This is a genomic window from Chryseobacterium sp. 7 (assembly GCF_003663845.1).
Taxonomy (GTDB): Bacteria; Bacteroidota; Bacteroidia; order Flavobacteriales; family Weeksellaceae; genus Chryseobacterium.
Map to the genome: position 1 here is coordinate 2076169 of NZ_RCCA01000001.1, position 57671 is coordinate 2133839.

At 36.0% G+C, this 57671-nt stretch carries 56 protein-coding genes (2 of these 56 only partly in view); 32 read left to right on the forward strand and 24 right to left on the reverse strand.

Features of this window, described 5'->3' with window-relative positions:
• The 18 genes from CLU97_RS09515 to CLU97_RS09600 all read left to right on the forward strand — a co-directional run.
• Positions 1 to 51, forward strand: partial view of a C40 family peptidase gene (locus tag CLU97_RS09515; protein WP_228437613.1) — the 3' end only. 495 nt of this gene lie to the left of the window's left edge; the window shows 51 of its 546 coding nt (coding positions 496-546); its start codon lies beyond the left edge, outside the window; its stop codon occupies positions 49 to 51.
• Between the two features lie 14 nt (positions 52 to 65).
• Complete coding sequence (locus tag CLU97_RS09520) at positions 66 to 395, forward strand: LytR/AlgR family response regulator transcription factor (RefSeq protein WP_183084546.1); 330 nt, start codon at positions 66 to 68, stop codon at positions 393 to 395.
• Positions 396 to 504: 109 nt separating this feature from the next.
• A complete protein-coding gene (locus CLU97_RS09525) occupies positions 505 to 876 on the forward strand; it encodes a DUF2255 family protein (RefSeq protein ID WP_121487714.1) in 372 nt (123 codons plus the stop codon).
• Positions 877 to 1159: 283 nt separating this feature from the next.
• The gene (locus CLU97_RS09530) at positions 1160 to 1771 is read left to right on the forward strand and encodes a methyltransferase family protein (RefSeq protein ID WP_121487715.1); all 612 of its coding nucleotides are present in this window, start codon (positions 1160 to 1162) and stop codon (positions 1769 to 1771) included.
• An 82-nt stretch (positions 1772 to 1853) separates the two neighbouring features.
• A complete protein-coding gene (locus CLU97_RS09535; RefSeq protein WP_121487716.1) occupies positions 1854 to 2666 on the forward strand; it encodes a 2,3,4,5-tetrahydropyridine-2,6-dicarboxylate N-succinyltransferase in 813 nt (270 codons plus the stop codon).
• Positions 2667 to 2695: 29 nt separating this feature from the next.
• Complete coding sequence (locus CLU97_RS09540; RefSeq protein WP_121487717.1) at positions 2696 to 3865, forward strand: glycosyltransferase family 87 protein; 1170 nt, start codon at positions 2696 to 2698, stop codon at positions 3863 to 3865.
• A gap of 5 nt (positions 3866 to 3870) precedes the next feature.
• Positions 3871 to 4800, forward strand: coding sequence for a glycosyltransferase family 2 protein (locus CLU97_RS09545; protein ID WP_121487718.1), 930 nt, complete (start codon positions 3871 to 3873; stop codon positions 4798 to 4800).
• 1 nt (position 4801) lies between these two features.
• Positions 4802 to 5578, forward strand: coding sequence for a polysaccharide deacetylase family protein (locus CLU97_RS09550; protein ID WP_121487719.1), 777 nt, complete (start codon positions 4802 to 4804; stop codon positions 5576 to 5578).
• Positions 5575 to 6672 carry a glycosyltransferase family 4 protein gene (locus CLU97_RS09555; RefSeq protein ID WP_121487720.1) on the forward strand — a complete coding sequence of 366 codons (1098 nt, stop codon included), beginning with the start codon at positions 5575 to 5577 and terminating at the stop codon, positions 6670 to 6672. The genes CLU97_RS09550 and CLU97_RS09555 overlap by 4 nt, the downstream gene beginning before the upstream one ends.
• A 244-nt stretch (positions 6673 to 6916) precedes the next feature.
• Positions 6917 to 7774: an ATP phosphoribosyltransferase gene (hisG, locus tag CLU97_RS09560; RefSeq protein ID WP_121487721.1), complete on the forward strand. Its 858-nt coding sequence runs from the start codon at positions 6917 to 6919 to the stop codon at positions 7772 to 7774.
• Between the two features lie 164 nt (positions 7775 to 7938).
• Positions 7939 to 9213 carry a histidinol dehydrogenase gene (gene hisD, locus CLU97_RS09565; RefSeq protein ID WP_121487722.1) on the forward strand — a complete coding sequence of 425 codons (1275 nt, stop codon included), beginning with the start codon at positions 7939 to 7941 and terminating at the stop codon, positions 9211 to 9213.
• Between the two features lie 384 nt (positions 9214 to 9597).
• A complete protein-coding gene (hisC, locus tag CLU97_RS09570) occupies positions 9598 to 10623 on the forward strand; it encodes a histidinol-phosphate transaminase (protein ID WP_121487723.1) in 1026 nt (341 codons plus the stop codon).
• 165 nt (positions 10624 to 10788) lie between these two features.
• Positions 10789 to 11883, forward strand: coding sequence for a bifunctional histidinol-phosphatase/imidazoleglycerol-phosphate dehydratase HisB (gene hisB, locus CLU97_RS09575; protein ID WP_121489694.1), 1095 nt, complete (start codon positions 10789 to 10791; stop codon positions 11881 to 11883).
• Between the two features lie 2 nt (positions 11884 to 11885).
• Positions 11886 to 12464, forward strand: a complete 579-nt coding sequence (gene hisH, locus CLU97_RS09580) for an imidazole glycerol phosphate synthase subunit HisH (protein ID WP_121487724.1) — start codon at positions 11886 to 11888, stop codon at positions 12462 to 12464.
• 2 nt (positions 12465 to 12466) lie between these two features.
• The gene (gene hisA, locus CLU97_RS09585; protein ID WP_121487725.1) at positions 12467 to 13189 is read left to right on the forward strand and encodes a 1-(5-phosphoribosyl)-5-[(5-phosphoribosylamino)methylideneamino]imidazole-4-carboxamide isomerase; all 723 of its coding nucleotides are present in this window, start codon (positions 12467 to 12469) and stop codon (positions 13187 to 13189) included.
• The gene (hisF, locus tag CLU97_RS09590; RefSeq protein WP_121487726.1) at positions 13182 to 13934 is read left to right on the forward strand and encodes an imidazole glycerol phosphate synthase subunit HisF; all 753 of its coding nucleotides are present in this window, start codon (positions 13182 to 13184) and stop codon (positions 13932 to 13934) included. The genes hisA and hisF overlap by 8 nt, the downstream gene beginning before the upstream one ends.
• The gene (gene hisIE / locus CLU97_RS09595) at positions 13931 to 14518 is read left to right on the forward strand and encodes a bifunctional phosphoribosyl-AMP cyclohydrolase/phosphoribosyl-ATP diphosphatase HisIE (protein ID WP_121487727.1); all 588 of its coding nucleotides are present in this window, start codon (positions 13931 to 13933) and stop codon (positions 14516 to 14518) included. Before hisF ends, hisIE begins: the two co-directional genes overlap by 4 nt.
• Before the next feature lie 91 nt (positions 14519 to 14609).
• Complete coding sequence (locus tag CLU97_RS09600) at positions 14610 to 15035, forward strand: hypothetical protein (protein ID WP_121487728.1); 426 nt, start codon at positions 14610 to 14612, stop codon at positions 15033 to 15035.
• Between the two features lie 78 nt (positions 15036 to 15113).
• Here CLU97_RS09600 and CLU97_RS09605 read toward each other — a convergent pair whose 3' ends face one another.
• From CLU97_RS09605 to CLU97_RS09640, 8 genes are all read right to left on the reverse strand, one after another.
• Complete coding sequence (locus CLU97_RS09605; RefSeq protein WP_121487729.1) at positions 15114 to 16283, reverse strand: M28 family peptidase; 1170 nt, start codon at positions 16281 to 16283, stop codon at positions 15114 to 15116.
• 199 nt (positions 16284 to 16482) lie between these two features.
• Positions 16483 to 17658 (reverse strand): M28 family peptidase, encoded by a 1176-nt coding sequence (locus CLU97_RS09610; RefSeq protein ID WP_121489695.1) that lies wholly within the window; start codon positions 17656 to 17658, stop codon positions 16483 to 16485.
• A gap of 63 nt (positions 17659 to 17721) precedes the next feature.
• A complete protein-coding gene (locus tag CLU97_RS09615; RefSeq protein ID WP_121487730.1) occupies positions 17722 to 18900 on the reverse strand; it encodes a M28 family peptidase in 1179 nt (392 codons plus the stop codon).
• 381 nt (positions 18901 to 19281) lie between these two features.
• The gene (gene rplT, locus CLU97_RS09620; protein WP_100375628.1) at positions 19282 to 19626 is read right to left on the reverse strand and encodes a 50S ribosomal protein L20; all 345 of its coding nucleotides are present in this window, start codon (positions 19624 to 19626) and stop codon (positions 19282 to 19284) included.
• Positions 19627 to 19745: 119 nt separating this feature from the next.
• Positions 19746 to 19943: a 50S ribosomal protein L35 gene (gene rpmI / locus CLU97_RS09625; RefSeq protein ID WP_002979658.1), complete on the reverse strand. Its 198-nt coding sequence runs from the start codon at positions 19941 to 19943 to the stop codon at positions 19746 to 19748.
• Positions 19944 to 20128: 185 nt separating this feature from the next.
• Complete coding sequence (locus CLU97_RS09630; protein ID WP_183084547.1) at positions 20129 to 20698, reverse strand: hypothetical protein; 570 nt, start codon at positions 20696 to 20698, stop codon at positions 20129 to 20131.
• A gap of 266 nt (positions 20699 to 20964) precedes the next feature.
• A complete protein-coding gene (locus CLU97_RS09635; RefSeq protein WP_121487731.1) occupies positions 20965 to 22779 on the reverse strand; it encodes a hypothetical protein in 1815 nt (604 codons plus the stop codon).
• Positions 22780 to 22849: 70 nt separating this feature from the next.
• Positions 22850 to 23671 carry an alpha/beta fold hydrolase gene (locus CLU97_RS09640; RefSeq protein WP_121487732.1) on the reverse strand — a complete coding sequence of 274 codons (822 nt, stop codon included), beginning with the start codon at positions 23669 to 23671 and terminating at the stop codon, positions 22850 to 22852.
• Positions 23672 to 24249: 578 nt separating this feature from the next.
• Between CLU97_RS09640 and CLU97_RS09645 the strand changes: the two genes are divergently transcribed.
• Both CLU97_RS09645 and CLU97_RS09650 read left to right on the forward strand, forming a co-directional pair.
• Complete coding sequence (locus tag CLU97_RS09645; protein WP_121487733.1) at positions 24250 to 26457, forward strand: ATP-binding protein; 2208 nt, start codon at positions 24250 to 24252, stop codon at positions 26455 to 26457.
• 2 nt (positions 26458 to 26459) lie between these two features.
• A complete protein-coding gene (locus CLU97_RS09650; protein WP_121487734.1) occupies positions 26460 to 27089 on the forward strand; it encodes a response regulator transcription factor in 630 nt (209 codons plus the stop codon).
• 80 nt (positions 27090 to 27169) lie between these two features.
• Here the strand turns inward: CLU97_RS09650 and CLU97_RS09655 are convergent, their stop codons facing one another.
• A complete protein-coding gene (locus CLU97_RS09655; protein ID WP_121487735.1) occupies positions 27170 to 27739 on the reverse strand; it encodes a hypothetical protein in 570 nt (189 codons plus the stop codon).
• A 90-nt stretch (positions 27740 to 27829) separates the two neighbouring features.
• Complete coding sequence (locus CLU97_RS09660) at positions 27830 to 28903, reverse strand: resolvase (RefSeq protein WP_121487736.1); 1074 nt, start codon at positions 28901 to 28903, stop codon at positions 27830 to 27832.
• Between the two features lie 158 nt (positions 28904 to 29061).
• Between CLU97_RS09660 and CLU97_RS09665 the strand changes: the two genes are divergently transcribed.
• A complete protein-coding gene (locus CLU97_RS09665) occupies positions 29062 to 29625 on the forward strand; it encodes a hypothetical protein (protein ID WP_121487737.1) in 564 nt (187 codons plus the stop codon).
• A gap of 86 nt (positions 29626 to 29711) precedes the next feature.
• Here CLU97_RS09665 and infC read toward each other — a convergent pair whose 3' ends face one another.
• Together infC and thrS are read right to left on the reverse strand one after the other, a co-directional pair.
• A complete protein-coding gene (gene infC / locus CLU97_RS09670) occupies positions 29712 to 30212 on the reverse strand; it encodes a translation initiation factor IF-3 (protein ID WP_172625635.1) in 501 nt (166 codons plus the stop codon).
• A gap of 166 nt (positions 30213 to 30378) precedes the next feature.
• Positions 30379 to 32298, reverse strand: a complete 1920-nt coding sequence (gene thrS / locus CLU97_RS09675) for a threonine--tRNA ligase (protein ID WP_121487738.1) — start codon at positions 32296 to 32298, stop codon at positions 30379 to 30381.
• Positions 32299 to 32540: 242 nt separating this feature from the next.
• On the opposite strand from thrS, the gene CLU97_RS09680 reads away from it, so the two are divergent.
• Entirely contained in the window at positions 32541 to 33515 is a 975-nt protein-coding gene (locus tag CLU97_RS09680; protein WP_121487739.1) for a dipeptidase, read from the forward strand.
• A 252-nt stretch (positions 33516 to 33767) separates the two neighbouring features.
• On the opposite strand, the gene CLU97_RS09685 is transcribed toward CLU97_RS09680, so the two are convergent.
• Entirely contained in the window at positions 33768 to 35312 is a 1545-nt protein-coding gene (locus CLU97_RS09685) for a hypothetical protein (RefSeq protein ID WP_121487740.1), read from the reverse strand.
• Between the two features lie 148 nt (positions 35313 to 35460).
• Between CLU97_RS09685 and CLU97_RS09690 the strand changes: the two genes are divergently transcribed.
• The 4 genes from CLU97_RS09690 to leuB are packed head-to-tail and all read left to right on the forward strand — an operon-like array spanning position 35461 to position 39771.
• A complete protein-coding gene (locus CLU97_RS09690) occupies positions 35461 to 36624 on the forward strand; it encodes a 2-isopropylmalate synthase (RefSeq protein WP_121487741.1) in 1164 nt (387 codons plus the stop codon).
• 29 nt (positions 36625 to 36653) lie between these two features.
• Entirely contained in the window at positions 36654 to 38042 is a 1389-nt protein-coding gene (gene leuC, locus CLU97_RS09695) for a 3-isopropylmalate dehydratase large subunit (protein ID WP_121487742.1), read from the forward strand.
• 15 nt (positions 38043 to 38057) lie between these two features.
• Positions 38058 to 38666 (forward strand): 3-isopropylmalate dehydratase small subunit, encoded by a 609-nt coding sequence (gene leuD / locus CLU97_RS09700; RefSeq protein WP_121487743.1) that lies wholly within the window; start codon positions 38058 to 38060, stop codon positions 38664 to 38666.
• Entirely contained in the window at positions 38647 to 39771 is a 1125-nt protein-coding gene (gene leuB, locus CLU97_RS09705) for a 3-isopropylmalate dehydrogenase (protein ID WP_121487744.1), read from the forward strand. Before leuD ends, leuB begins: the two co-directional genes overlap by 20 nt.
• Before the next feature lie 102 nt (positions 39772 to 39873).
• Here the strand turns inward: leuB and CLU97_RS09710 are convergent, their stop codons facing one another.
• From CLU97_RS09710 to CLU97_RS09755, 11 genes are all read right to left on the reverse strand, one after another.
• The gene (locus CLU97_RS09710) at positions 39874 to 40056 is read right to left on the reverse strand and encodes a hypothetical protein (RefSeq protein ID WP_121487745.1); all 183 of its coding nucleotides are present in this window, start codon (positions 40054 to 40056) and stop codon (positions 39874 to 39876) included.
• Positions 40057 to 40128: 72 nt separating this feature from the next.
• Positions 40129 to 40275 carry a hypothetical protein gene (locus tag CLU97_RS23670; protein ID WP_183084548.1) on the reverse strand — a complete coding sequence of 49 codons (147 nt, stop codon included), beginning with the start codon at positions 40273 to 40275 and terminating at the stop codon, positions 40129 to 40131.
• Between the two features lie 11 nt (positions 40276 to 40286).
• Positions 40287 to 40892: a DUF4230 domain-containing protein gene (locus CLU97_RS09715; RefSeq protein WP_121487746.1), complete on the reverse strand. Its 606-nt coding sequence runs from the start codon at positions 40890 to 40892 to the stop codon at positions 40287 to 40289.
• Between the two features lie 3 nt (positions 40893 to 40895).
• Positions 40896 to 41459: a TlpA family protein disulfide reductase gene (locus CLU97_RS09720; protein WP_121487747.1), complete on the reverse strand. Its 564-nt coding sequence runs from the start codon at positions 41457 to 41459 to the stop codon at positions 40896 to 40898.
• Between the two features lie 3 nt (positions 41460 to 41462).
• A complete protein-coding gene (locus tag CLU97_RS09725) occupies positions 41463 to 41930 on the reverse strand; it encodes a nucleoside triphosphate pyrophosphohydrolase family protein (protein WP_121487748.1) in 468 nt (155 codons plus the stop codon).
• A 224-nt stretch (positions 41931 to 42154) separates the two neighbouring features.
• Positions 42155 to 42574, reverse strand: a complete 420-nt coding sequence (locus tag CLU97_RS09730; RefSeq protein ID WP_121487749.1) for a hypothetical protein — start codon at positions 42572 to 42574, stop codon at positions 42155 to 42157.
• 10 nt (positions 42575 to 42584) lie between these two features.
• Positions 42585 to 43298: a glycohydrolase toxin TNT-related protein gene (locus CLU97_RS09735; protein ID WP_121487750.1), complete on the reverse strand. Its 714-nt coding sequence runs from the start codon at positions 43296 to 43298 to the stop codon at positions 42585 to 42587.
• 472 nt (positions 43299 to 43770) lie between these two features.
• Complete coding sequence (locus tag CLU97_RS09740; RefSeq protein WP_228437615.1) at positions 43771 to 45999, reverse strand: zinc-dependent metalloprotease; 2229 nt, start codon at positions 45997 to 45999, stop codon at positions 43771 to 43773.
• Positions 46000 to 46194: 195 nt separating this feature from the next.
• Positions 46195 to 49125: a reprolysin-like metallopeptidase gene (locus CLU97_RS09745; RefSeq protein WP_121487752.1), complete on the reverse strand. Its 2931-nt coding sequence runs from the start codon at positions 49123 to 49125 to the stop codon at positions 46195 to 46197.
• A 204-nt stretch (positions 49126 to 49329) separates the two neighbouring features.
• The gene (locus tag CLU97_RS09750; RefSeq protein ID WP_121487753.1) at positions 49330 to 49827 is read right to left on the reverse strand and encodes a DinB family protein; all 498 of its coding nucleotides are present in this window, start codon (positions 49825 to 49827) and stop codon (positions 49330 to 49332) included.
• Positions 49828 to 49851: 24 nt separating this feature from the next.
• Entirely contained in the window at positions 49852 to 50991 is a 1140-nt protein-coding gene (locus CLU97_RS09755; RefSeq protein ID WP_121487754.1) for an acyl-CoA dehydrogenase family protein, read from the reverse strand.
• Positions 50992 to 51182: 191 nt separating this feature from the next.
• On the opposite strand from CLU97_RS09755, the gene CLU97_RS09760 reads away from it, so the two are divergent.
• The 6 genes from CLU97_RS09760 to CLU97_RS09785 form a co-directional block, all read left to right on the forward strand.
• Positions 51183 to 53057, forward strand: a complete 1875-nt coding sequence (locus CLU97_RS09760) for an endonuclease (protein ID WP_228437617.1) — start codon at positions 51183 to 51185, stop codon at positions 53055 to 53057.
• Between the two features lie 496 nt (positions 53058 to 53553).
• Entirely contained in the window at positions 53554 to 54159 is a 606-nt protein-coding gene (locus CLU97_RS09765; RefSeq protein ID WP_121487755.1) for a SatD family protein, read from the forward strand.
• A 2-nt stretch (positions 54160 to 54161) separates the two neighbouring features.
• Entirely contained in the window at positions 54162 to 54857 is a 696-nt protein-coding gene (locus CLU97_RS09770; protein WP_121487756.1) for a DUF3307 domain-containing protein, read from the forward strand.
• 36 nt (positions 54858 to 54893) lie between these two features.
• Entirely contained in the window at positions 54894 to 55616 is a 723-nt protein-coding gene (gene purC, locus CLU97_RS09775) for a phosphoribosylaminoimidazolesuccinocarboxamide synthase (RefSeq protein ID WP_110008841.1), read from the forward strand.
• 141 nt (positions 55617 to 55757) lie between these two features.
• Positions 55758 to 57257: an amidophosphoribosyltransferase gene (gene purF / locus CLU97_RS09780; RefSeq protein WP_121487757.1), complete on the forward strand. Its 1500-nt coding sequence runs from the start codon at positions 55758 to 55760 to the stop codon at positions 57255 to 57257.
• Positions 57258 to 57399: 142 nt separating this feature from the next.
• A protein-coding gene (locus CLU97_RS09785) for a glycerophosphodiester phosphodiesterase family protein (protein WP_121487758.1) crosses the window boundary here: on the forward strand, positions 57400 to 57671 show its 5' portion. 673 nt of this gene lie beyond the right edge of the window; 272 of the gene's 945 nt are visible here — the first part of the coding sequence; its start codon is at positions 57400 to 57402; the stop codon falls past the right edge of the window.

Below are 57671 nucleotides of genomic sequence, written 5' to 3' on the forward strand. Positions count from 1 at the left end.
AACGAAAAATACTGGAATAAGGCCTACCTTCATGCCCAAAGAGTTTTGTAAAATATATTCTTAAAATGATAGAGACCCGGACATTTGCTTTCATTAAGACAGAGAAAAAGCTGATCAAGCTTTTCTTTGACGATATCAGTGTCATCAAGGGACTTGGGAACTATGTAGAAGTTCTTACCATAAATAAGAATAAATATATTTACTATAAAACGCTTAAAGATCTTATTGAAAACCTTCCGGACGAATTTATGCGTGTCCACAATTCATACATTGTCAATCTGACGAATATCGAATCTTTCGAAGACAATCACCTGATCAGCGGTGATTTAAAAATTACAGTGGCTAAAAGCTACAAAGAATGTCTACAGACAGCTCTTGGTAAAATGATGCTTTAGAAAACACATCACATCAGAAAAATGTTCAGTTGCATCATATTTCTGACAGTATACATAAATAGTTTTTCATTCTTCTTTTTATGTTTTAGTTTCACAGAAAATTAAGACAATGAATAAAGATGCAGCATTAGATTACATTCAAAACAACACAATCATCGGAATAAAAGCAGGATATCAAAGACCAGAATTTCTGGAAATATGGATGGTTGTAGTCCAAAACCGGATTTTCGCAAGATCCTGGGGACTCGCTGAAAGAAGCTGGTACAATACTTTTTTGGAAGAGTCAGAAGGAGAAATTCAATGTGGTGAAACTATTTATTCTATAAAAGCAATCATTCCGGAAGATATCAGTAATCTTACCGAAGAAATTAATCAGGCGTATCCGGCAAAATATAATTCCGGACATAATATCCCATATTCACAAGGGATTATTCAGGAAAAGCATATTGCAAAAACGATGGAGTTTATTATTTTGGATTAAGGAGATTAAAAAATCTGCGGAATCTCTTAATCTGCGAGATTATAGTGTAAAAATATTAATAGGAAGGGGTTTTAGTCTGTTTAATTGAAAACAAAATTTAATTGGCTTTAGCGAAAACTTATACAATTATACTCTTTAACCACCCCGTCAAAAATTCTTTGAATTTTCGCCACCCCTCCGGAGGAGGGGAATCCTTACGTTTCCAATAATAATCTTTCTGTAATCCATCATTGCAATAGCATTGCATCACAAAACCTGGCAAATTTGCTAAAACTATTATCCTATGGCAGATTTCATCAGATTTTTTATCCCTTTATATTTCATAATTTTCTTTAACGTTTCCTTTGTTGGCATTAGCTATAAAGTTGCCAGGCAAATTGGTAAAAGCCCTAATGTTCTTCCTAGAGACGACTCAGCATATGCGCTTGTAGGAAAGTATTTCAAACTGATTTTACTGGCATTATTTGTATATACAATACTTTTGTTGTTTTTTCCTGAAGATATTTTTCCCGCTTTTAAAATCGATTTTCTGGAAATTAATTTCCTTCAATATATAGGAATGACTTTAATGATCTTTGCATTGATTTGGGTGCTTATAGCACAGCTGCAAATGAAAAATTCATGGCGGATTGGAATTGACAATGCAGCTAAAACAGAATTGGTAACTCATGGATTATTCAGATTTTCAAGAAATCCCATATTTTTGGGGATGACCATCAGTCTTGTCGGATTTTTCATTGTTTTCCCGACTGTAATTGCTTTTTCTTTTCTCCTGATTGGATCTGTTTTGATGCAGATTCAGATAAGGCTTGAGGAAGAGTATCTGTTAAAAGAACACGGAGAAATCTATCTGAGCTACAAAAAGAGGGTGAAGCGCATGCTGAGACTTTATTAAAAGCGTTATGTTAAAACCGTTTTGCTGAACTTTTTTGTATCTTTGGCTGGTATAATTTTTCAAACTAATTTAAATAAGAAACATGTCATTACAACAAACTATTGAAAATATCTGGGATAATAGAGATTTATTACAAAATGAAGACAGCCAAAAGGCGATAAGAGAGGTTATTTCTTTAGTTGATAAAGGTGAACTTCGTACTGCAGAACCTACAGAAAACGGATGGCAGGTAAATGAATGGGTAAAAAAAGCAGTAGTAATGTATTTCCCGATTCAGAAAATGGAAACTATTGAAGTAGGTCCGTTTGAATTTCATGATAAAATGCCTTTGAAGAGAGGGTATGCTGAAAAAGGAGTGAGAGTTGTACCACATGCAGTGGCAAGAGAAGGAGCTTACATTGCTCCGGGAGTAATTATGATGCCATCTTATGTAAACATTGGTGCTTATGTAGATTCCGGAACTATGGTTGATACCTGGGCTACAGTAGGAAGCTGTGCACAGATCGGTAAAAATGTTCACCTGAGTGGTGGTGTAGGGATCGGTGGTGTATTAGAACCATTACAGGCTGCTCCGGTAATTATTGAAGATGATTGCTTTATCGGTTCAAGATGTATCGTTGTAGAAGGTGTTCATGTAGAAAAAGAAGCAGTATTGGGTGCCAACGTAGTATTGACCGCTTCTACAAAAATTATCGACGTTACAGGAGATGCTCCAATTGAAATCAAAGGAAGAGTTCCTGCTCGTTCAGTAGTAATCCCTGGAAGCTATACAAAACAATATCCGGCTGGAGAATATCAGGTTCCATGTGCACTGATCATTGGTCAGAGAAAAGAATCTACAGATAAGAAAACATCTCTGAATGATGCATTGAGAGATAATAATGTAGCTGTTTAAGATTAATATTTTAAACTAATACTGAAATCTTGAAAGAAAAATTTCTTAAAATACTTTTAAACCCTAAATATATATTTGGGGTTTATCTTATTATATCAGTCGTTACAGCCATTTCCAAATATCTGAGAGGAGATTATGCGATTAATAATTACCTGATTTTTAAAAACGTATTCTTTAATACCCTTCATCAGAAGAACTTATTTATCCATTATCCTGACCTTTATTTTGATCTTAACCATTACGGCGTATTTTTCAGTGCATTGATTGCCCCTTTCGCTATGATGCCGGATTGGCTTGGGATTTCATTATGGAATATTGCCAATACCTTCATCTTTATCTACGGAATTTATAAACTGCCGTTTTCAGACAGTAAAAAAGCAATTTTCGGACTGCTTTGTCTTCAGGAATACATTACCGCAGCTTTAAGTTTGCAGTTCAATGTAGCGCTTACAGGTCTCTTGCTGTTATCCGCAGTCTATATTTACGAAAGAAAAGAAGTAAAGTCTGTAACCGCCATTTTAATAGGAATCTTTGTGAAAATCTACGGAATTGTTGGATTAACACAGTTTTTCTTTATTAAAAACAAGACTAAATTTATTCTTTCAGGAGTTGCCATTGCCGTACTATTTTTTGTACTTCCTATGGCATATTCAAGTCCGCAGTTTGTAATTCAATGCTATACAGACTGGTTTCAGTCTATTGTAGAAAAGAATAATGAAAATCAGGTTTTAGGGAATATGCAGGATATCTCACTAATGGGCTTTGTAAGAAGAGTTTTAGGAGATGCGTCTATTTCTAATCTTGTATTTTTAGCAGGCGGATTGCCGCTTTTTGCTTTACCTTATATCAGAATTAAACAATACAAACATTATGCTTTCCAACTGATGATTTTGGCTTCAACATTGCTGTTTTTGGTATTGTTCAGCTCCAGTTCAGAATCTCCAACATACATTATTGCGGTGGTAGGAGTGCTGATCTGGTTTTTCCTTCAGAAAGAAAGAACACCGCTTATCATAGGATTGCTGGTTTTTGTCATTATTTTCACATGTTTCTCCACTTCGGATCTGTTTCCTAAATTTGTAAAAGAGAATTATATCATTAAATATTCATTAAAAGCCGTACCTTGTATTGTAATCTGGTTGAGAGTAACTTATGAGCTTCTGACTAAAGATTTTGAGAAAAATTATAGCCTGAATTAATAAATATGAAGAAAATTTCAATTGTAATTCCCGCCTATAACGAAGAAGGAAACGTTGCCATGATCCATCAGAAAATTAAAGAAGTTTTTGATGGCTTAAATAATTATGACTTTGAAATCATATTTGTGAATGATGGCAGCAGAGATAATACTCAACAGAAATTAGAAGAACTTTCCAGTCAGTATGAAGAAGTGAAATTCATTGAGTTTTCCCGTAATTTTGGACGTCAGCCAGCTGTAAAAGCAGGAATGGACAGTGCCCATGGAAATGCGGTTATCTCTATGGACGGGGACCTTCAACATCCGCCGGCTCTTATTCCTGAAATGATTAAGAAATGGGAAGAAGGATATGATGTAGTTTTTACCTATAGAACTTATCCCAAAGAGATTTCTTTCTTTAAAAGAAAAACATCAGACTTGTTTTACAAGCTTTTATCAAGCCTTTCAGACGTTAATTTAACGAAAGGTGGCGGCTCAGACTTCAGACTGTTGGATGCAAGCGCTGTTGAAGTCATGAGAAATTTTAATGAAGACGACTTATTCCTGAGAGGATTAACGAGTTGGATGGGTTTCAAACAAACAGGCATCGACTTTACCGCAGCAGAAAGACTCTCCGGAAAAAGCAGCTACAATCTTAAAAAGATGTTTACTTTTGCCTTTACAGGAATCACTGCTTTCAGTGTAAAACCGCTTTATCTGGCGGCGTATCTGGGTTTTTTGTTTTCAGCGCTTTCCGTAATCGGGTATGGAACGTATGTGATTCATTCATTTATTGCAAAAACTGAAATATCAGGTTGGGCATCTTTGATCATGACGATTGTTTTCTTTGGAGGGCTTCAGCTGATCATCCTCGGAATCATGGGAATTTATTTAGGTAAAATATTTAAACAGGTGAAAGACAGGCCTAATTATATTATTAAAAGCAAAAATTTTTAGAATGGTTTTATTGAGTTTTGATATTGAAGAATTTGATATGCCATTAGAATATAAGGGTGAAATTCCCTTTGAAAAGCAGATTTCAATTTCACAGACGGGATTAGAGAGAATTCTCGATATCCTTAAAAAACATAATGCCAAAGCTACTTTCTTTTCCACAGTAGTCTTTGCAGAAAACAGTAAAAACCTTATTGAAAGGTTATTAAAAGAAGGCCATGAACTGGCTTCGCACACTTGGTTTCATTCAGAATTTGAAGAGAAACACTTAAAGGAATCAAGAGAAAGGCTGGAAGAATTATTCTCCACAAAGGTTACCGGATTAAGAATGCCGAGAATGATGCCTGTAGACGAAAAAGAAGTGGAAAGAGCAGGATATTCCTACAATTCCTCCATCAATCCTACATTTTTACCGGGAAGATATAATAATTTAAAAGTATCCAGAACGTATTTCAAAGAAGGAAATGTAACGCAGGTTCCGGCTTCTGTTTCTCCTAATTTCAGAATTCCTTTATTTTGGTTAAGCTTTCACAACTTTCCTTTATTTTTCTATAAAAAACTGGCTTCGGACAGTTTGAAAAAAGATAAATATCTGAATATTTATTTTCATCCGTGGGAATTTGCAGAAATCAAAGACGAAGCTTTTAAACTTCCTGGATTTACCGTAAAAAACTCCGGAAGAGAGATGGTAGAAAGATTTGATTCGTTTGTAGGCTGGCTGAAAGAAAAAGGACATGCATTCGGAACATTTCAGGAATTTCAAAAACAGATAGAACGATGAAGATTGCCTTTGATGCAAAACGGTTTTTCCACAATACATCCGGTTTGGGAAATTACTCGAGAGATCTGGTAAGAATCCTTTCAGAATACGGACCGGAGAATGAATATCTGTTACTGAATAAAAACAAATCGGAGAGGGGAAAAGATATTCTGAACCGACCTAATGTTCATTTTGTTGAAACTTCAAAAGGAAGCCTTTCCCGCCAATTGAAAATGGGTAAAGATGCCCAAAAACAAGATGCAGATATTTTCCATGGCTTATCCGGGGAACTTCCTTTAAAATGGGATCCAAAACCCATTAAAAAGGTGGTTACCATTCATGATCTGATCTTTGTAAGATATCCGCAGTATTATTCTTTTTTTGACAGGAGAATCCATTTCTGGAAGTTTAAAAAAGCAGCTGATTCGGCTGATAAAATCATCGCTATTTCAGAACAGACCAAAAAAGATATTATCCAGTATTTAAAGGTTCCCGAGACGAAGATTGAAGTTATTTATCAGGGGTGTCATCATGCTTTTAAAGAACAGCAGTCTCCGGAACTCATGCAGGCTGTAAAAGAGAAATTTAAGCTTCCGGAAAGGTTTATACTGAATGTTGGAACCATCGAAGACCGTAAAAATCTATTGAATGTTGTAAAAGCAATCAACGGAACTGGAATTCCATTAATCGTAGTGGGCAGGAAGACCAAATATTACCAGAAAATAGAAAGTTTTCTGAAAAAGAATAAAATGGAAAACCAGGTGCTCTTCCTTGAAGGAGTTTCTATGGATGAACTGGCTTGTCTCTATAAACTTGCAGATATTTTTGTTTATCCAAGTTTCTTTGAAGGCTTCGGAATTCCTGTGATTGAGGCACTTTTCTCCAAAACTGTAGTAGTTACAAGCAACACAAGTTGTCTGCCGGAAGCAGGAGGAAAAGATTCTGTATATGTAAATCCTGACAATGATCTCGATATCCGGGCGAAAATTAAATTTCTCTGGGAAAATGAATCCGAGAGAAAACGCCGTGAGGAAAAGGGTTTCGAGTTTGTTCAGAAGTTTAATGACGAACCCATTGCGAAAGAATTGATAAAGTTCTATCAAAAAATTATCTGAAAAAAGTTTGCATTTTAAAAATAAATCCTACATTTGCATCATAATTCAATACAATGAAACCAACATTTTTAGCATTACATCATTATCATCATCTCTGCTAGACGGAATTGATTGATATAAGTATATGCTAAAATCAAAAATAATTAAAACCGTCTGAGTAAATTGACGGTTTTTTTGTTTCCTGAATTCTCCTCAGAAATTTCAATAGATCAGTTTTTATTTGCTCGGACCCAAAAAAGGCAAAATGAGTAAATTAAAAATTGCGATCCAAAAAAGCGGCCGGCTTTATGAAGAATCTCTTCAGCTTCTCAAAGACTGCGGAATCTTCGTCAACAACGGTAAAGACCAACTTAAAGTTTCAGTAGATAACTTTCCGATGGAAATCATGTACCTTCGGAACTCAGACATCCCTCAATATCTGGAAGACGGAGTGGTGGATGTTGCCATTCTTGGTGAAAATCTCCTGATAGAAAAAGGTAAAAATATCAAGACTGTTCAGAAGCTTGGTTTTTCAAAATGCCGTGTTTCATTGGCTGTTCCCAAAGAAGTAGAAACCGATGAACTTTCTTATTTTCAGGGTAAAAAAATTGCTACTTCATATCCCAATACCCTTAAAAGCTTTTTGGAAAAAGAAGGAATTGTATCAGATATCCACATTATTTCCGGTTCTGTAGAAATAGCTCCTAATATAGGCTTGGCAGATGGAATATGCGATATTGTAAGTTCCGGAAGTACTCTATTCAAAAACGGATTAAGGGAAACGGTTACTTTGCTGAAATCGGAGGCTGTTTTGGCTCAAACGCCTCAGTTAACACTCGAAAAAGAAGCTATTCTTGAAAAATTCGTCTTCAGAATCAAGTCCGTTTTAAAAGCAAAAAATTCTAAATACATTCTGATGAATGTTCCCAACGAAAAAATCCAGAAAATTGCTGATGTTCTTCCCGTATTAAAAAGCCCCACAGTCATTCCGCTTGCAGAAGAGGGCTGGAGCAGTATTCACTCCGTGATTGATGAAGAACGTTTCTGGGATGTCATCGACGAACTCAAAGAAAATGGTGCTCAGGATATCCTAATCATCCCAATTGATAAAATGGTTATTTAAAAAATGTAATTAATCATCAAGATCATTAAGATATGAAGAATAGTTAAGGTTCGTCAGAGATGAATGAATAAACAAATCTTAATAAATAGCTTCAGCTATGATCTTTATAAAACTTAACAACTTAAAAGAATCTTAATGGTTCAAAGAAAAAATTAAAAAGTACAATGAAAATATACAGATATCCCACAAAAGACACCTGGACAGACCTGGTAAAACGTCCTGTTCTTGAGCAGAAAGAAATTTCAGGTCTGATTACAGAAATATTCGTAGAAGTTGAAAAAAATGGAGATAAAGCTTTAATAGAATTCAACAAAAAGTTTGATAAAGCAGAAACTAAGAGCATAAAAGTTTCTGATGCTGAAATCCAGGAGGCTGAAAAGCAGCTCAATGATGAATTGAAACAGGCTATTCAACAGGCTAAAGAAAATATTTCAGTATTTCACGCCTCTCAAAAACAGGAAATTCAGAAAGTTGAAACGACAAAAGGAGTTGTTTGCTGGCGTGAAAACCGTGCTGTAGAAAAAGTGGGAATTTATATTCCGGGAGGAACGGCTCCTTTGTTCTCTACGGTATTGATGCTTGCAGTTCCTGCGAACCTGGCCGGATGTAAAGAAATAGTGCTGTGCACACCACCGGATAAGAATGGAAATGTCAATCCTGCAATTCTTTATGCAGCAAAGCTTTGCGGAGTTTCGGAAATCTTTAAAGCAGGTGGAGCGCAGGCTATTGCAGCTATGACTTTTGGAACAGAAAGTATTCCCGCTGTTAATAAAATTTTTGGCCCCGGAAATCAGTTTGTGGTTGCAGGAAAAGAATATGCACAACGTTACGGAGTTGCTATTGATATGCCTGCCGGACCGAGTGAAGTTCTTGTGATTGCAGATGAACAGGCCGTTCCTGATTTTTGCGCTGCAGATCTTCTTTCTCAGGCAGAACACGGCAGTGACAGTCAGGTTGTGTTTATTACTACAGACCTTAAAGTATTTGAAGAGACAATAGAGGCAGTTGGACAGCAAATCAAAGAATTACCGAGAAATGAATTTGCCGCTCAGGCTTTGGAAAACAGCTCTTTTATTTTAGTGAATTCTCTGGAGGAAGCGCTAGATTTCAGTAATCTTTATGCTCCGGAACACCTTATTCTGGCAATTAATGATTTTGAAAAATATATTCCGGTGATTCAGAATGCTGGCTCCGTTTTCCTTGGAAACTATTCCTGTGAGAGCGCCGGAGATTATGCCAGCGGAACAAATCACACGCTTCCTACCAATGCTTATGCAAAAAATTACAGCGGAGTATCGCTGGATAGCTTTGTGAAAAAAATAACATTTCAGCAGCTTTCAAAAGAAGGTCTTCAGAATTTAGGAAAAACAATAGAGCTTATGGCAGAAGCAGAAGGTCTGTTTGCTCACAAAAATGCAGTGTCAATAAGATTAAGGTAAGAATGTTGGAAAACGCAAAGACGCAAAATAATATTGTAAAACATATTTTTTAGGACGCAAAGATTTTATCTCCGATAAAATTGAATAATGTATATAAAAACACAAAACAATGCCTATACTCTTGCTGAAAATCTTAGATTTTCTTGCGCCTTAAAAAAGTGTTACAGAATTAAAAAACTTTGCGCCCTTGCGTTTATCAAAAAAATTGAACCATTAAGAAAATGAAGCTTTTAAGTAATGTTAAGATTTAAATACATTTGAATTTAGCTCACTGCTTAATAAAAATCGCAAGATATTTTCTTCATTATTCTTAATCACTTAATCCAGCTTAATGGTTTAAAAACGGTTTTATATTAAATCATTTTTTTAAAGAAAATCAATACAATGAAAAATAGCAGTATCAAAACACTCGTAAGAGAAAATATATTACAATTACAGCCCTACATCAGTTTCAGGGATCATAATGAATTCAACGCTCCGGTAATGCTGGATGCGAATGAAAGTCCTTTTGGAGAATGTAACCGTTATCCGGATTCTACCCAAAAAAGGCTTAAAAGCAAGCTTGCGGGGCTTAAAAATGTTTCACCCTCACAGATTGCCATAGGAAACGGAAGTGACGAGCTGATAGACCTTATCATTAAAATTTTCTGTGAACCTAAAAAAGATGCCGTTCTGATGATGAATCCGTCATTTGCGATGTATGGTTTCTATGCAGCAATCAATGAGAATAAAGTTTTGAAACTGGATTTGAATGAAAACTTTGAAATCGTAAAAGACAATTTCTTAAAAGCGGCAGAAGATCCTTCCCTGAAGATTTTCTTTTTATGTTCACCTAATAATCCTACAGGAAACAGTGTAGATGATATTGAATTTTATCTTCAGAATTTTAATGGAATCGTTGTAGTAGATGAAGCTTATATCGAATTCTCTGGTAAAAAATCAAGTCTGGAACTGTTGGATCAATATTCTAACTTGATTGTACTGCAGACTTTTTCTAAAGCATGGGGATTTGCCGGAGCAAGAGTAGGTATGGCTTATGCATCCGAAGAGACTATTACCCTGATTAATACCGTAAAAGCGCCTTATAATGTGAATGTTTTGAGCCAGGAATTGATTTTAAAGACATTGGAGGAAGAAAATAAGCTTCAGGAGAACGTAACTCGTATTCTGGAAGAGAGAACATGGTTAAAACAGCAGTTTGAAGGAATTACATGCATTAAGAAAATATTTTCAACAGATGCTAATTTCTTTCTGATCAGAATGGAAAATGTTGACAATGTCTATGCAAAAATGTTGGATGAAGAAATTTTAACCAGCAGAAGAGACCCGGCTATTCCTGGATGTATCAGGATTAATGTGGGTAACCGTTCGGAAAATGAAAAACTAATTAACCTTTTAAAAAGAATATAATATAGCTTGTTAAAATATAAACCATTAAGAGAAACGAAGATAATAAGAAAAGTTAAGATTCATCAGGATGAATAAAATGCAACGCTAAATTAATAGCTTCAGCTATGTTCTTAATACTTCTGAATCACTTAAAAAAGCTTAATGGTTAAAAAAATAAAAAAACATATGAAAAAAGTACTCTTTATAGACCGTGACGGAACATTGATCATTGAACCGCCTACAGATTTTCAGGTAGACTCTCTGGAAAAGCTTGAGTTTTATCCGGGAGTTTTTCAAAACCTGGCAAAAATTGTCAGTGAGCTGGATTACGAGCTGGTGATGGTAACCAATCAAGACGGGTTGGGAACGGATAGTTTTCCTGAAGAAGATTTCATAAAACCCCATGCAAAAATGTTGCAGGCATTTGAAAATGAAGGAATCATTTTTAGTGATATTTTAATTGATAAAAGCTTTGAATCCGAAAATCTTCCTACCAGAAAACCAGGAATCGGAATGCTGAGTAAATATATTTATGGAAACTATGATCTTGAAAATTCCTATGTAATTGGCGATCGAAGTACGGATGTTCAACTTGCTAAAAATCTGAAATCTAAAGCTATTTATCTTAATCAAAACTTAAATACAGAAGCCGAGTTATCTACAGCACAGTGGTCAGAGATTTATCAGTTCTTAAAATCAGGAATGAGGAAAGCCAAAGTCTCCAGAAAAACCAATGAAACTGATATTGAAATTGAAGTCAATCTTGATGGAAATGGTAAGTCAGATATTTCAACCGGACTTCACTTTTTTGATCACATGCTGGATCAGATTGCGAGACACGGAAATATGGATCTTACGATTAAAGTAAACGGAGACCTTGCTGTAGATGAGCACCACACCATTGAAGATACAGGGATTGTATTGGGAGAAGCCATTTTAAAAGCATTAGGAAAGAAAAAAGGAATTGAAAGATATGGTTTCCTGCTTCCGATGGATGATTGTCTCTCTCAGGTGGCTATTGACTTTGGCGGAAGACCATGGTTGGTTTGGGATGCTCCGTTTAAAAGAGAAAAGATAGGGGATATGCCTACCGAAATGTTTTATCACTTTTTTAAGTCCTTTACGGATGCCTCAAAATCCAATCTGAATATCAAAGCAGAAGGAGATAATGAACACCACAAAATAGAATCCATCTTTAAAGCCTTTGCAAAAGCCGTTAAAATGGCGGTAAATCAATCGGATACTAATTACAGTTTACCTTCTACAAAAGGAAGTTTATAAATATGATTGCCATAATAAAATACAACGGAGGAAATGTGAACTCTGTCCAGAATGCCCTCAACAGGCTGAATGTTGATTCTGTGATTACAGATGATCCTGAGCAGATTTTAAAAGCTGATAAAGTGATTTTTCCAGGCGTTGGAGAAGCTTCGTCTACCATGAAACTTCTGAAAGAAAGAGCACTTGATCTCCTGATTCCAAGTCTTAAACAGCCTGTTTTAGGAATATGTCTGGGAATGCAGTTGATGTGTAAAGGAAATGAAGAAGGGGATACCGAAGGAATGGGAATTTTTGATATCAAGGTCAGAAAATTTCCGGCAAAGGATATTGTTCCGCACATGGGCTGGAATACACTTTCAGAGCAGAAATCACCATTGTTTTCAGGAATCGAAAAAAATAATGATGTCTATTTTGTTCACAGTTATTATTGTGAACTCTCAGACTTTACCACTTCTGTTTGTGATTATATCCTGCCATTCAGTGCTTCATTACAGAAAGACAATTTTTTTGCGGTACAATTTCATCCTGAAAAATCAGGAATCGTAGGAAATCAGATTGTTAAGAACTTTATAAATTTATAATGATGAAAATAATTCCGGCTATTGATATTATTGACGGCAAATGTGTCCGCCTGTCAAAAGGAGATTATAACACAAAGAAAATATATAATGAAGACCCTGTAGAAGTGGCGAAAGAATTTGAAAGTTTCGGCATTAAGTTTCTTCACCTGGTGGATCTTGATGGAGCAAAATCAAAGCATATTGTCAATCAGAAGGTTCTTGAAAATATTGCTCAGTCTACTTCGCTGCATATTGATTTTGGGGGAGGATTAAAAACTCAGGAAGATATTGAAACAGCTTTCAATTCTGGGGCAAAACAGATTACTTTAGGAAGTATTGCGGTGCAAAATCCTGAGTTCTGCTATGAAATGATCCAAAAATATGGTGCTGAGAAAATTATTCTTGGCGCTGATTGTGACAACAGAAAAATTAAAACTTCCGGATGGCTTGAAGAAAGTGATAATGACATCATTGATTTTATCCTTCAGTATCAGGAAAAAGGAATACAATCCACAATATGCACTGATATTGCAAAAGATGGGATGCTGGAAGGTCCGTCAACCGGGCTTTATATTGAGATTTTATATAAAACATCAGTTCAGCTTGTAGCAAGCGGTGGTATTTCCGGTATTGTTGACGTGTATAAAATGAAAGATATCGGGTGTACAGGGACAATCATCGGAAAAGCAATTTATGAAGGAAAAATAAGCTTACAACAACTTCAAAATTTTATTGAAAATGCTTAAAAAAAGAATTATTCCATGTCTGGATATCAAAGATGGGGCTACGGTGAAAGGAATCAATTTTGAAGATCTTAAAAATGCAGGAGATCCCGTAGAGCTTGCCAAAAAATATGAACAGGAAGGAGCAGATGAGCTTGTTTTTCTTGATATTACTGCAACTATTGAAAACAGAAAAACCTTTGTAGATTTGGTAAAAGATATTGCAAAAGAGCTCAGCATTCCTTTTACCGTGGGAGGTGGAATTTCGTCTGTGGAAGATGTCAGAAAGCTTCTGGAAGCAGGAGCAGACAAAATCAGTATCAATTCCTCAGCGGTAAAAAATCCGGCACTTATTTCTGAGTTAGCTCAAGAATTCGGTAGCCAATGCGTTGTGGTGGCTATTGATACAAGGATGGTGGCTGATAAAGACCTGGTTCACATCAAAGGCGGAAGAGAAGCCACAGAACTTTCTACAGTAGAATGGGCAAAAAAAGCTGAGTCCCTCGGAGCAGGAGAAATTCTGCTGACTTCTATGGATGGCGATGGCACAAAAAATGGCTTTGATCTTCGCATTACAAAGCTGGTTTCTGAAGCGGTAGGTATTCCGGTGATTGCTTCAGGCGGTGCTGGTGCTGTGGATGACTTTGTTAAAGTATTCAATGAAACAAAAGCTACAGGAGGATTGGCAGCCAGTATTTTCCATTTTAATGAAATAGGGATTCAGGATTTAAAACAAGAGTTAAAAACTCAAAAAATAGAAGTACGATGAAAATAGATTTTAATAAAGATAATGGGCTTGTTCCGGTAGTCATTCAGGACAGCAGAACACTGCAGGTTTTGATGCTGGGCTACATGAATGAAGAAGCTTTTGAAAAAACAGAAAAAGAAGGAATTGTTACTTTTTTCAGCCGCTCCAAAAACAGGCTCTGGACAAAAGGTGAGGAATCGGGTAATTTTTTAACAGTAAAAAGTATTGACATTGACTGTGACCAGGATACCATTTTAATTAAAGCTGTTCCGAAAAATGTAGTTTGTCATACGGGAAGTTTCAGCTGTTTCGGAGAAAAGAATGCTAAAGGTTTTTTGTATGAGCTGGAAGAAAAGATTTCACAGAGAATAGATACCAAAGCTGAAGGCTCTTACACCTATTCACTTTACCAGAGAGGAATTAATAAAATGGCTCAGAAAGTCGGAGAGGAAGCAGTAGAATTGGTTATAGAAGCTAAAGATAATAACGAAGAACTCTTTAAAAATGAAGCTGCAGATTTGCTGTATCACTTGCTGATTTTATTGAAAGCCAAAGGGTTTTCTTTGGAGGAGATTGAAGAAATTCTTAAAAACAGAGATCAATAAAAATCTGGTTCGCTGTTTGGTTGTAAGGCAGAAAGCACTTTGGTAAATGAAAAATGCTATTTTAGATCAGATAAAATAAACTTTCAGATGTATGATTAATGAGTTACAGAAAGCTCTGGATCTAATGAATGATGGGCAATATATGCCTGCTGTTACTATTTTAAATTATTTAAATGGATTATCTCCAAAGGCTGAAAACTATAGACTGTTATTCATGTCAAATTGTTGGTATAAAATAGGAGAATATCAATGGGCTATTGATATTGCTGATAATTTATTACAGAAGGATGAGCACAATGAATTAGCTTCTCAGATAAAATATTTATCCTATTGTGAGCTTAAAGATTTTGATAATGCTTTAGAAGAAATTATACGTTTTCTATCATTTAATGAAGCGGATGTTTATAAAGTAACTCTGGAGGAATTATTAACAGATATTAAAAATGGCTTTATTAATGAACAGGCTATTGTTTCTAAAATCAAAGAACTGGCATTAAAAAATAACTGTTTAAAATGACAAATATTTAAACGTATTTTCCAAAATAAAACAGCAGGAATATTCCTGCTGTTTTATTGATATAAATTGATTGATCTCTTATCTTTCAATCATAATATTCTTAACAAGAGTTTCTTCTCCTACTTTTAATACACCGATGTACACTCCGTTTTGTAAACTTGAAACATCAATTTTTCTTTCATTATTTACTTTCAGAAGAGATCTTCCCAGAGAATTACTGATTTCAAAACTGAAGTTGGCTTCTTTAGAATCAGGTAAGTCAATATTGAGAACATTATTGGCTGGATTTGGATAGATTTTGACCGCTTCTAATGAGTTTTTAGCAGTTGCTTTGCTCATTGTGGTAGTTGCCGTTGCAAAATGCTGTAAAGCGCCTACAGTAGCCTTCCCGATATTATAAACATAAACAGGATCCATATTGGTAAAAGTATCTTTTGAAGAGTGTGGATAGGTGCTTCTTATTCTTTCAAAATATCCGGTAATCACTTCACCTTTCTGCTCAAAAGGAATATAATCTGTATCAGCAGCCGGATCTACAGCTGTCTGAAGAGGAGAGTAGAGCGCCGTACAGTTTCTCAACTGCTGAGTTACTGCTGCAGAAGCTGCATTATTGCTGGAAACCCCTCCCTGGTCTTCATCACAGTACACGGTATTGTTATTATTTCCTTTTACACCACCTACCTGATCCAGATTGATGACCAGTTTGATATCCAGTTTACGGACACCTCCCTGATAGACCACATTATTTACATAGTGGCTGCTTCCTCTTAGACCTTGTTCTTCACCGGAAAAATGGATGAACTTGATAGAATATTCAGTTGGGACATTTCTTAAAATTCTTGCCGCTTCCAGAATAATGGATGTTCCGCTGCCATTATCATTCACCCCCGGACCATTAATGGTATCGAAGTGTCCGCAAATAATGACATACTTGTTAGGATAAAGCGTCCCGGTTTTGGTAATAATTAAATTTTTGGAGCTTGTAGTCCCGAAAGTAAAAGGACTTTCTACGATTTGGCTGGCGCTATAACCATAAGAAGTGTATTTGTTTTTGATCCAGTTCAGCGTGTTGGTATTAGCTACAGAGCCTGTAGTTTTTACACCTAAATTGCTAAACTCCTGAAGATTGGCAGTAATGTTAGCCTGGGTAACCATATCCGCTCTGTCTTTGTAAGCCTGAATAAAGCTTTGAGCCCCAATGTACTGCATCACAAATGCAGTGCACAAAAGTGTTGTGAATTTTTTCATATAAATAATATTATTTTGGTGACACGAATGTAGTAAATAAATCACAATAAAGTGTTTAATTTGTTAAAATAATAGAAAATTAATTATGGATATCATATTGATTCATTATTCTGTGTTGTGAATATTTTAATTGGGTATAAAAAACAAAAAACCTCTGAATGACTTCAAAGGTTTTTATTTAATTAAGTTTAATTGTCAATTATCTTTCGATCATCACTTTTCTAACTACAGTTTGATCTCCTGCTTTTAAAATTCCAAGGTAGGCACCATTTTCCAATCTTGAAGTATTGATTTTTGTTTCATTGATTCTCTTGAAAATAGAGCGTCCTTGAAAATCGGTAATTTCAAAAGTGAAATTCTTAATCCCGGAATCCGGAAGCTCAATATTGATCATATCCTTTGCAGGGTTTGGATAGATTTTTATATTTTCAAGAGTATTTTTTATAACCGTTTCATAAGTACCCAGTGTTCCTGTGGCAACCGCGAAATGCTGTAATGCTCCCACAGATGCTTTTCCTATTTTGTAAATGTATACAGGATCCGTATTGGCAAACGTATCATTTACCGTATGTGGATAAGTACTTCTGATTCTTTCAAAGAAACCCGTAATGACTTCACCTTTCTGCTCAAAAGGGATATAATCCGTGTCTTCCGCAGGATCTACAGCCGTCAGAAGAGGAGAGTAGAGTGCTGTGCAGTTTCTCAGTTCCTGGGTTACAGCAGCAGAAGCCGCATTATTGGTTGAAAGTCCACCCTGATCTTCATCACAATAAACGGTGTTGTTATTATTTCCCATCACACCACCTACCTGATCCAGATTAAAAACGAGCTTAATATCTAAAACACGGTTACTCCCCTGATAAGCAACAGTATTGGCATAATGAGTGCTCCCCAAAAGTCCTTGTTCTTCCCCGGAAAAATGAATAAATTTTATGGAATATTCTGTTGGTACGTCTTTCAGAATCCTTGCTGCTTCAAGAAGGATAGAGGTTCCGCTGCCGTTATCATTAACTCCCGTCCCGATAATACTGTCGAAATGTCCACAGATGATCACATATTTATTCGGATATACGGTTCCCGTTTTAGTAATCACCAGATTTTTTGAAGTGTATCCTCCTAAAGTAAAAGGGTCTTCTACAATCTGGCTGGCAGTATAGCCATAGGAAAGGTATTTGGTTTTAAGCCATTCCAGAGCATTGTTATTGGCTGTAGTACCTGTTTTTTTTACACCCAATCCTGCAAATTCCTGAAGAGAAGTGGTAATATTGGTTTGATTCACCATATTCGCTCTGTCCTGATAAGCCTGAATGAAACTTTGAGCATTCACATTATAAATAGCAATAGAAGCGAGTAAAAAAGTAGAAATTTTCTTCATTGTATGATTCTGATCCATGAAATACTGATGGAATGTCAACTTACATCAATATTTAGAATGATATTATTTATTAATGATTATTTTTTTTGTCGTATTTCCTTTTTCGGTCTTAATGGTAACCATATAAACTCCATTTTTAAGACCTGAAGTGTTTATTTTTTCTTCATTTTCAACATTCAGAACTGAATTTCCTACCATGTCATTGATCTCAACTTTAAATTGCTTTACCTTTTGTTGAAATTCTATAGTCAGAAGATCTTTAGCAGGATTAGGATACACTCTTACTGCTTCTGCTGAATTTTGTATAGTTTCTTTAGTGCCTAGAAGATTACTGGTTGTAGTGGCAACAGCAAAATGCTGCAATGCTCCCACCGCGGCTTTTCCTACATTAAAAACATAGACAGGATCAAGGTTGGCGTAGGTATCACTGACCGTATGCTGATTATTGCTTTCAATTGTTTCATAAAATCCAGTTATGGTATATCCTTTAGCTTCAAAAGGCATATAATCTGAGCTGTAAGCATGAGAAAGATTAGTTTGAAGAGGAGAGTAAAGGGTAGTGCAGGTCATTAGTTCCTGAGTCATCGTATTAGAGATTGCGTTGTTGGAAGATATTCCGCCCTCATCTCTTTCACAGTTGATTGTATTGTTGTTATTTCCTATAAGACCTCCTACCTGATCAATATTTAATACAAGTTTTATATCCAGAACACGGGTGCTTCCCTGGTAAGCAACATTATTTACATAGTGGTTACTTCCCACAAGTCCCTGTTCTTCTCCGGAGAAATGAATAAACTTAATGGAATATTCTGTAGGAACATCTTTCAGAATCCTTGCTGCTTCAAGAATAATGGACGTTCCGCTGCCATTGTCACTTACTCCGGGACCTATAATGGTATCATAGTGTCCACAGATAATGACATATTTGTTGGGATACACAGTCCCGGTTTTGGTAATAATGAAATTTTTTGATGCATTACCTCCGTAAGTGAAAGCATCGTCAGAAAAATCACTGGCTGTATATCCGTAGGACAGGTATTTATTTTTAAGCCAGTCAAAAGCATTGTTATTAGCTGTTGTGCCCGTTTTTTTTACACCCAATCCTGCAAATTCCTGAAGATTGTTGTTGATATTGGTTTGGGTTACCATATCAGCTCTGTCTTTATAAGCCTGAATAAAACTCTGTGCACCAATAGTTTGCAATGCAACGGAAGTCAGTAAAAAAACTGCAACTTTTTTCATTATAGATACTTTCTTTAGAGATTGCTAATATAATAATAAATCACTATTTATTGTTAGCAATTAAGGCTGTATTAATGATATTATTTGTTGTTTTAATAATTATATATCTTTTTCTTGTATTTGGGTTGTTGTTTTATTTTTATTCATTAAATACGTCTTGTTTGTTTATATTTTACCGTAGTGTGAAGTATTTTATGTGTAATTTTTATAAATTCATTGTGGGAATTAAAATGTTGTAATGTTGAGATGATAAAAACTTCTGAAAATTGCAATCAACTGAAAAGGAGATTTACGTTAATAGGAAGGTGAAATCGGGGAGTATAGAGCAAAAAAAATCCCGGATAAATCCGGGACTATATTGATAACAAAATCTATTCTACATTATTTTACTTGATCTACAACAGCTTTGAAAGCTTCAGGGTGATTCATTGCTAAATCTGCTAAAACTTTTCTGTTAAGTTCGATGTTGTTCTTTTTAAGAGCTCCCATAAATTGAGAGTAAGACATTCCGTGCTCTCTAGCTCCCGCGTTGATACGAGTGATCCAAAGTGCTCTGAAATTTCTCTTTTTCTCTTTTCTACCACGGTAAGCATATTGCATTGCTTTTTCTACCGCGTTTTTAGCTACAGTCCAAACGTTCTTTCTTCTTCCGAAGAAACCTTTAGCTTGCTTAAAAATTTTCTTTCTGCGAGCTCTTGAAGCTACGGCATTTACTGATCTTGGCATAATTTAAATTGTTTTTTTGAAAAGGGCGGTAACAGATGTTACTCTTATAGGCACCGTTCCAGGGTTAAATTGTTGAATTTGTTTTGAATTCTTATAAACCGAATATAGATTTATAAAAACTACTTAATTGCTAATTGACGTTGAACGCTTTTTTCGTCCACTTTAGCTACGTAAGAAGTAGTAGTAAGATTTCTCTTCTGCTTAGTTTCTTTCTTAGTTAAGATGTGGCTTTTGTAAGCATTTTTTCTTTTGATCTTACCAGAACCAGTAAGAGCAAAACGCTTTTTAGCACCTGATTTCGTTTTTAATTTTGGCATTGTTTTGCTTTTTTATTGTTTTTGTTATCAATATCTGTTTTGGTTACTCCTAAAGACATTAGGAATAATAGTGTGCAAAGATACGAAAAAAAATCAATTCGAGCTTTCATAATCTTTGGTTTTATCCTATTTATATAAAAAACCGCCTCTGTAAAGAAGCGGCTATATAACTTAAAATTGTTTTTTTATAAGAAATCTTCAACAATGATGTCGTTTCTTTCTTCATTATTTCCTCCTAAAATAACTTTAATTCTGAAACCTGAAGGAATTGCTGCTCCTGTTCTAGAATAAAGCTGAAGTTTAACGTGAGGATTAGCTACATAATAATTAACCGCAGTATTAGAACTCCAAAGCGGGCTTCCGTCTCTATAGATTACCATATTTCCGTCATTTTGTACGATAAGAGATGGAGTACCCGTACTTCTGTACGTATTGGAATGCCATAGCACAGTATTAAGTCCCGGTCTTTCTCTGTATAAAACAAGATTGTTGTCTGTTTGCATGATGAATCGGTAAGTACTTCCGTTGTATTCCATGCTGATGGATTGCCCTGCGCTTAATGTCTGAGGGTGATTTGTAGATTCTTTTAAAAGAGTGTAACGTGTAAGGTCTATAAAACGGGATGCGCTCTTTCCGTCTGCAGTAGTGCTTTTTTCAATCTGTGTGTTCGCATTCACATTGTCAAGATCATTATCCTGAGCACAAGATGCAAGAAGCATCGGAAGACTTAATAAAGTCAGTAATTTGGTTTTCATAAGTATAATTTAACAGCACGAATTTAATAAATAAAACTATTAAATCACAAATTTGAGATTAAAATTATATTGTTTTATCCTTTGTTTAAAGCAATTTTTAATTATATTTAAAACACCTTTCGGTGTATTGAATTGAAAAATCATCACTTTAATAAATGATGATTTTGGGATATTTTAATGCAAAGTAATTATGATTGAAAATGCGTGAAATGGTATTGTTGGTTGATTTTGTTTCTATAGTTGATGAAAATCATGAAAAATATTCATTATTTTCTTTCCAGAACAATACTTTCTAAAGACATTTTGTTGTTTGGGGTAATAGCAATACTTAGTTGCCCGTTTCTATGGGAAATACTAGTCTTAATATCTATATTTTTCCCTGCTAATCTTTGTATAGTCCAGTTCCCTTGTAAAACAGGATCAGCAGATAAAGTATATGTTTTTCCTTTATCCATTGTTTTTATAAGTTGATGTTCGGAAAATGTGCATATATCTTCTGAAGATGCATTGAAAAAATATCCGGGAATCGTTAAGGTGTTTTCATTTTTTTTAATCCCTGTATTCTTTCCATATTTATTGAAGAATAGAATGTATTCCAACTCCCCAGCTTTCGTTTTTACTTTAACATAGTCTTTGTTAAAAAACTTATTGGCTTTCATCTGTTCACCAATATTAAAGTTGGGCTCATCACCTACATGGAAAATCATAATGTCAGGATTTCTTTTTATGACATAATTGGCATCTCCCAGTTCATGGGCTAGAGCTCCGTTTCCAAAGTTTTTAGGCGGGTGCCTTGGAATATAATAATCATTCAGACCAAGCATATCTATGGCTGGTAGTTCTGAAGAATAGGGGATACATCCGGCAGACGTTACAGCAATAAGGGTTTGATGAGGAAAAGTTTCCTTTAAAATTTCCCCAAGTTTAATTCCTTTGAACTCCCATCTTTCGTCAACTGCATTTTTATTGTCTGTTATTGTAGACTGAATAAAAGTATTGGCAGCTAAAAGAATAATGACGATAAAGCTTACTTTCTTTGATTGCAGATTGATCTTTTTGACATATTGTAATCCAAAAATAATAGAAAAAACAAATAAGATAAGGACTACATAATAATGTCTGAATGCTGGAAAAATGTCACCTCCAACTGATGTTACATATCCAATCCAGGCTGTAATGACCAATATCAAATAATATCCAAAAAGTGATCTTTGTTTTAAAAGATAATAGAGTGAAACCAATCCCAGTCCGGATAAGAACAAGGTACCAACGAATGCTTTAAAATTATAAAAACCACCCCGAAGTATATGATGAATAGTCACCTTCACCTTTACTAATGCTGTATTGGGAACTAATTCTCCATAAAAATTATAACGAAAAGCAAGCTGCCCCAAAAGAAATAATGTGGGAATTACTGCCGTTGCTAATCCTATTTTGATGAACTGTTCTTTATTTCTCCCCAGAGTAACCAGTAAAAACCCGGATGTTAAGATCGTAAACAGGAAACCGTCCGGTCTGGTAAGCGCTAAAAGTCCAAGCCAAAGGGATAAAAGATAGATTGTTCTGAAACTTTTGCCATTGATGATTTTGGATACTTCAATCAATGTTAAAGTCAACAGGAAAGTATATAAAGGCTGTTCCAGCCCTCCGATAGCCCAAACCAGAAAACATGGCGTTGTCACCAATAGTAATAGCGCAAGGAAAACAGATTCCTTTTTTATATTTTGACTTTTACAATAATAAAGAATAGTGCCCAAAGTTCCCAATGAACATATAATACCTAAAATTCTTGCGGAAAGAATCAGATCTATGCCCAGTTTTCCCAACGCAGAAACGCCCAATACCCAAAGCAGATTAGAATAACCTTCTACAGGATGGCCGTCATTCCAGGTAAGACCTTTTCCTTCTATAAAACGCTGTGCATAGCGTAGTGATATTAAACTGTCATCTGAAAAAAAAGGATAGTAATAGTAGCATCCAAAACAAAAGATTATGGCTGCAAGAAAAAAAAGGATAAATATCCTAACTTCATAAATGATTGTGTTTATACCGGAGTTTCCTAAGCTTTTTAGGAATAGCAAATGCAAAATAACAAAAATAAAAAAGCTACAGACAAATTTATCTGCAGCTTTTCCTTTATCTGTAATAATGTTACGACTTTACAAACTCAAGAAGGTCTCTGTTAATAGTTTCAGCCTCTGTTGTCGGCATACCGTGAGGAAAACCAGGATAAGAAATTAATTTTCCGTTTTTAAGCAGGGTAGCAGCTACCTTACCTGTTGTTTCAAAAGGAACAATCTGGTCATCTTCACCGTGCATCACCAATACAGGTATATCTACACTTTTAAGATCTTCTGTGAAATCTGTTTCAGAGAAAGCTTTTACGCAATCATAATGAGCTTTGATAGAACCGTTCATACCTTGTCTCCACCAGTTTCTCTGGATTCCTTCGGAAATCTTAGCACCTTCTCTGTTGTATCCGTAAAAGGGGAAAGTAATATCAATGAAGAACTGTTGTCTGTGCTTAGCCGTATTATTTCGGATATCATCAAAAACAGAAATTGGAACCCCGTTTGGGTTGTTCTCATTCTGAACCATAATAGGAGTAACAGCACTTATCAGAACAGCTTTTGAAACTCTTCCGTTACCATGTTTTGCTGCATATCGGATCACTTCACCACCTCCTGTAGAATGTCCTACGTGGATGACATCTTTTAGGTCTAATGCTTCCACTATTTCTGCTACGTCAGAAGCGTAAGTGTCCATGTCATGTCCGTAAGGAGTCTGTTCAGATCTTCCATGTCCTCTTCTGTCATGAGCAATTACTCTGTATCCCTGTTCTAAGAAGAAAAACATTTGCGCATCCCAGTCATCACTAGATAATGGCCATCCGTGGTGAAAGAAGATTGTTGGTCCTTTTCCCCAGTCTTTGTAGTAAATTTCTGTTCCGTCTTTTAATGTAAGTGTGCTCATTGTTTCTTTTTTTAATGATTAATAAATAGTGTATTTGACTTTTTTATATTCACAAATGTAGATAGAAAATCTTCATGATATCTTGATCTAAGATAATAATTGATTAATAATTTTAAATAAATAATAATATATGCATAATATTATTTATTTAAAAAAGAATCTGAAAATCTTTATATTATAATAATTTTATAGTTATTAAGCCTTCTTAATTTATTCTTACCAGATCTTCAAAATGAAATCATCTGAAAAACCACTATTATCAGGGATATTTTTATTTGATGTCTTTAATTACCTTGCACAAAATAAAGCAGGGAAAGATTTCCTGATTTTGACTTCTTAATTTTTATAACTTTTATAGCTTTCTTTTTCACACCCAATTCAATGATAAATTCTTATTTCGAACAAACACCACGGTAAAAAGTATGGGTAAAAACAGTAGCCAAATAAAATGGAGTGAAGAAGAAGCTGTAAAAGTAATCGTTCATTATACTGAAGAAAACAGCTCCGAAATCAATTAGCAGGTATTTACTTATATTTACATCTTTACTATACTACAACTTCATAAAGATAAGGGTTTGATGCACAGGTTACTATTTATATTTACTTTACTTATTTGTCCGTTGTTTGTTAAAGCACAAGATGTTTTAAGCAAATTAGAAAGAGAATACAGCCATGCTTCAAACAATGTGACAGATCAGTTGAGCTTTGCACCCAAATATGCTACAGCCTTATTTTTTCATAATCGAAAATCCCTGTCTTATCAGATTTTACAAACCAATATTGCTACTGCAGCGAAGCAAACCGATGGGAAGTATGCTGCTATTTTATATGCCGTGCAGGCCATGAATTACCGGCTGGATAATAAAAGTACGGAATCTGCTAAAAGTTTGGAAATGGCAAAAGCGTATAGCGTAAAAACAGCCAGCAACGAAGCAAAAGGCTATGTACAATACGCAAAAGGCTGGATTCTGACCCGTGATAATAAAACAACTGATGCTGTGGCCGCTTATCTGAAAGCTATTGAGTATTATGAAAACTCACCAACAACTTCTACACTATATGGAAGATTGGGTAATGCAGCCAAGGAATTATCTGCCATTTATTCTGACCTGAATGAATATCAGCTGGAAGAAAAATACAGCAAACAGTTTCTATTGTTAGCTTCCAAACAAAATGATCCCAATCTTATCTTTGATGCCTACATGCGGATGGGATATGTATATGAACAAAAATATACACAGGACCCGTACAATACAGTGTTTAGAAATAAAACAGAACAATATTATTTACAGGCTATTGCTACTTTCAATAAAAATAAGGATGTTATGCTTAGCCGAAATAGCCTTTCATATGCTGCCATCAATTTAGCGAATTTATATACTGGATTTGACAGCAATAAGGCAATGCAATATGCTCAGCTCGCTAATAAGGTGAGTCTGGAAATTGGCGATGCTATTCACATTGCTTCCTCGTTTGGGATTTTAGCAGAATTGGCATTACAGGATAAAAATTATGATTTGGCTAAGTCTTATTTTCTGAAAGCTTCTATGGAAATTGGCAAAAGCCCGGTAAGAAATCATATGGTAGAATTGTCTATCCTTGAATCTCTATCCAGAATTAGTGAAGAACAGGGGAATTATAAAGAAGCGCTCACTTATTATAAAAGTTATGTTGACAAATATAAAAGTGTTTACGATCAGGAAAAACTGGATATTACCAAAAGACTGGAATCTCAGTTTGATAAAGAACGGCAGAAGCAGAAATATATAAAGCTTCAGCTGGAAAGTGATAAAAAAGCACAGGAAATTAAATTGATCAATATCCTTCGGGCACAGCGTGAACAGGTATACAATAACTTAAAACTGGTAGAAGAAAATCAGCGTGAAAGACTGAAATTTTCAGAACTTGAATCGGAGAAAAAAGAACAGCAGCTTCGTTTGGCAAAATTAGAAACTCAGCAGAAGAATAATGATATTAGCAACTATAAAAAGCTATTGGCGTTTAAAGAAAAGATCAATACCTACTACATTTTCTTTATTATATTCTTCATTGTTTTGATCCTCTTATTACTTTATGCCTATAAACAGCGTGCAAAATCTATCAGGCGAAGAGACGAACTGCATGCTTTGGCTTTAGAAAAAGAGAAGCAAAACTCAAAAATATCTACGCTTACAGCATTGTTGGAAGGGCAGGAGCAGGAGCGTGGCCGTCTGGCCCGTGATCTCCATGACGGATTGGGAGGGCTGCTTTCAGGAACGAAACACCAGCTGTCTTATTTAAATCCACATCATTCTGAAAATATAGAAGAAGGAATTTCTAAGTCAATTGAACAAATTGATGGAGCGGTGGAAGAATTAAGGCGTGTAGCACACAATTTAATGCCGGATTTATTAATGAAATATGGTATGGAAGTGGCTATTCAGGAGTTTGCCTACCGTATTTCCAATAATGCATTAGAAATCCACACAGAATTTATTAACTACAGTAATTCTATATCTCGGGAAAAGCAATTAATTATTTACAGAATTATTCAGGAATTGGTTAATAATGCTATAAAGCACGCTAATACTTCCGAAATTATTATACAAATCAGTGAGGAAGAAAATGTATTAAATCTTACAGTAGAAGACAATGGCCAAGGCTTTGATCCTAAAAGCTTAGGCATAAGAAAAACAGCCGGTTTTCATAATATAGAACTCAGAGTCCAATTTTTAAAAGGAACAATGAATATCACTTCCGAACGGAATATTGGTACCAGTATAGAACTTCAAATTCCTATTCATTAAACATGATAAAAGTAGCCATAACAGATGATCATCCACTTCTCTTAGAAGGATTGAAGAATATTTTAGGAAACAGCAGTACCATAGATGTGGTAGATTGTTTCAAAAATGTTTCAGAAATGAATGCAGGTCTTGCAAAACAAACCATTGATATTTTATTGCTGGACATCAATCTGGCAGATACCAACGGCATTGAACTCATAAAACCTTTAAAGAAAAAGTATAGCAATCTTCAGATTATTATTCTCAGTGTTCACAATGAACTGCCTGTCATTAATAGTTCTTTGGCTGAAGGTGCCTGTGGATACATTCAGAAGAATGCTTCAGTTTCTGAAATTCTGGAAGGGATTACCAGCGTGTATGAAGGGACTCAATTTTTATGTTCGCAAACTAAGTCTGTTTTGGAGAAAAAATCAACTGATGGGTTAAATCATGTACCCAAACTGACCCGAAGAGAAAAGGAAATTCTTGGGGAAGCTGCGAAAGGACTTACCACCAATCAAATGGCAGAAAAACTGTTTATCAGTCCGCATACCGTAGAAAGCCACAGAAAGAACCTTATTGAGAAATTCCAGACATCCAATCTTAGCTCAGCCATCAAATTAGCAATAGAATACGGCTTGATTATCGAATAAAATATTCATCTGCAAAAAAGGCCTGCTTACATCGTAAAAGCAGACCTTTTTCTTATATAATCAAATAATTGGTGTGTTTTTTAATCTTTGAATTTCAACGCAGCCTGAAACAGGTTTTTCTTTCCTATTAAATCATACTCGTCGTTATATTCCGGTTGATACATCAGGATGAATACCCGGTCGTTAAAATCTTTTAATGCGATGGGCTGGTCTATCATGATGTCATAAAACCTTGTAATGGTACGTGTGGCAGTCCATTGTTTTGCATTACCCTTTGGATTTTTATCAAACCTGTGATCTTTCGCATCTGTATAATACCAGTATGAAGGCGCAGAATCCATCAGAAACATTTCCTTGTCTTTGTTGTACAATTCCTCTGCCATGCCCGTATTCTGAAACCATGGAACCTCTTGTGTGCTTAAAAGTCCCAGGGCTCCGGCATAAATATCCTTATTCGTAGTGGCTCCCACTAGAAATCCTTCCAGATTGGCAGACGTAATTTCGAACTGGAAAGTTGATTTTTTCAGTTCATAAACATCATTTACAGGCTTAATAACTTTTCCATCCTGCTTGATCACTACTTTTAATGATTGTGCGAAAGCCATAAAACTTAATAAACAAAAAAGAATCGTCAAACTTAATTTTTTCATTGTATCTCTTTAAATAATTGCAGCAAAGATATTAGACTTTATTCCCTTATACACTGGCTGTTTTCAGGGGTTTTTTATCTTATTAATAGGTTAAAACAAATCCGCCTTTAACTGGATCTTTATATAAGCTGTTTTCTGCTTTTTACCATTTACCGCAGCAGAATTAAGTGGAAAAACTTCTGCATAAAAGGTATTGTTACCTGTCCAGAATGCCTTTTTATCATCAGCTATTTTGAAGTTGGTGAAATTCACGTATAAAAGATTGTCCTGTTTCTTGGTTTGCGGTAAATATTTAGCGATAATAAAATTACTCCCCACATCATTATTAGATGAAACAAAGGTAACCCAGCTCTTGGTTGGAAGAATTTGTGGATAGCCATCAGTACTTAACTCAAACATCACTGCATTTTTTATATTGTAAAAAGAATAGAAAGAACCTGCAACTTCATCAGAGTTTTCTTTGAAAACCTCCAGATTTAAGTAAGGTGACCGTCCTACATATTCATTAGCAAGCGGTCCGGTCTCTGTAGAGATGCTTTCATGTTGTGTAATCACATCTTCTCTGCCATTTTCAATATATACCCAGTTATCATCATGTAGTTTTATATTCGGATTTTTTACCAATGGTTCATTCATTCTATTTTTTGAACTGGTTTTAAATTCCTGCTCTGAAATCTCTGCAATAGTTCCAAATTTCTTAAAAGATTTATTTTTAAAATCATCAGATTGTTTAAATGTGCTACTTCTGATCTCATAAAGATCTACGCCAGTTAAAGTTAATTCAAATGACGGAGTGAATTCTGACTTCAAAACAAAAGCTTCAATGCTGTTCGAAATATTGTTATTAATGCTGTAATGAATAGAGTAAAAGTCTTCAAACTCTTCAAATCCATAATAATTATCCAGTTTATGATAAGCAACTTTCAGATGAGCTGCATCTTTATTCGGGGTCACAAAAAACTGTATGGAATCCAGCTTGGTAAATAATTGAAACGGCACCTCCTGAACATTATCTACTCCTTTTATTTTTTTAAAATCGGCAAGTGTTATCAATTTTTGCTTAACTTCAGTTCCTCCCATATTCGTTTCTGATGTTTTGTTGTGTTGATTGCATCCCACAAGGACCACTATTGATGATATAAAGAATTGATTGATGAGTTTCATTTTTATATTTTGGGGCAAATGTATCAGTATTAGAACCGGCAGCCAACAAAATACCTGAATATGGGCAATAAATGGCTGGAAACAGGGATTTATGAAGTGACAGAATTTGGACAATTTTACAAAATGATAAACCCAATAGTGTAATTTACTTTATCAAAATGAAAAACTTAATAATCAGCCTTTCAGTGGTGACTGCTTTATTAGCATCCTGTTCACCCGCTACAGACAAAAAAATGGAAAAAAATATTTCTGCGGGCACCCAAAAAGAAGTTGCAGTGTCTACACCGGAGCCAGTAAAAAATGATCCGGCAACATTAGAAATACCAGGTGATTTTTCAACATTAGTGCCTATTGATCTGCTAGATAGTAAAAATACCAATGTGCATGCTAAATATGGAATAGAATTTTCCGGAAACTGTTATTCATGCGATTTGACAAGCCTGTCTATAACAAAGAAACAAATCAGATGGACGAATGTCTGTGATGAAAAAGATACTTTTGAAATTGATGATTTTTCATACTCTAATGAAGGAAATAAAACCATCTTTAAAACACCGGAAAGAACTTATATTTTAACTCAAATAGATAAAGCTCCCGTTTACGAACTTGTTATAGAAGGTCAGAAACTGGAATTAAAAGACAAAAGAATATCCAGATATTTTACTACCGAAAAAGCGTTGCCCCTTTTTACAGAGCATGATTGCGGTAATTTTGGAGGATAGAGTAGTCCGACCATTTTTTTTAAAATTTAAACATAAAAAAACCTCAAAGTAATTTGAGGTTTCTTTATATTAAAATAATGACTTAATTATTTTGCTGGTTTTTTAGGACTCATCATCATAATCATCCTTTTTCCTTCAAGTTTAGGAAGCTGGTCTACTTTACCTACATGCTCCAGTTCCTGAGCAAGTTTTAAAAGCAAAATCTCTCCCTGATCCTTAAAGATAATCGAACGTCCTTTAAAAAATACGTAGGTCTTTAATTTAGAACCTTCTTCAAGGAATTTTTCAGCATGCTTCTTTTTGAATTCGTAATCGTGGTCATCTGTCTGAGGTCCGAAACGAATCTCTTTTACAACTACTTTTACCTGCTTAGCTTTAAGTTCCTTTTGTTTTTTCTTTTGCTCATATAAGAATTTCTTGTATTCTAATATTCTTGCAATAAAAGGTTCTGCTTTATCAGAAATTACTACCAAATCCAATTCTTGTTCTGCGGCAATTTGTCTTGCTTTGTCAATTGGATAAATTCCTGGCTCTACGTTATCGCCCACCAAACGAAGCTCTCTCACACGAATTTTATCGTTGATCAAGTGTAAGTCCTCTTGTACCGGACGTCTTTGTGGGCCCCTGTTGTTAAATCTTTGTGCTATTGTATTATAATTTTATTGGTTAATTACTTATTTTAATTGATTTAAATATGTAAAACTGAAAGAGTTTTCATTAATTTTCGAATCCTCCAATCTTATTAATTTAAATTTATATGGCTGCTTCTTTTTTGAAGTAAGCAACGAAATCCTCCATCTTCATCACTCCAAGATCTCCTTCACCACGTCTTCTTACAGAAATAGTGCCTTCTTTTTCTTCATTTTCTCCTACAACAAGCATGAAAGGAATCTTGTTTAATTCTGCATCACGGATCTTTTTACCTGTCTTCTCGTTTCTGTCGTCAATCTGACCGCTAATATCGTGATTTTCCAAAAATTGTGAAACTTTTTTTGAATAATCTACATATTTTTCACTGATCGGTAGAATAATAAACTGATCCGGGCTCAGCCATAATGGGAAATCACCAGCAGTGTTCTCCAGCAAAATAGCGATGAAACGCTCCATAGAACCGAATGGTGCCCTGTGGATCATTACCGGTCTGTGTTTTTCATTATCATTTCCGATATAATGAAGATCAAATCTCTCCGGAAGGTTATAATCTACCTGGATAGTTCCCAGCTGCCATTTTCTTCCTAAAGCATCTTTCACCATGAAGTCAAGCTTAGGACCATAGAATGCGGCTTCTCCGTATTCAACTACCGTTTTTAAACCTTTTTTCTGAGCTGCATTGATGATCGCACTTTCTGCTTTCTCCCAATTCTCATCAGAACCGATATACTTTTGTTTGTTTTCGGGATCTCTCAAAGAAACCTGAGTTACAAAATCTTCAAAACCTAAAGATTTGAATACATAAAGCGTAAGGTCAATTACTTTTTCAAATTCTTCAGAAAGCTGATCCGGAGTACAGAAAAGGTGAGCATCATCCTGAGTAAATCCACGAACTCTTGTTAATCCGTGAAGCTCTCCACTTTGCTCATATCTGTATACTGTACCAAACTCTGCATATCTTTTTGGCAAATCTCTGTAGCTCCATTGTGAAGTTTTATAAATTTCACAGTGGTGGGGACAGTTCATTGGCTTCAGCAAGAATTCTTCTCCTTCGTTCGGAGTTTTAATCGGCTGGAAGCTGTCTTCCCCATATTTATCCCAGTGTCCTGAAGTTACATATAATTCTTTTGCCCCGATGTGTGGAGACATTACAAATTCATAACCTCCTTTTTTCTGAGCATCAGAAAGGAAATTCTCCAATTTTCTTCTTAAAGCAGTTCCTTTTGGCAGCCAAAGTGGTAAACCTGCACCCACTTTTTCAGAGAATGCAAAAATTCCAAGTTCTTTACCTAATTTTCTGTGGTCTCTTCTTTTAGCTTCTTCTAATCTTTCAAGATATTCAGTAAGATCTTTCTGTTTAGGGAAAGAAATACCATACACTCTTGTCAGCTGAGGGTTCTTTTCATTGCCTCTCCAGTAAGCTCCTGCTGCATTTAATATTTTAACAGCCTTTACAATTCCTGTGTTAGGAATGTGACCACCACGACATAAGTCTGTGAAGTCATCGTGCGTTACAAAAGTGATTTCTCCATCATTAAGATTAGAGATCAATTCTACTTTGTAAGGGTTGTCTGCATATGTTTTTAAAGCATCTTCTTTAGAAACCGGATATAGAGAGAATGTAGATCCTTTCTTCGCGTTTTCTAAGATCTTTTTCTCAATCTTTTCAAAATCTTTTTCAGATAAGCTTTCATCCCCGAAATCTACATCATAGTAGAATCCGCTTTCAATAGCTGGACCGATCGTTAACTTAGCATTAGGATAAAACTCAAGGATTGCCTGCGCCAAAAGGTGGGCAGAAGAATGCCAGAAAGCTTTCTTTCCAAGATCATCATTCCAGGTCAAAAGCTGTACCGTAGAATCCGTGGTTATAGGTGTGGTGATTTCTACTTGTTGATCATTAACAATTGCGGAGATGGTGTTTCTTGCCAATCCCTCGCTTATAGATTTTGCCACATCTAGAGGAGTCACTGCTCCTTCGAATTCTTTGACGCTATTGTCTGGAAGTGTAATTTTTATCATTGTTTACTAAGAAATTTTAAGATGCAAAAATACGGAAATTTTAGATAAAATACTATATTAGCCTATATTTAAAATGAGAATTAATATTTAAAAAGAAAAAGATGAAATAGTTTTTGTCTCATTGAATTCCATATTCAGTGTATCTAAGAAAAATACTTCATAATTTTTGGTTATTTATTTCATTAATAGTAAACTCATTTTATTTTCGGAAGTATTTAAAAGCAAACACATTACAATTCAGTATGAATACTATAAATATTGATCTGCACTGCGATTTATTATATTATCTGCTAAGACCTGATGCAGCTATTGATGACAAAGAAATTGGCTGTTCACTGCCTTATTTACAGGAAGGAAATGTAAAACTTCAGATTATGGCAATGTATGCCGGAACAGGAGCAAACAGTACCGTTTATGGTTTGGAACAGAGTAAGTTGTTTTCAAACCTTATTAAAAATGAAGATTTTTTCTTTTTTAATCATGATAATTACCAGGCTCCGGAAAATAAAAATCGGGTAGGAGTTCTTGCTTCTATAGAGAATGCATCCGCTTTCTGTGATGAAAACCAAAGTCTGGATTCCGGATTTAAAAATCTGGAAACAATAATTGAGAATGTGGAGAAAGTCTTTTATATTGGGATTACGCATCATCTGGAAAACCGTTTTGGAGGCGGAAATAATGCAACAGCAGGTTTAAAAGAAGACGGAAAAGTACTGATAGATTATATTGCCGACAGAAAAATTGCCATTGATTTAGCACATACAAGTGATCAGCTGGCCTATGATATTTTCACCTATATTGAACAGAAAAATTACTCAATTCCTATTCTGGCAAGCCACTCCAACTACAGGTCTGTTTATAAAAATAACAGGAATCTTCCTGATGAACTTGCGAAGGAAGTGATTAACAGAAAGGGGTTAATTGGTCTTAATTTTATCAAAGACTATGTTGATGTCAATCATCCTGAAAGAATTTACGAACATATTCAATACGGTTTGGATCTTGGAGGAGAAAATAGTTTAGCATATGGAGCTGATTATTTTTACTGGAAAGATCATCCGGATACATCCCGTCATCCTTTTTTCTTCCCTGAACATGCCGATGCATCTGCTTATGTACAAATTAATAAAGAAATTGAAAAACGTTTTTCTTCCAGATTGTTAGAAAAGATCAGTCACAAAAATGCATTGGATTTCATAGAGAATATGTATAAATAAAATCATTCTTATCTGATTAAATCAATGCATAATTATAACAGGTCGCTCCTATTGGAGCTGGATTTGATCCCATCGGGATCTACTGTTAGTAGAAAAAAATGAAGTATCTTTAAAAAGAAAGCTTCGTAGGAGCGACCTGTTAATACCTAAAATCTGTGAAATTATATTAAAAAGAAAATAGATTGTATGTTTTATTTTACATGAAATTAAATACAATAAAATGCTGTAAAATAACTTTTTATGTATTTTTATTTAATGCTTTCTTTTATACTTTACTTTCTGCTTAATGATTTCAATAACGTCAACATTCTGTACTTTAGATTTGATCCACCCGTGGATATCAATATAGAATAATGAGCGTCTGTAATATTCATTGGCAGAATATTTCTCCAGTTTTCTGTCGAAAGTCTCAAATGCTTTCTGTCTCTGATCCAATACCTGATCATTGAGGTTTTTGAAAAACTGAATACTTTCAAAATGGAATTCTTCCGGCTTTTTCATTTTTCTGGCAAACTTCAAAGTAGAAGCAATAAATTCATCATAATCTTCATCATTTCCCGACTCGTATTTTGCCATTAGAATCAAAATTCGCGTATGAAATAACAGATCTTCCTGTACATTTCCTTTGGATTCTATTACCCTCATAGAATATTCAATGGATTTATCAAACATCTTGCTGCCGAAGAACATAGCCGCCATTTTAAGGTAAAGAATCATAAAATGGTGCTCATCAATTCTTTCTCGGAGTCTTTCCATTTTTAATTCTACTTCAGGAATAAGCTTCGTTCCTGTAAAAAACTCACCTTTTACAAAATGAATATTCATCAATGTATTATACTGAGTAAGGAAAATAAGCGACTGAAGGTTCTCATTCTGAACAAAATTTTCTGCATGTACCATTTTATTGAAATTCTCAAAATGTTCTTCCAGAATATCAATATTTCCATACAAAAACAGGATTTTCAACAAGTAAGTATTCCCTTTGATATACCAAACCGGGTGGCTGTAGATCATTTCCGGCTTTTTATGAAAAAGATCCACCCATTGATAGGCATATTTCAGAGTGTATTTGTAATCCTGTAAAAGCTGATTTTTCCAGACATGGGCTTTGTAATACCAAAGTTTTTCCGTGAAATTAAGTTTTTCAGGGTTGATGTTTTTAATCTGCGCATTGAAAACATCCATCACTTCCTGCCGGTCTGTATCATTTTTTACATAACCGTGAGTAAGCATTTCACTGTATAATTTCAATGAAAGATTAGATAATTTTGTAGTATAACGGTTTTGTTTGCTTATCTCCTGAGATTGCTTGATCAGTTCTTCGGCACGGCCTTCGATACTTCGGGTAATAAACTGTGATTCAATTACTTTTTCCAGATCTATGATTTCCGAAGCGATACTTTTTTCATCCAGTTCCAATGCAGTTTGCTTGGTTTTATCCAATATCTTTAATGCCTGCTTATAAAGTCCTTTCTGATAGAGAATATTGGCAAAATCCAACTGTTCACGAAGCTGGATTCTATAATTCTGGTGGCTCGGGTTCATTCGTAAGCTTACCAGAATCTGTTTGTAAAGGTGGGCTTTAAGATTGGAAAGCTGCTGTTTTGTGGAGATTTTTTTCTCAATAACAATACTTTCATCATATTCCTTCATCTTGTCCATTTCGGAAAATAACAATAGAAATTTAGCATCTACATTAATTCCCAGACGGTTGACGTACAGCTTAAACTGTCGTTTTTCAGAGGTGGTCAATGACTTTACCAATACAAACAAAAAATCTTTCTGCAATTCTGCCATTGTAAATTTTTAAAAATTAAAACATTGATTAATAGATTAATACGGTCATTTTTTCAACTGTTGAATATTGTAATTTTCAAAAAAAGTGAAAATGGAAAAATATTGCAAGCTGTAGTTTTGAACCAAAATTAAATAAAAAACTTCACTTATGAGTTCTGATAAAATTGAAATTTTTGATACCACGCTGAGAGATGGGGAGCAAGTCCCGGGATGCAAACTGAATACGGAACAAAAACTCATCATTGCAGAAAAACTCGATGGGCTGGGGATTGATATCATTGAAGCAGGATTCCCAATTTCAAGTCCGGGAGATTTTGAATCGGTTTCAGAAATTTCAAAACTGGTGAAAAATGCAACGGTATGCGGACTGACAAGAGCGAACAAAAAAGATATTGATGTAGCGGCTGAGGCATTGAAGTTTGCAAAAAAACCAAGAATCCACACCGGAATCGGGACTTCTGATTCTCATATTAAATACAAATTCAACTCAACCAGAGAAGATATTATTGAAAGAGCCGCAGATGCAGTAAGATATGCAAAAACGTATGTAGAAGACGTAGAATTTTACGCTGAAGACGCCGGAAGAACGGATAATGAATATCTGGCAAGAGTATGTGAAGCCGTTATCAAAGCTGGAGCAACTGTTCTGAATATTCCCGATACTACAGGATATTGTCTGCCGGAAGAATATGGCCAGAAAATAAAATATCTGCGAGAAAATGTAAAAGGAATTGAAAAAGCAGTCCTTTCATGCCATTGCCACAATGATCTTGGATTAGCTACAGCAAATTCTATTGCCGGAGCCATCAACGGAGCACGCCAGATTGAATGTACCATCAATGGATTAGGAGAAAGAGCAGGTAACACAGCATTGGAAGAAGTCGTCATGATTTTAAAACAGCATAAAGACCTGAATCTGCATACGGATGTAAATTCCAGAATGCTGAATGAAATGAGCCTAATGGTATCTGATCTGATGGGAATGTCCGTTCAGCCTAACAAAGCAATTGTAGGGGCTAACGCTTTTGCACACAGCTCAGGAATTCATCAGGACGGCGTGATTAAAAACAGGGAAACCTATGAAATCATTGATCCTGCAGAAGTAGGAGTGAATGCATCTTCCATTATTCTTACGGCCAGAAGCGGACGTTCAGCATTGGCTTACCGTTTCAAGCATATCGGTTATGAGGTGACTAAAAATGAGTTGGATTATCTGTATCAGGAGTTTTTGAAAATTGCTGACCTTAAAAAAGAAATATGCAACGATGACCTGAGCATGATGATGGACTCTTTCAACAGAAAAATAGGATAGGTTTGATGTAAAATCAAGATAAAGTAAAAATGAACAACAGTAAAAAGACACTTTTTGATAAAGTTTGGGACGCTCACGTGGTAGAAACTATTCCGGACGGACCTCAGATCATTTATATAGACAAGCATCTTATTCATGAGGTAACCAGTCCTCAGGCTTTTGCTGAGCTTGAATCCAGGAATCTGGAACTCTTCAGGCCGGAACAGATTGTTGCTACTGCGGATCATAATGTTCCTACTTTGCATCAGGAGCAGCCGATCAAAGATGAGCTTTCAAGAAATCAGGTAGAGCAGCTTACGGAAAACTGTAAGAAAAATAATATTGAGCTTTTCGGACTGGGACATCAGTATCAGGGGATTGTTCACATCATTGCTCCGGAATTAGGGATTACCCAGCCGGGAATGAGCATTGTGTGTGGAGACAGCCATACTTCAACCCATGGAGCATTCGGATCTATTGCCTTTGGGATTGGAACCAGCCAGGTTGCTCAGGTGTTTGCCAGCCAATGTTTGTTGCTGAACAAGCCAAAATCCATGAGAATTACTGTGAATGGTAAACTGAATGAAAATGTTCAGCCTAAAGATGTTATTCTTTATATCATTTCAAAAATTGAAACAGACGGAGGAACAGGATATTTCTGTGAATATGCAGGAAATGTATTTGAAGAAATGTCAATGGAAGGAAGAATGACAGTCTGCAACATGAGTATTGAAATGGGTGCCAGAGGAGGAATGATTGCTCCAGATGAAACCACTTTTGAATATGTAAAAGGGAGAAAATTCGCCCCTGAAGGAGAAGACTGGAATGAAAAAGTGGCCTATTGGAAAACTCTAAAAACAGATGAAGGAGCCATTTTTGATGAAGAATTAAGCTTTGATGCTTCAGATATTTATCCAATGATTACTTATGGAACCAACCCGGGAATGGGGATTTCTATCCGTGAAGTTATTCCGGTGCCCCAGAACGAATCTGAAGAAAAAGCATTGAAATATATGGGACTGAAAGCCGGACAGACCGTTAACAGCATCAAAGTTAATTATGTCTTCATAGGAAGCTGTACCAATGCAAGGATAGAAGATTTCCGTTCTGCAGCACAGTATATCAAAGGAAAAAGCAAATCAGAAGCTGTAAAAGCACTGATTGTTCCTGGGTCTCAGCAAGTGGTGAAACAGATTTATGAAGAAGGATTGGATAAAATATTTAATGATGCAGGATTTCAGATCCGTCAGCCGGGATGTTCAGCATGTCTGGCCATGAATGATGATAAAATTCCGGAAGGAGAATATTGCGTTTCCACATCCAACAGAAACTTTGAAGGCAGGCAGGGACAAGGTTCAAGAACAATTCTGGCCAGTCCGCTTACTGCAGCAAAAGCAGCCATAGAAGGTAAAATCTCAGCTTTTGAAAGTTTAAACTAAACAGATTAAAAGTACATGCAAAAATTAGTAGTTTTAAAATCCCGCGCAGTTCCGCTGCCGGCAGAAAATATAGATACAGACCAGATTATTCCGGCAAGATTCCTGAAAAGTATAGACAGGAAAGGGTTTGGGGAAAATCTGTTCAGAGACTGGAGGTTCAATATCCATACAGGAGAGCCTAATCCTGATTTTGTGTTAAACAATCCTAAATTTGAAGGGGAGATTCTGGTAGCGGGAAATAACTTCGGTTGTGGAAGCAGCCGTGAACACGCAGCCTGGTCTTTAACAGATTATGGATTTAAAGTCATTGTTTCCAGTTACTTCGCTGATATTTTCAAAGGAAATGCCCTGAATAACGGACTTCTTCCCGTAAAGGTTTCCGAAGAATTCTTAAAAGAAATTTTAGAAGGAATCACCGAAAATCCAGACAATGAAATTGCCATTGATGTGGAATTGCAGTCCATCAGCTTTAAAGATACTACTGAGACCTTTGAGCTTGATTCTTATAAAAAAATATGCCTGTTAAACGGCTATGACGATATTGATTTTTTAATCAGCAGAAAGCAGACGATTACAGAGTTTGAATTAAAAACACAAAAAGTAAATGAGCGACAGTTATTTTAAAATTGCGGTTCTTCCCGGAGATGGGATAGGCCCGGAAATCATCAGTGAAAGCATTAAAATATTAGATGTTATTGCTGAAGCTTTCCAATGCAAATTTCATTTTGAGTATGGATTAATAGGCGCGGAAGCTATTTTTAAAACAGGAAATCCTTTGCCTGAAGAAACTTTAAAAATCTGTAAAGAGTCTGATGCTGTGCTTTTCGGAGCAATTGGTGATCCGGTTTTTGATAACAATCCGGAAGCAAAAGTAAGACCGGAACAGGGATTACTGAAACTTCGTAAAGAACTGGGTTTATTTGCCAACATCCGTCCTTTGAAAACTTACGCATCTTTGATTGACAAAAGTCCATTGAAAAGAGAAATCATTGAAGGAGCAGATATCCAGATTTTCAGAGAACTGGTGAGCGGAATTTATTTTGGTGAAAAATTTACAGATCCGGAAGGCGCTTATGCTTATGATATCTGCAAATACAGCCGTGAAGATATTATTCCGATAGCCCATATGGCGTTTCAGGAAGCTCAGAAAAGAAAGAAAAAACTTACGCTTATTGATAAAGCCAATGTTCTGGATACTTCAAGATTGTGGAGAAAAACATGTCAGGAAATTGCACCGGAATATCCTGATGTACAGCTGGATTATATGTTTGTAGACAATGCTGCCATGCAGTTGATTCTTAATCCTAAGCATTTTGATGTTATTGTAACGGAAAATATGTTTGGTGATATTATTTCAGATGAAGCCAGCGTAATTGGAGGGTCTATCGGATTATTGCCATCTGCATCAGTAGGAGAGAATAACGCCTTGTTTGAGCCTATTCACGGGTCTTATCCACAGGCAAAAGGTAAAGGAATTGCTAATCCTATTGCTTCTATTTTAAGTGTGGCCATGATGCTGGATCATCTTAATTTAAAAGCTGCCGCAGACAAATTGAGACAATCTGTAGAACATGCTATTGAAAACAAGTATGTGACAATTGATCTTAATACCAAGCAATATTACTCAACAAGTGAAGTGGGAAGCTTTATTGCTGATCATATCAGATATTCCGAGAAGTCGTATTACAATTTTGAAAATGTGAAGATCGGAAAATCAACCATTGTATAGAAAAAAGTTCATTTAGATAGTTAGAAAGAAAAGTTCCGCCTCGTATGAGACGGAATTTTTCGTTTTCTTTACCATTGTAAATAAGCCTTTAAGGCTCTTTTGTTATTTCGTATTATCCGTTTTTCCTGATTTATTTTTGGAAGACTTTTGGATGTCTTCCTTATCAATATCAGGTGGATTGGTCTTTTTCGAAGCGGCAGGAATATCCTGGAAATCCTGATTTTGCTTTTGGGTTTCTGCGGTATTGGCAGATTCTTTCTTTTTGGTGTTTCCTTTTTTATCCATGACTTTGAATTTTAACAGTATATGGTGTTATCATTCAAAGTCTTTGCCAAAAAGAAGAAAAACCATAAACAATTATCCTCCCCGTGTTCCGGATTTAGCTGTTGTTGACGTAGGAAATTTTTCTTTTCCCGCATCCGATTTTTGAGGAGAGTCATTTTCTGAAATTTCCTTTTGTGGAGTTTCTTTGGGTTGAGTCTCTGAGGTTTCTTTAGGGTTCATAGTATTAAGTCTTATAGACCTAAGATACCAATTTTCCCGGTTTTATCCTCTATTTTGTAATTTAAAGCTTTGGCCAGAACAAAAACATTATTCAGATTTTCCATCAGCTGTTTACGGCCTTCCGATCTCAACTGATTCTGATCAATAGATTTTTCTGCCGTTTCTTTAGCTTTCTGAGTAACATTTTTAATGTCTTTTTCCGAAATTCTGTTGATAAAAGAATCGTCCAAAGATTGAATTTCAACGCTTGGTGTAATTCTTATCTCAGCATCAGGAAGCTCGGTAATAATGAGTTTTTTGTTAATGGAATCTACTTCGATCTTCATTTTGTTAAGATCATAAGAAACCTGGGCATTGGTCTTGGTATAAGTAATAATGCTGTTGCTGGAAATTTCTTTCCCAAAAACTTCATAACCCATCTTGGTTTTCTGCATGCTGGAAGTATTCTGCTCCATAACCACCATCTTGTTCATCTTGGAGATCTGATTGGTCAGGATATAATAATCTGACTTTTCTGTTTTATTTCCAAGGTTCAGACAGGATTTCAGGCCGAAAAACAGCAGCACCATCGCACCGGCACCAGCTACAAAAGATAATATGGTTTTATAATTTCTCAAAATCTATTTAAAAATTTCTTTAATGACAGATGAATCATTCTTTTTCAGAATTTGAACTAAATCTCTTTCAATATATCCTGTAGTAGGCATTTCTATGATTCTGCCAACCTCTTTTCCGTATCTTTTCAGGATAATAGTAGGAACTTTCTGAATATTATAAAGACCTTCTTCTCCGGCAGGAGATTCTTTCTTACGGTTTACCGCAATAATAGTCAGTTTACTTTCGGGGTAATTGGCTTCTTCCAGTATTTTCATTAATCTTGGGAAGTCTCTGTGACTGTCTTCGCACCATGTTCCCATGAAAACAATGATATCATAACTCCCGAGTTTTCCTTTTTTTAATTCACTTACAGCTTGTTTGTCAATAGCATACTCATCATGTTCTTTCACATACCAATCGGCATAAGGAGCTTTCAGAAACTGCTCTTTTAGCTGGGCACCTAAAAGCATTTTGCCGTCTTTCTGACTATCAACCTCACGGTTAACCACTACTTTTTGAGCGCTAAACTGTTGCGTCGCTATAAATAGGCTTGAAAAGACAACAATATTGGTAATAAATTTTTTCATATTTTATTTTTCGATAATTGATTTTAAATCAGCAGGAGAGTAGTATTTGTTTTTCAATACTTTATGATCTGCCTGTCTGTAAACATTGAATTTTTCTCCGGACTTTTCATAAAAAGATTCTACTTCCTTCTCTTTGTAAAATTCAACAGTTTCTTTTGCCTGTTCTTCATTATCACATGCTTTCGACATATTGGAACGCTGAACTTCGTTGAATAGCTCTACAAATTTGTTGCCAAGTCCGAATTCCAGCACAGCACCACTCAAAACATACTGAAGATCACACAATGCGTCTGCAATTTCTACAAGATTATGATCTGCAATGGCTTGTTTCAGTTCGTTTAATTCTTCCTGTAAAAGTTCTACTCTCAGATTGCATCTTTCCGGAGAAGGAATTTGTGGGGCATCTAAAATAGGGGCTTTGAAAGTAGTATGGAATTCTGCTACTTGGTTCAGACTATCAATTTTATCCATGAATTTTTTTATTTCCCACAAAGATAGAAAAGGATTTCTAAAATGTGAAATGTACAGCAGGAAATGTATGAATAAAGCTTTAGAGAAAATGGTTTAAATAAAGAAGATATAATCATCTCTTAAAACATAAAAATCTGTGAAAACCTGTGCGGTCAGCAGAAAAATTTCATCAAAAAACCACAACTGTAAAAATTGTGGTTTTATTTTGGAATGATTTAATTCAATTATTTTAATTCTTCATATTTCCAGATCCCTGAGATATTCAATATCATCAACCCGGGTTGTTTTTCTCCGTAGCTGAATACGCAGAGATATTTTGAATGACAGGAAGAGCAGTCTGTCCCAAAGTATAAAGTAGGCATATTATTAACAGTCAATTCTCCGAAATGAAACATGCTTTGAGAGGTTCCGTTAACGATTCCATGTTGTAATAATGCATCTTTGGATATTACTTTGTCTTCATGATAGAGTTGAAGGATAGGGAATCCAGAGGCATAAGGTTCTATTCCAAATGTGTTTTTGTGACCGCAGTCACAGCAGATAAAAGTTGTTGTTGCAGATGGAAGAGCTTCATCATTAATGAAAGTATTTTTTTCAATGGAAGCTTTTCCGGTAATGTTTATTTTTTCTGATATTGAATACATCTGAGTTGATTTATGGCTGAATAACCGTGCCTACTAAGTTAGGATATTTTCCGCTTGGGCTTTTCTTAATGGTAACTTTTATATAGCCTTCTTCTGCCAGCTTGTTCCAGGTTTTCTGATATCCTGTGTTAATATCAATAGGAATTTTCCACATAGTCTGTTTTCCTTTTCCTGCCTGGCTGAACCAAGGAATAATATCTGCGGTCTGGGTTTTAAACTGCATGGAGTTATTCAAAACATCAATTTCATAGTAGAAGTCGTATTTGTCTTCAGCTTGGTTTAAAGCTCTTTGTGTGAAAGTGTATACATATCCGTTGATGATCGGGCTTGTAAAGCTTCCACCCAACGTAGGAACTCCGGTTCCGTTATAAGTGCCGACAGCTCCACTGTATCTGTCAAATTTCTGTCCAAGCTGCAAAGGAACATCATCAACGATATTGTAGCCTCCATTAGCAGGCGGCCAGCCGCCGTTTAAACCATTGGCCTTAAAAAGCGATTCCAATTCGCTCCATTTTCCCCGTTTGTACAGATCATAAGCCTGATTTCTGATGACCTGGCTTACAGAATTGTTGTTGTCATACGTTGCAGCCAATTCATCCGCGTTTTTGTAGAATACCGTGGTTACGTCCGGATTGACGTCCATTACCTCATCATTGTCTGAGCTACAGGCTACTGAGAGCGTAGTAATGGCTAAAAAAAAGAAGTACTTAAATAAATGTTTCATATAAAAAATTTTAAATTATTTTAAAATTATCGAGGTATTAGAGGGATACCTTTTTTGAAACATCATTTTTCTTTACAAAAATCTTAAGTGAAATACTGATTACGAATATTATTAATGTTTTTCCAGTCTATATTAGAAATTTCCAGGGTTGGAATTGGTTTAATAATACACTTTTCTGACAGTAAATGGTGAAAATATCAATTCATGTCAAAATAGGATCAAAAGAAGCAACTGCATCAGGCGTGAAAAAACGGCTTGGAGTTCCCTCAAATACAATCTGGGTAAACGGTACAATAAAATATTGTTATGCGATAAATTTAAATTAAAAAACTCAAATATTGAATATTTTATTTAAAATAAAACATTATTGTGGAATTTATAATATTTATAAATGGTTTTATATTAATATTAAACATTTTATGCAAATAAAAAAGCTGCCCAAATAAGCAGCTTTGATTGAATTGTATTCTTTTTACTTTTTAATAAATTGTTTCGCAAATCCTCCGATTTGGATGACGTAGGTTCCGTTAGTCAGTTTATTAACATTTACGGTTCCGCTTTCCAGATTTCCTGTGCTTACAAGCCGGCCGGACATATCGTAGATTTTATATTCTTCATTGCTGGTATTGGTAAGAGTAAGAATACTCTTTACAGGATTCGGATACAGCTTTATTTCTGTGGATGATGAATTTCCACTTATAGATGTGTCGTCAGATGTTTTTACAGAAATATTGGCATTATTGATGTCAAAGAAAATATGATTGCTTCCTTTAACCATAATTCTTCCGGAATCTGTTAATGTATCAGGAATTGTAATAGCCTGTGAGCCGCTGTTAGGTACTCCGGCTAATAATGTGATCCATGTATTACCATTGTCTGTAGACCATAAGATATCTACATTAGCTGTATTGATACCGTTGGCTGTAGTTCCTGCTACATCCCATGTAACCGTCTGTGAGCTCCCCTGAACGTAAGAAACAGCATTGTTTTGTGAGGTTATCATAAAAGGTCCTGCGGCAGGGTTAACTGTTATTTGTGTATCATCAGAATTATTTCCGCCACCTCCGGCTTTGTTATCCCGAACGGTGAATCTGAAATTTAAAGTTCTGGCAGCAGAAGGGAGTGCTTCAACATCTATTTCTGTTCCTGAAGTTTTGAGAGCTCCTGCTAAAACAGAAGACATTACAGGGAAATATCTTACAGCAGAACTTGAAGGTTTCCATGATCTGAATATTGGGCCTGAAACCTTTGTGTCTTTGGCAGCAGAATTAGCTCCCGTTTCAGAAGAAGTTCCTTTATCCATTTGTTCCCATATATAAGTAAGCGGATCTCCATCTGCATCAGTTCCGGATCCGGTAAGCATAAAAGGTGTGCTTTTTGGAATAGTATAATCAAGTCCTGCATTTGCTGTAGGAACTGAATTTCCGGTAGGCGTATTAACAGAGCAGGTTTTTGTTTTAATATTATTAGTGATTTGGTCAATACTTAAGGCATGAAAAAAGGGATCAGAGTTGCTCTGAACATCATAATTGGTAATCCCTGCATATCCCATAATGGTAGATCCTGAACCTGGTTCTACAGGTTGTAGTCCGGGTTGAGGCTCATATGACCAGGTGTGGTTTCCACCGAACTGATGTCCCATTTCATGCGCCACAAAATCAATATCAAAAGTATCTCCTGAAGGATTGCCATTGGCTGGTGATGTATATCCGCTTCCTTTATAGCTGTTAGGATAAGTTACCCCCTGGTTTACAAAGGTTGACATGTCGTTATCGCAAATACACCCAATACATCCTGCATTCCCACCGCCGCCATCTCTTCCGAAAAGGTGGCCTATATCAAAATTATCATTCCCGATGGAGGTGCTCAGGTTATTCATAAGCTCCATATTCCAGTTGTTCATCTGTGAAGAGGGTGAATAAGGATCTGTATTTGCATCGGTATAGATAATATTGTCATTATTGGCAATCAGTGTCATTCTTGCTGCAAAATCGTTTTCGAAAATACCATTTACGCGGGTCATTGTATTGTTCATCGCGGCTAAAGCCTGGGCTTTTGTTCCTCCAAAATAAGAGGCATATTCTCCTGTACATGAAAGAGCAAGCCTGAACGTTCTTAATGTGGCATCATCTGCATTTTTATGAGTTAATGCATTTGAGTTTCCTTTTTGAGCAACATCTAGAACTTTACATTCAAGTTTATTTAAATTATCTTTACTGTCAGACTTTTTATAAATAATATAAGTAGAAAGATCTTTTGTATAAGGCTGAATAAAAACAGCTGATCTGTCGCCATAGATTTCCATGGAAGATAACCCTAAAGAAGAAATGCTGAAATAAATCTTTGAAGCATGATTTTCTATTCCTTCACCAATGTAAGACTTGATATCCGGATATTTAGCAGCCAGCTCCGGTTCAAAATTAGAATTTTCTGTTACCCTGAAATTTTCCATTTTTCCTGCTGAATTGGGAAAAGAGATGATGATTTCAGATTTCTGCGTTGATCTTTTGGGGGCTTTTGTCAATACATTTTTTAATTCGCTTATATTCAAATGATAAAGTTTGGGATTTTCAAAACGTGACATGTTTTCCAGAATCGGAGAGAATCCTCTTAATGAGGTTGAAGTCCATAAGCGATTTGTTTGTGCGAAAGAAATACCCGACAATGCGAGCATTCCCGTTATCAATAATTGTTTTTTCACGTCAAATGTATTTTCAACAAAAATAATAAAAAAAATACCCTTTAAGCATTTTAACTGCATGTTTTTTATCAGCTCTGCCTTTTAAACAAAAAGTGGATGATGTGAAAAATATTATATAAAATTTGATAAAAAGGAAAAACTGTTCTATGCAGAACAGTTTTTCACATCGTTTAATTTTAAAAAGTCTATTAGTTACTAATTTTTAATGAATCTCTTAGAGGATTTTCCAATTTGAATCATATAAGCGCCTTTTACAAGGTTACTTACATTCACAGAGCCTCTCTGAAGTTTTCCTGAGTCAATTAGTTTTCCACCCATATCGAAGATTTTATAATCTTCTGATGTCGTATTTGAAATGTAAAGTTGATCTCTCACTGGGTTTGGATAAAGCTTCACATCTGTGATCAGGTCTTTGGTGTTCTGAAGCTCTCCTTTTCCTGAAGAAACAATGTTAAGGGTATAATCTTCAACCTGACCATAAGTGAACGCTTCACATGAAGAAGTAGGGATAGAGCTATACTTCATCATTACTCTCATTCTTGTAGATCCAACAGTTGCAGTAGATGGAATAGTGATAGATCCTGTAACCGGGCTGGTCGTAGAACCTGCTTTTGTCCATGCTAATTCTCCGCTGTCTGTAAAGTCTCCGTCTCCGTTGTAATCAATATAAACTGCATATGCTTCGCTATATTTTGTAGACGTCCAGGTTGGAGTAATGGAAATGGTATAAGCATTTCCTCTTGTAACATTCGTAGAAACTGAAGTGAAGTTTTCATAACCTGCAGTTCCTGTAGATGTATTGTTAATAGATCCGAATGTTACGTTTCCGATTCTTTCATCAGCAGTGTTGGATGCTGAAGAAGAACAGTAAGAAACAGTTCCTCCTGAAAGCGTAGTCACGCTTACTGTATTGCTGGAAACAGAAGCATTTCCTGCGGCATCTTTTGCTTTAACAGAGAAAGAATACGTAGTCGCCGGGGAAAGTCCTGTTACAGTATAAGTAGAAGCAGCTGTAGAACCAATTAATGAAGCCCCTTGATATACATCATAGCCGGTAACTCCCACATTGTCTGTAGCGCCTGACCATGAAAGATTAGTTGTAGTAGCGGTAGTTCCTGAAGCAGCAAGGGTAGGAGCTGTAGGAGCCACCGTATCAGGAGTTCCTGAACCAGCATTTACAGAGATGTTGGCATTGTTAACATCGAAGAAAATGTGGTTTGATCCTTTTACCATAATTCTTCCTGTAGTGGTAGTAGAATTTGGAATGGTAACAGCTTGTGAACCGTCATTTGGGGTTCCTGCCAATAGAGTAGTCCATGTATTTCCGTTGTCTGTTGACCAAAGAATGTCCACATTAGCAGCGTTTACACCATTTGCAGTAGTTCCTGCTACGTTCCATGTAACGGTTTGAGAGCTTCCTCCTGCGTATGTTGTTGCTGAATTCTGCGAAGTTATGTTGAATGGTCCTGCAGTTCCGTTAACGGTGATTACAGCATCGTCAGAATTATTTCCTGAACCTCCTGCTTTGTTATCACGAACAGTAAATCTGAAGTTTAATGTTCTTGCCACTGAAGAAAGTGCTTCTACTGTGATTTCAGAACCTGCTGTAGTGGTTGCTCCAGTTAAAACAGAAGCCATTCTTGGGAAATATCTTACAGGTGCAGTGGTAGGAGTCCATGACCTGAAGTTAGGCCCTGAAGCTTTTGTAGCACTTGCTGCTGAACTTGCTCCTGTTTGGGAAGAAGAAGCATTGTCCATTTGTTCCCAGATGTAGGTTAGAGAGTCTCCGTCTGCATCTGTTCCTGTTCCTGTCAGTACAAATGGAGTCCCTTTTGGAATGGTATAGTCTAAGCCTGCATTGGCTGTAGGAATTGAGTTTCCTGTATTGGTATTAACAGAGCAGGTTTTAGCTTTAATGTTGTTAGTGATCTGCTGAATGCTTATCGCATGGAAGAATGCATCAGAGTGAGGCTGAATATCCTGGCTGGTAATTCCTGCATATCCCATGATGGTTGATCCGGATCCAGGTTCCATGTTAGCACCTGTTCCTTCATTGTTCATAGAGAATGTGTGATTTCCTCCAAACTGGTGTCCCATTTCATGAGCTACATAGTCGATATCAAAATTATCTCCTGATGGAATAGCGTCTGCGGGAGAAGTGTATCCGCTTCCTTTTGATCCGTTGGTACAGATACAGCCAATACATCCTGCATTTCCGCCACCTCCTGATGCTCCGAACAAGTGTCCGATGTCATAATTAGCTTCGCCAATTACAGAAGTTAAAGTACTTTGTAGCTGAGAATTCCAGCTGCTCATTCCTGAAGCTGCAGAATAAGGATCTGTAGAAGCATTGGTGTAGATGACAGCATCATTGTTGGCGATCAAAACCATTCTTGCTGCGAAATCTTTTTCAAAAACACCGTTTACACGGGTCATTGTGGTATTCATTGCAGCTAAAGCCTGTGCTTTTGTGCCTCCGAAATAAGTGGTGTATTCTCCGGTACAAGATAGTGCCAGTCTGAATGTTCTTAGTTTGGCATCATCAGCGTTAGGTCTTGCGGCAAGAGCAGAGTTGGAAACTCCTTTCTGTGCAGCATCTACTACTGTACATTCAAACTTGTTAAGATCATCTTTTTTATCAGATTTTCTGTACACTACATAAGAAGAAAGATCTTTAGTGTAGGGCTCGATGAAAACTGCAGATTTATCACCGTAAATTTCCATGGATGACAGTCCTAGTGGAGAAACACTGAAATAGACTGTGGAATTAGGATCATCCAGACCTTGTCCTACATAGGATTTAATGTCCGGATATTTTGCTGCCAACTCAGGGGCAAAATTGGAATTCTCCCTCACTTTAAAATTTTCCATTCTGCCTTCAGAATTTGGAAAAGAGATGATGAGTTCTGATTTTTCGCCTGCAGCCAGTCTTTTGGGAGCTTTTGCCAGAACATTCTTCAATCCGTTGATATCCAGGTTGTATACCTTTGGATTGCTGATGCCGGTTTTGTTTTCAAAAATCTCTGATGAAGTTTTTCTGGAACCTTCAGACCAAAGACGGTCAGTCTGTGCGAAAGAAATACCCGAAATCAGGAGCATTCCAATCAGCGTTAATTGTTTTTTCATATTAAATATTAAATTTGATTGTGGAATATCAAAGCTAATAAAAAATATGTTATGAAAAAGAAAATTTTTTAAGATTATTTTGGATTGTTTATGTAATGTATTATGTGATGCATTGAATATAATTGAAAAAGCCTTTTGATAAAAGAAAAATGACACATACCGAAGTATATGTCATTCTTGTGGGTTTGATATAATATTTATCTGTTACATATTATCATCAGCAGTAGGGCCGTAAAGTCCCGGAACTTTATTTCCGGTTGATCTTAAATAGACAACCAGTTCTCCTCTGTGATGGTACAGGTGATTATAAAGAAAAGCTCTTACCACCTGAACTTTTGGCATAGGAGGGAAAAGTACATTACCGTTCATTTCCATTTTCCATTCGTTAAAATAAGCGTTTTCGTCAGAGTTTTCAATAACTTTCTGAGCTTTCGCTACATTTTCTTCAAACTTGGCAACAATATTTTCTGCTTTGGAAATATCTCCTTTGTCATACTGATACGTACCCATATCAAAAACATCCTGATTGAAAGTGGATTCATACCAGTTGTAAACTTCTGCAATATGTGAAGCCAGCTGACCTGTAGTCCAGTTTTTCTCAGACGGTTTCCAGTCTAGGGCGCTGTCGGGAATTGCTTTTAAAATTTTTCTTGTATTTTCTGCTTCATGCAGAAATTCACCTAATAAGGCTTGTTTAATCATTTGTATATGTTTTTAAAATTAAGGTTATTTTGTAATATCTCTTCCAATAACCAGTCTCTGGATTTCAGAAGTACCTTCACCAATCGTACAAAGTTTAGAATCTCTGTAGAACTTTTCAGCAGGGAAGTCTTTTGTGTATCCGTATCCTCCAAAGATCTGAACTGCATTATTGGAAATTCTCACACAAGCTTCAGAAGCGTAAAGCTTAGCCATAGCTCCTTCTTTTGTCATTTTCTGTTTTGCATTTTTCAGGGTAGAAGCTCTTTGAATAAGAAGTTCAGCAGCATCAATTTCTGTTGCCATATCTGCTAACATAAAGTTGATTGCCTGGAAATCAGCAATTGGTTTTCCGAACTGATGTCTTTCTTTTGCATATTTTAAGGCTGCTTTATAAGCTCCTTTTGCAGTACCTAAACTTAGGGCAGCAATAGAAATTCTACCACCGTCCAATACTTTCATAGCCTGCTTGAAGCCTTCTCCTACTTCTCCTAAACGGTGAGAATCCGGTACACGTACATTATCAAAGATAAGTTCCGCAGTTTCGGAAGCACGCATTCCTAACTTATTTTCTTTTTTTCCTGAAGTAAATCCAGGCATTCCTTTTTCTAAAACAAAAGCTGTAGAATTATTTTTAGCACCTATTTCTCCGGTTCTTGTCATGACTACGGCAATATCTCCTGAAATGGCGTGAGTGATAAAGTTTTTAGCTCCGTTGATGATCCATTCGTCACCATCTTTTACAGCAGTAGTAGACATTCCTCCAGAATCTGAACCTGTATTGTGCTCTGTAAGCCCCCAAGCTCCGATTACTTTTCCGGAAGCCAGCTGAGGAAGCCATTTATGTCTCTGTTCTTCATTTCCGAATTCATAGATATGATTGGTACAAAGAGAGTTGTGTGCTGCCACAGAAAGACCGATAGATGGGTCTACCTGAGAGATCTCATCCAAAATAGTAACATACTCATGATAACCTAAACCGGAACCTCCATATTGTTCAGGAACAACAATCCCCATGAACCCCATCTCACCTAACTGGTGGAATAAGTCTTTTGGAAAAGTCTGGCTTTCATCCCATTCCATAATGTTCGGTCTGATGTTCTTTTCTGCAAATTCTCTAGCCGTCTCCGCTATCATTTTGATGTTGTCAATAGTCTCTGTATTCATATAATAATAGTTAGTTCCCAAAGATAACCAAATTGATGGAATGCTAAAACAAATTATTTTATTCGTACCATTTAAAGAGTAATTCGTTTAATTTTCAATTTTTTATATTTTGAGAATTAATACTTTCTTAATAAAACTTTCAGTCTTTTGCATTTTTTATTTCACTATTTTAGTCCCCCAATTTTTAAGGCATGAAAAAAATTCTATTTCCTATTATTTTAATTTCCTCTTATTTTTCTGCGCAGGCACCTGCCGGATATTATAACGGAACAGCCGGATTGACGGGGTATGCCCTGAAATCTAAACTTCACGATATTATTTCGGAAAAAATGATCAACTGGCATTATGACGACCTTAAAGCGTATTATGGCCAGACTGATCTTGATAGATATTATGATCACGATGCTTCCAATACCCAATATTTGCTGGATATTTATTCTGAAATCCCTTCAGGGCCGGATGCTTATGAGTATACGGTAGATCAGATGACAGGTACAGCAGGTGCGGAAGGGCTGGGGTACAACAGGGAGCATATGATGCCGCAGAGTACCTTCAGTACAAGCTCGTCAATCAGTGATTATCCAATGTATTCGGATCTTAATTTTATTATTCCGGCGGATGCGAGGATTAATCAACTAAGAAATAATTACCCTTACGGAATAGGGAACAGCACCAATCATTATATTTTCAGCAACACTTCAAGGATGTCTAACGCAGCTATTCCAAATTATCCTTACACAGGAAGGGTTTATGAGCCTATTAATGAGTTTAAAGGTGATATTGCAAGAACTTTGCTGTATTTTGCAGTAAGATACGAAGGAAAACTGGGCTCGTTTAATACGGCTTACAGCACATCGGCAAACATTACACCTGCTACCGATCAGTGTCCGCTTGACGGAACGGAAGAGAGAGCTGTTGATCTTCCTTATATTGCTATGCTTAAGCAGTGGAGTGCCGCAGATCCGGTTTCACAAAGAGAAATTGACAGAAACAATGCGATCTATACTATACAAAAAAACAGGAATCCGTTTATTGATCATCCTGAATGGATTGATATGATCTGGTCTGAAACTCCGGACAGTGTGGCTCCTGCAGCTCCCGGGTCATTGGTTTCATCACAACAGAATGCCTATTTCGTTAATTTGAACTGGACGGCTTCTCCTGATGCTGATGTTTTGGGATACAGGATTTATATGAATGGTTCAACAACACCTGTTGCTGTTACAAAGGGAACTTCTATAAGTATTGATCACCTGAGCCCTTCAACTTCTTATACTTTTACCGTAAAAGCTTTTGATAAAGGATATCTGGAATCTCCTTTCAGCAACACGGTCATAGCTTCTACGATAGCTTCGGATTCTTATGCACCGGATCTTATGATTACCAAATATATTTCGGGAACCAATACAGATTTTATTAAGAATAATGCGCTGGAAATTGTTAATAAAACAGGACATGAGGTTAATTTAAATAATTACAGAATCAATATCCAGTTTAGAAATAACAGTTCAGGAGCTTACTATAGCGGAGATACCTATGAACTGGAGGGTAAAGTAGGAAATAATGAAACGTTTGTTATTTTGAATCCAAAAGGTACTTTGTCATGTTATACCGCCGGGCAGGCAAAATTTGCGACGGCTTCTGATCCTATGATGTATGCGGGCGGGAACTATGTAGAACTTGCTTATAATAAGACCGTGACTGTAGATGCAATCGGAGCAAAATTTACAACCAATAGTAACGGAAATGTATCTTTATATAGAAAGAGTACAATCAATCAGCCCAACAGTACATTTAGTATGAGTGAATGGGATTCTTATCCTTCCAACTACTGCCAGAATCTGGGTGGAACATTATCTACAACGGAGCTGATTGCTGATAACAAAGAATTTATAATTTATCCAAATCCTGTTTATGACAATCTTTATGTAAACGGAGAAACAGAAAATGTGAAAACAGCTCAGATTATAGACCTTTCCGGAAAAGTGATCTACACGGAGAAAGATCCTTTCAGAAATAAAAAAGCATTTCTGTACAGGGAATTCCGACAGGGTTGTATTTCTTAAAGCTTGATGAGAAAGCTCATCAGTTTATTAAAAAGTAATCTTACCTTGACGGATTTTTAAACTTGTCAAGATTATTTTCACGAAGATTTAACGAGTCAAACCTAACAAGTTTTTAAAACCTGTTAGGTTTATTTTTATAGGGTGTAGAAATGATTCAAGAGATTGCCTCGCTTTATTCTCAATGATTGTTTTAGCCCTGATAGAAGCGGTTACCCCACAGCAAGCGGTTGGATCAGGATGAAAGCGATGGAGCGAGGAGTATGAGCGGATAGCAGGAATAAGCTTCTTCATTAAAAATAAAGAGAAAATGTGGAGTTAAGGTAAATGTAATGAAAGAATATTTGTCAATTTTTTACTTTTTTATAGTTTTTGGTAAAGCCTTAAAAACCTTATATTTACTGCATAATTGATATAAGCTGATTCGCTAATAATCAATATCTATAAGTGTTTCTGCTTATATCTTTTATATATAAGTAATTATGCTTATATTTGCAGTATGATAGCGGTCATTACCGGTGATATTATAAATTCACAGCATGCGGATACTGAAGTTTGGATTACCAGACTTAAACATCTTCTCGAAAAATGGGGAAGCGCTCCCGGCACATGGGAAATCTACAGAGGAGATGAGTTTCAGTTCAAATGCAAGATTGATGACGTTTTCTGGCGTTTTCTAGCCATAAAATCTCTTATTAAAAGTCAGGAAAATTTGGATGTAAGGATGGCCATAGGTATAGGTGAAGAAAGTTTCTCTTCTGAGAAAATAACGGAATCTAACGGCACAGCTTACGTCAATTCCGGAAGACTTCTTAATGATCTTAAGAACGACGGGCATACCGTTGCCATTAAAACATCCAGCGATTCTGTAGACAGAGACCTTAATATCCTATTGAAATGGTCGTCCAAAGATTTTGATAACTGGACGATGGCTACTTCAGAGATTATTCATGAAATGATCATGAATCAGGATATCACACAGGAAGATCTTGCTAAGAGATTTGCTATTTCACAGTCTTCTGTAAGCCAGAGGCTGAAACGAGCCAACTATGAGCTCATCGTGGAAACCAATCAGTATTTCAGAAAGAAAATCTCAGAACTATAGGCATGATCTTCATCAAACTCATATTGGCACATCTACTTGGAGATTTTATACTTCAGCCAAATTCATGGGTTGCAGATAAGGAGAACTATAAACTGAAAAGTAAGTTTTTATACATTCATATTCTGATTCATACGGTTTTAAGTCTTATTTTTCTTTGGGACCTTCAGCTTTGGTGGGTAGCTGTTTTAGTGGGAATCACTCACTTTATTATTGATGCGGCAAAACTTACATTTCAAAATGTAAAGACTAAAAAAAGATTGTTTTTCATAGATCAGTTGCTGCATGTTCTGGTGATTGGCGGAGTGTCATTTTATTTCCAGGAATTCAGCTTCGGATTTTTACAGGATCAGGAATTTTTAAAAATAATTATGGCTGCATTGTTTTTGACAACGCCTGCTTCTATTTTTATCAAAATCTTATTGTCATCATGGACGCCCGCTCCGGATGGCCCCAACACTATTCAAACCGAATCTTTATCAAGTGCCGGAAAATATATCGGAATTTTAGAACGTCTGCTGGTCTTCACTTTTATTATGGTGAATCATTGGGAAGGCGTAGGTTTCATGGTGGCTGCCAAATCTGTTTTCAGATTCAGTGACCTTGCACAGGCAAAACAGAGAAAGCTTACAGAATATGTATTAATTGGTACACTGCTGAGTTTTGGACTGGCTGTCTTAACAGGAATAATAATAAAATAAATCAATAAATCTAACTACAATTTAGAAAGTAAAATTATGAGTCAAAAGAAAGAAATGTTGTACGAGGGGAAAGCAAAACAGGTATTTGCTACCGATAATCCTGATGAAGTAGTAGTACGTTTCAAAGACGATGCTACAGCATTTAACGCTCAAAAAAGAGGTCAGGTAGATCTTAAAGGGGAAATGAATAATGCCATTACAACCCTTATTTTTGAATACTTAAATGAGAAAGGGATCAAAACTCATTTCATCAAGAAATTAGACGAAAGAGAGCAGCTGGTAAGAAAAGTATCTATCATTCCTTTGGAAATGGTAGTAAGAAACTATTCTGCCGGAAGTATGGCGCAAAGATTAGGAGTGGAAGAAGGAATAAAATCTCCGGTAACCATTTTTGATATCTGCTACAAAAAAGATGAGTTGGGAGATCCGCTTATCAATGATCACCATGCCGTTTTCTTAGGAGCAGCTACTTACGAAGAGCTTGACGAAATGTATGAGCTATCTTCAGACATCAATGATATCCTTATCGACCTGTTTGACAAAATTAATATCATCCTGGTAGATTTCAAAATCGAATTAGGTAAAACTTCAGACGGAGAAATCATTCTTGCAGACGAAATCTCTCCTGATACCTGCAGACTTTGGGATAAAGATACCATGAAGAAATTAGATAAAGACAGATTCAGAAGAGACTTAGGAGAAGTTACAGAAGCTTATGTTGAAATCTATAATCGTCTTAAAAATCTTTTACAGAAATAAGACTTCAGATACTAGATTTCAGATATCAGATGCTGGTACTGAAAATACTTTGTTAGTTAAAACAAAATTAAAGTTTGAAGTTAGCTTTTAGTCTGAAATCTGAAATCTGACTTCTAAGATCTACAATTAGAAAAAATAGAAATGAAAAGTTTAGACATTCATAAAAGTGAATATTTAAAACAGTTTGAAACCCAGACTTACGGAAGGAATCTTTTCAGAACTCAGGAAGAGGAAAGATTAGATGCTCCTAATGAAGAATGTGGGATCTTCGGATTGTATTCGGATAGTGATCTGGATACTTTCTCGCTTTCACAGTTCGGGCTTTTTGCATTACAGCACAGAGGTCAGGAAGCTTGTGGTATTTCCGTTCTAAAAGAAGGAAGGATCACCAATATGAAAGACGAAGGACTGGTTTTGGATGTTTATAAAGACATTCAGGAACCTGAAACTTTTATGGGAAATTCTGCAATTGGGCATACCCGTTATACCACTGCAGGAGATAAAAAGAAATATAACTTCCAGCCATTTTTCGCGAAAAACGAATATGACCAGATTATACTTTCTATAGCACACAACGGTAACCTTACCAATGCCAAAGAATTAAAAGCAGAATTAGAAGCTGAAGGCGTAGTATTCAGAGCAACTTCCGATTCTGAAGTAATCCTGAGACTGATTCAGAAAAACCTTGATTTAGGTCTTCGTGGAGCTATCAAAGCAACCATGGAAAAGATCGAAGGAGCTTATTCTGTGGTGGGGATGACCAGAAATAAATTCTTTGCATTCAGAGACTTCAACGGAATCCGTCCATTGGTTTTAGGAGCTATCGACGAAAGATCTTACGTAGTGGCTTCAGAATCTGTAGCACTGGATGCTGTAGGCGCTCAGTATGTACGTGATATCCTTCCTGGTGAGATCATTTATACCAATGAAAACGAACCTGGGAAACTTCATTCTTATATGATGGATGAGGCGAAAGGAAAGCAGAGAATCTGTTCTTTTGAATACATTTATTTTGCAAGACCTGACTCTACATTAGAAAACATCAATGTATATGAGATCAGAGAAAAATCTGGTGAGAAAATCTGGGAGCAGGCTCCTGTAGAAGCAGATTTGGTAATTGGAGTTCCTGATTCCGGAGTTCCCGCTGCTATTGGTTTCTCAAAAGCTTCAGGAATACCTTTCCGTCCTGTGTTGATCAAAAACAGATATATCGGAAGAAGTTTCATCGTTCCTACACAGGAAATGAGAGAAAGGGTAGTAAACCTTAAGCTGAACCCGATCATCTCTGAGATGAAAGATAAAAAAGTAGTAATCATTGATGATTCTATCGTTCGTGGAACAACATCTAAAAGGCTGGTTAAAATCCTAAAAGATGCAGGCGTAAAAGAGATCCACTTCAGAAGTGTTTCTCCACCCATTATTGCCCCATGTTATTTAGGAATTGATACTCCCTCTAAAGATGATCTGATCTCCGCCAACATGTCTACAGAAGAACTTAAAAACTATCTGGGTGTTGATTCCCTGGAGTTTTTAAGCATAGACAACCTGAAAGTGATTTTAGGATCAGCTAATCACTGTTTCGGATGTTTCACAGAAGAATATCCTGTAGGAAAAGGAGAGGAGGTAGATTTATTCAACTAATCTCTTTACTGAAATAGCAAAAATAAAAAGAGCCGGGCTTATAGTCCGGTTCTTTTGTATTTAAATGTAGCAAAAGCTTAATATTTCTGTAGTATACATTATATAATGGAGTTTTAATTTTGTTGGATTAAAACTTCAGGATATGAAACATGCATTTTTCACAGGAATATTGATGGTATTTGCCCAGCTTTATTCATCACAAACTTTCGATAACGAGGCACATCGCGGAGGAAAATCTCTCTACCCGGAAAATATTCCGGCGATGAAAAATGCCCTGAAAATGAATGTTAACACCCTGGAAATGGATCTTGCTATCACAAAAGATAAAAAAGTAATTCTTTCCCACGATGCTTTTCTTTCACCAGAATTAGTCACGAAACCGGATGGAACCTATATCCCCAAGGATTCAGGGTT

What these genes read in the sequence shown, in the direction of transcription:
- CLU97_RS09690 (WP_121487741.1), top strand. Translation starts at nt 35,461, where the DNA reads ATGAGTTCTGATAAAATTGAAATTTTTGATACCACGCTGAGAGATGGG.
- CLU97_RS09610 (WP_121489695.1), bottom strand. Translation starts at nt 17,658, where the DNA reads ATGAAGAAAATTTCTACTTTTTTACTCGCTTCTATTGCTATTTATAAT.
- hisB (WP_121489694.1), top strand. Translation starts at nt 10,789, where the DNA reads ATGAAAAAAGTACTCTTTATAGACCGTGACGGAACATTGATCATTGAA.
- CLU97_RS09710 (WP_121487745.1), bottom strand. Translation starts at nt 40,056, where the DNA reads ATGGATAAAAAAGGAAACACCAAAAAGAAAGAATCTGCCAATACCGCA.
- hisA (WP_121487725.1), top strand. Translation starts at nt 12,467, where the DNA reads ATGAAAATAATTCCGGCTATTGATATTATTGACGGCAAATGTGTCCGC.
- CLU97_RS09685 (WP_121487740.1), bottom strand. Translation starts at nt 35,312, where the DNA reads ATGGCAGAATTGCAGAAAGATTTTTTGTTTGTATTGGTAAAGTCATTG.
- CLU97_RS09720 (WP_121487747.1), bottom strand. Translation starts at nt 41,459, where the DNA reads ATGAAAAAATTTATTACCAATATTGTTGTCTTTTCAAGCCTATTTATA.
- CLU97_RS09645 (WP_121487733.1), top strand. Translation starts at nt 24,250, where the DNA reads ATGCACAGGTTACTATTTATATTTACTTTACTTATTTGTCCGTTGTTT.
- CLU97_RS09660 (WP_121487736.1), bottom strand. Translation starts at nt 28,903, where the DNA reads ATGAAACTCATCAATCAATTCTTTATATCATCAATAGTGGTCCTTGTG.
- CLU97_RS09730 (WP_121487749.1), bottom strand. Translation starts at nt 42,574, where the DNA reads ATGTATTCAATATCAGAAAAAATAAACATTACCGGAAAAGCTTCCATT.
- hisG (WP_121487721.1), top strand. Translation starts at nt 6,917, where the DNA reads ATGAGTAAATTAAAAATTGCGATCCAAAAAAGCGGCCGGCTTTATGAA.
- CLU97_RS09630 (WP_183084547.1), bottom strand. Translation starts at nt 20,698, where the DNA reads ATGAAAACCAAATTACTGACTTTATTAAGTCTTCCGATGCTTCTTGCA.
- CLU97_RS09665 (WP_121487737.1), top strand. Translation starts at nt 29,062, where the DNA reads ATGAAAAACTTAATAATCAGCCTTTCAGTGGTGACTGCTTTATTAGCA.
- CLU97_RS23670 (WP_183084548.1), bottom strand. Translation starts at nt 40,275, where the DNA reads ATGAACCCTAAAGAAACCTCAGAGACTCAACCCAAAGAAACTCCACAA.
- CLU97_RS09735 (WP_121487750.1), bottom strand. Translation starts at nt 43,298, where the DNA reads ATGAAACATTTATTTAAGTACTTCTTTTTTTTAGCCATTACTACGCTC.
- leuD (WP_121487743.1), top strand. Translation starts at nt 38,058, where the DNA reads ATGCAAAAATTAGTAGTTTTAAAATCCCGCGCAGTTCCGCTGCCGGCA.
- hisF (WP_121487726.1), top strand. Translation starts at nt 13,182, where the DNA reads ATGCTTAAAAAAAGAATTATTCCATGTCTGGATATCAAAGATGGGGCT.
- CLU97_RS09650 (WP_121487734.1), top strand. Translation starts at nt 26,460, where the DNA reads ATGATAAAAGTAGCCATAACAGATGATCATCCACTTCTCTTAGAAGGA.
- CLU97_RS09520 (WP_183084546.1), top strand. Translation starts at nt 66, where the DNA reads ATGATAGAGACCCGGACATTTGCTTTCATTAAGACAGAGAAAAAGCTG.
- purC (WP_110008841.1), top strand. Translation starts at nt 54,894, where the DNA reads ATGAGTCAAAAGAAAGAAATGTTGTACGAGGGGAAAGCAAAACAGGTA.
- CLU97_RS09750 (WP_121487753.1), bottom strand. Translation starts at nt 49,827, where the DNA reads ATGATTAAACAAGCCTTATTAGGTGAATTTCTGCATGAAGCAGAAAAT.
- CLU97_RS09755 (WP_121487754.1), bottom strand. Translation starts at nt 50,991, where the DNA reads ATGAATACAGAGACTATTGACAACATCAAAATGATAGCGGAGACGGCT.
- hisIE (WP_121487727.1), top strand. Translation starts at nt 13,931, where the DNA reads ATGAAAATAGATTTTAATAAAGATAATGGGCTTGTTCCGGTAGTCATT.
- rplT (WP_100375628.1), bottom strand. Translation starts at nt 19,626, where the DNA reads ATGCCAAGATCAGTAAATGCCGTAGCTTCAAGAGCTCGCAGAAAGAAA.
- leuC (WP_121487742.1), top strand. Translation starts at nt 36,654, where the DNA reads ATGAACAACAGTAAAAAGACACTTTTTGATAAAGTTTGGGACGCTCAC.
- hisC (WP_121487723.1), top strand. Translation starts at nt 9,598, where the DNA reads ATGAAAAATAGCAGTATCAAAACACTCGTAAGAGAAAATATATTACAA.
- rpmI (WP_002979658.1), bottom strand. Translation starts at nt 19,943, where the DNA reads ATGCCAAAATTAAAAACGAAATCAGGTGCTAAAAAGCGTTTTGCTCTT.
- CLU97_RS09555 (WP_121487720.1), top strand. Translation starts at nt 5,575, where the DNA reads ATGAAGATTGCCTTTGATGCAAAACGGTTTTTCCACAATACATCCGGT.
- CLU97_RS09655 (WP_121487735.1), bottom strand. Translation starts at nt 27,739, where the DNA reads ATGAAAAAATTAAGTTTGACGATTCTTTTTTGTTTATTAAGTTTTATG.
- CLU97_RS09525 (WP_121487714.1), top strand. Translation starts at nt 505, where the DNA reads ATGAATAAAGATGCAGCATTAGATTACATTCAAAACAACACAATCATC.
- CLU97_RS09745 (WP_121487752.1), bottom strand. Translation starts at nt 49,125, where the DNA reads ATGAAAAAACAATTAACGCTGATTGGAATGCTCCTGATTTCGGGTATT.
- CLU97_RS09600 (WP_121487728.1), top strand. Translation starts at nt 14,610, where the DNA reads ATGATTAATGAGTTACAGAAAGCTCTGGATCTAATGAATGATGGGCAA.
- hisH (WP_121487724.1), top strand. Translation starts at nt 11,886, where the DNA reads ATGATTGCCATAATAAAATACAACGGAGGAAATGTGAACTCTGTCCAG.
- CLU97_RS09550 (WP_121487719.1), top strand. Translation starts at nt 4,802, where the DNA reads ATGGTTTTATTGAGTTTTGATATTGAAGAATTTGATATGCCATTAGAA.
- purF (WP_121487757.1), top strand. Translation starts at nt 55,758, where the DNA reads ATGAAAAGTTTAGACATTCATAAAAGTGAATATTTAAAACAGTTTGAA.
- CLU97_RS09535 (WP_121487716.1), top strand. Translation starts at nt 1,854, where the DNA reads ATGTCATTACAACAAACTATTGAAAATATCTGGGATAATAGAGATTTA.
- CLU97_RS09605 (WP_121487729.1), bottom strand. Translation starts at nt 16,283, where the DNA reads ATGAAAAAATTCACAACACTTTTGTGCACTGCATTTGTGATGCAGTAC.
- CLU97_RS09760 (WP_228437617.1), top strand. Translation starts at nt 51,183, where the DNA reads ATGAAAAAAATTCTATTTCCTATTATTTTAATTTCCTCTTATTTTTCT.
- CLU97_RS09640 (WP_121487732.1), bottom strand. Translation starts at nt 23,671, where the DNA reads ATGAGCACACTTACATTAAAAGACGGAACAGAAATTTACTACAAAGAC.
- CLU97_RS09725 (WP_121487748.1), bottom strand. Translation starts at nt 41,930, where the DNA reads ATGGATAAAATTGATAGTCTGAACCAAGTAGCAGAATTCCATACTACT.
- thrS (WP_121487738.1), bottom strand. Translation starts at nt 32,298, where the DNA reads ATGATAAAAATTACACTTCCAGACAATAGCGTCAAAGAATTCGAAGGA.
- CLU97_RS09615 (WP_121487730.1), bottom strand. Translation starts at nt 18,900, where the DNA reads ATGAAAAAAGTTGCAGTTTTTTTACTGACTTCCGTTGCATTGCAAACT.
- CLU97_RS09770 (WP_121487756.1), top strand. Translation starts at nt 54,162, where the DNA reads ATGATCTTCATCAAACTCATATTGGCACATCTACTTGGAGATTTTATA.
- hisD (WP_121487722.1), top strand. Translation starts at nt 7,939, where the DNA reads ATGAAAATATACAGATATCCCACAAAAGACACCTGGACAGACCTGGTA.
- CLU97_RS09680 (WP_121487739.1), top strand. Translation starts at nt 32,541, where the DNA reads ATGAATACTATAAATATTGATCTGCACTGCGATTTATTATATTATCTG.
- CLU97_RS09765 (WP_121487755.1), top strand. Translation starts at nt 53,554, where the DNA reads ATGATAGCGGTCATTACCGGTGATATTATAAATTCACAGCATGCGGAT.
- CLU97_RS09530 (WP_121487715.1), top strand. Translation starts at nt 1,160, where the DNA reads ATGGCAGATTTCATCAGATTTTTTATCCCTTTATATTTCATAATTTTC.
- leuB (WP_121487744.1), top strand. Translation starts at nt 38,647, where the DNA reads ATGAGCGACAGTTATTTTAAAATTGCGGTTCTTCCCGGAGATGGGATA.
- CLU97_RS09545 (WP_121487718.1), top strand. Translation starts at nt 3,871, where the DNA reads ATGAAGAAAATTTCAATTGTAATTCCCGCCTATAACGAAGAAGGAAAC.